The following is a 55,999-nucleotide window of genomic DNA, read 5'->3' as shown; positions in this document are numbered from 1 at the left end:
AATCAAAATGGCCCGAGGTAATTTCTGCGTTGCCGCATTTTTTATGCCGCAGTGCAGAAGTTCATGCTAGCGTCAAATCGAATCCCCCCGGCCGTCCTGCCGGGGGCGAGGGGAGCTTGCGCGCTGGTGTCTGCAACTGACGGCCCGTTTTCCGCTGCAACAGGCCCGGGACGCACCCGGCGCCTGCTCCCTGTTTTCTTTGCCCGGACATCGCTGTGCTGTCCCGGAGCAAATGCTGTGCAGGACTTTAGGAGTAACAAATGACGAGCTTTCACAAGATCCCCGGCCTGACGGTCAAGACGCATGAATGGGCGGGCTATGCAGCCGGGCTGCAGATGAAACTGTGGCGCCAGGCAGCAGAGGCCGCGCTGCAGGCGCCGCTGGCACAGATGCAGCTGGCCCATTCGATGATGGAAGCCCAGCGGCGCCTGCTGCAGGCAGGCGTGCCGGCAATGGCAGGGGATGCTGGTGAGGCCCCCAAAGCGGCACCGGAGGCGAAGGCCGCACCGGCGGCACCGAAAGCAGAGGCTGCACCGGCGGCGCCGAAAGCAGAGGCTGCACCGGCGGCACCAGAAGCGAAGGCCGCAACGGCGGCGCCGACTGAGGCAGAGGCCAAAACCAAAAAGCCCGCGGCCCGCAAGCCTGCGGCGCGCAAGACCGCTGGCCGCAAGGCAGCGGTCCGCAAGGCGCCTGCGCGCAAAACCGCTGCTCCCAAACCGGCAGCTGCCAAGCCGGCAGTGACTTCGGCAGCCAAGACCGAAGCCGCCCCGCAGGTTGCTGCCAAGGCGGTGCCGGTCAAGCCGGAACCTGTAAAGGCAGAGCCGGCTAAGCCGGAGCCAAACAAGGAAACTGCAAAGGCGGCTCAGGCGGCGGCGCCCACTGCGGTTAAGCCTGAAAATCAGAACAGTACAACGGCCGGGGAGAAGGCAGAGGATAAACCTGCAATGTTCCGCAGTTCCTCTGCCCGCCGCGGCGGGGCTCAGCCTGCAGCAAGCAGCGTAAAGGCCCCGGCAGCCGCTGCCGCTGCGCCCAAGCCCCCCGCGGCAGAACCTGCTGCTGCCGCCAATGCACAAGCGCCGGAAGGCGAGCCGTCCAAGCGTCCGCGCAAGCCTTCCACCCCGCCGCAGATGCCGCAGCGCAACGCTGCCGGCACCAGTGGCAGCGGCGACTGACGCCGCCCACTTGACACCGGCCGCGCGGGGAGCCAACGCTGCGCCGCATGTTGGATCTCCGCCCGGTTGGGTATGTCATCGGCCTGCTGGTCGTCATTCTGGGAGCCATGATGGTATTCCCGCTGCTGGTCGACCTGCTGGACGGCCGGGGCGAATGGCATGTGTTCCTGGAAAGCGCCATCTTCACCATTCTGGTGGGCGGGCTATTGTCCCTGAGCTGTGCCAACGGGGTGAAGGAGGGGCTGAGCATCCGCCAGACCTTCCTTCTGACCACGCTGGTGTGGGTGGCGCTGCCGCTGTTCGGGGCGGTGCCCCTGATGCTGGGGGCGACCGAACTGCGCTTTGTCGATGCGTTTTTCGAGGCAATGTCCGGCCTGACCACCACCGGGTCCACCGTGATCTCCGGGCTGGATGATCTGCCGCGCGGTCTTCTGTTGTGGCGCGGCATCCTGCAGTGGCTGGGCGGCATCGGCATCATCGTTGTGGCAATGGTGTTCCTGCCCGAACTGCGGGTTGGCGGCATGCAGATCTTTAAATCCGAAAGCTTTGACACCTTTGGGAAAATCCTGCCGCGGGCGCAGGCGATCGCCAAGCAGATCTCATTGATCTACGTGTCGCTGACGATGGCCTGCATGCTGGTCTACATGATGATGGGCATGGGGCCGTTCGATGCGCTGGTGCATTCGATGACCACCATCGCCACCGGCGGGTTTGCCAACTACGATGCGTCGTTCGGGGCTTTTGCCGGGCCGGTGGAATACGCGGCCTCTGTCTTTATGATTTTGGCAGCGCTGCCGTTCGTGCGCTATGTACAGCTGATCAACGGGCACGGCACCCCGCTGCTGCGCGACAGCCAGATCCGGGGCTTCATGATGACGCTGGGGCTGCTGGTCGCGGTGGCGGCAGGGGTGCTGTACTACGCCCGCCCGCATGGCGGCGAGGAAGCGCTGCGTTCAGCCCTGTTCAACATCACCTCGATCATGTCCGGTACCGGCTATGCCAGCGCGGATTACATGCAATGGGGCAGCTTCCTGGTGATGATCTTCTTCTTCACCGGGCTGATCGGCGGCTGTGCGGGTTCTACCGCCTGTTCGGTCAAGATTTTCCGCTACCAGCTGCTGTTTGCCTCGATCAAGGTGCAGATCCAGCGCATCCGCTCGCCGCACGGGGTGTTCCTGACCCGCTATGAGGGGCGCCCGGTGGACGCCGATGTGCTGAGCTCGGTGATTTCCTTCTTCATGTTCTTCGTGGTGACGCTGGGCATTATTGCCTGGATGCTGGCGCTGACCGGGCTGGATTTCGTTACCGCGGTGTCCGGCGCTGCAACGGCGGTGGCCAATATCGGACCCGGTCTGGGGGACACGATTGGGCCTGCGGGCAACTTCTCGACCCTGAACGATCCGGCCAAGTGGATCCTGAGCGTGGCAATGCTGATCGGGCGGCTGGAACTCATGGCGGTTTACGCAATCCTGACAGTGCGGTTCTGGCGCGCCTGACACAGAGCAGCCGGATAACCCGGGACGGGATGCAGCGGGTTTGGCAGAAATTGCGCAGTTAAAGCCTTGTGGCGCTTTGCCGCGCTGAAATCCGGGGGCGGGCCGCAGCTTCCTTGCCAGGATGGCCTGCATGCTCTTGCCCTTGGGGGACCGCTCGCATATGAGGCACGGGACCGAAACCCGCAAGCGCAGGGAGACCCGTTCCATATGCCCGTACTTGTGATGAAATTCGGCGGCACGTCTGTCGCCAACCTGGACCGCATCCGCCGCGCCGCTAAACGCGTCGGCGTTGAGGTGGCCAAGGGTTATGACGTGATCGTCATCGTGTCGGCAATGTCCGGCAAGACCAATGAGCTGGTGGGCTGGGTCGGTGAGACCTCGCCGCTGTACGACGCGCGGGAATATGATGCCGTTGTGTCCTCTGGCGAGAACGTGACCGCGGGCCTGATGGCGCTGACGCTGCAGGAAATGGATATCCCGGCGCGCAGCTGGCAGGGCTGGCAGGTGCCGCTGATGACCACCTCTGCGCACAGCCAGGCCCGGATCGAGGAGATCCCGCCGGAAAACATCAATGCCAAGTTTGCCGAAGGCATGAAGGTGGCGGTAGTGGCGGGCTTCCAGGGCATCAGCCCCGAAGGCCGCATCACCACCCTGGGCCGCGGCGGGTCCGACACCACGGCAGTGGCCTTTGCCGCCGCGTTTGAGGCGGAGCGCTGCGATATCTACACCGATGTGGATGGCGTCTATACCACCGACCCGCGGATCTGCGGCAAGGCGCGCAAGCTGGACAAGATTGCGTTTGAGGAAATGCTGGAACTGGCCTCGCTGGGGGCCAAGGTGCTGCAAACACGCTCGGTTGAACTGGCAATGCGCTATAAGGTGAAGCTGCGCGTGCTGTCTAGCTTTGAAGAACAGTCCGACGAGGCCGGAACCCTGGTCTGCGACGAGGAGGAAATCATGGAATCCAATGTTGTAAACGGCGTTGCCTACTCCCGCGATGAGGCCAAGCTGACTGTGCAGTCGGTGGCCGACCGTCCGGGCATCGCGGCGACCATCTTCACCACCCTCAGCGACGCGGGTGTGAACGTCGACATGATTGTGCAGGACGTCTCTGAGGACGGCCGCACCGACATGACCTTCTCTTGCCCGACCGATCAGGTGGCACGTGCCGAAAAGGCGCTGCTGGCGATCAAGGAGCAGGGCGAGCTGAACTATGCCGAGCTGCTGGCCGATCAGGATGTTGCTAAGGTTTCGGTGGTCGGCATCGGCATGCGGTCGCAGTCGGGTGTCGCGGCCAAGATGTTCAAGGTGCTGTCGGATGAGGGTATCAACATCAAGGTGATCACCACCTCCGAGATCAAAATCTCGGTGCTGATCGACCGCAAGTACATGGAGCTGGCGGTGCAGGCGCTGCATGATGCGTTCGAACTGGAAAAAGCCCGTTAAGCGCTTATTCCGAAAAAGATTTTAGATATCTGCAGAGGCGCCGTTCAGGCGCCTTTGTTGTGTGAGCCTCGTGGCGGGCGGTGTTCTGCCTGCAGCTGCAGCAGGCTGCACCGATTGCAGGCAATGCTGCAAAAACTCTTGGACTTTTTCCGCCGGGGTGGGACAAGTGGGTGGAGGAGAGAGCACTGGCGTACTACTCTGGGCGGTGTCCGTTTCCAGGGAGCAATCTGAGCGGCAGTGTGCAGGGAAATGACCTCGGGAGAGGGTGAGAATGGCCGATACCACGGAATCTGAAAGCAGGAAGCTTCTGGTTCGCTTGCGCGAGGCGATGGCGGGTGATGATGCCGGCCAGGCGCGGCTCGACAAGATCACCCATCTGATCGCCGACAGCATGGGGACCGAGGTGTGCTCGGTTTATCTGTTCCGCGATGATGAGACGCTGGAGCTGTGCGCAACCGAAGGCCTGAACCGCGAATCGGTGCACCAGACCCGGATGCGGATCGGTGAAGGCCTGGTGGGCCGCGTCGCTAGATACGGCAAGGTGGTGAACACGCCGGATGCGCCCAATGCCAAGGGCTTCCGCTACATGCCGGAAACCGGGGAGGAGCGGTTCTCCTCCTTCCTGGGGGTTCCGGTGCAGCGGCTGGGCGAGATGCTGGGCGTTCTGGTGGTGCAGTCCAAGGAAGCGCGCGAGTTTTCCGCCGACGCTGTCTATGCGCTGGAAGTGGTGGCGATGGTGATTGCCGAGATGACCGAACTGGGCGCCTTTGTCGGCGAGGGGGCGGCGCTGTCGCCGCTGCACCAGCAGGCGGTTCTGATCCATGGCACGTCAGCCCAGGAGGGTGCGGCGGAGGGCCACGTGTGGCTGCATGAGCCGCGGGTGATCGTGACCAACCCGATTGCCGATGATCCCCAGCGCGAGCTGGAACGGCTGAACGATGCGGTGGAGGAACTGCGGGTCGGCGTCGACAAGATGCTGGAGGTCTCGCGCAACGGTGACAAGGAACAGCTGCAAGTCCTTGAGGCCTACCGGATGTTTGCCAATTCCAAGGGCTGGATGCGGCGGATGGAAGAGGACATCGCCCGCGGTCTGAGCGCCGAGGCTGCGGTGGAGAAGGAACAGTCCCAGGCCCGCACCCGGATGAGCCAGGTGCAGGATGCGTATTTGCGCGAACGCCTGAGCGATCTGGATGATCTTTCGAACCGGCTGCTGCGGATCCTGACCGGGCAGGGCGCCAACACGGGTGCTGAGCTGCCGGAGAACCCGATCCTGATTGCCCGCAACATCGGCCCCGGCGACCTGCTGGAATACGGCCGCAGCTTGCGCGGGATCGTGCTGGAGGAAGGCTCTGTCGGCTCTCACGCCGCGATTGTTGCGCGGGCGCTGGCGATTCCCCTGGTGGTGAATGCCAAGCGGGTCACCACGGAGGCGCTGAACGGCGACCACATCATGGTGGACGGCGATCAGGGCGTGGTGCATCTGCGCCCGGACGACACCGTTGTCGGCGCTTTCCGCGACAAGATCGCGATGCACACCAAGGCGCAGGAGCGTTATGCCTCGATCCGCGACAAGCCCGCGGTCACCACCGACGGGCAGCGCATCAATATGGTGATGAACGCGGGCCTTATGGCGGACCTGCCGTCGCTGGACGGTTCCGGTGCCGAGGGCGTGGGGCTGTTCCGGACCGAGCTGCAGTTCCTGGTCCGCAACCAGATGCCGAAACGGTCGGAGCTGGTGGCGCTTTATAAGCGGGTGCTGGATGCCGCCCACGGCAAGCCGGTGGTGTTCCGCACGCTGGATATCGGCTCCGACAAGGTGCTGCCCTACATGAAGCCCACCGATGAGCCGAACCCGGCGCTGGGCTGGCGGGCGATCCGAGTGGGCTTGGACAAGCCGGGCGTGATGCGGATGCAGCTGCAGGCGCTGCTGCGCTCTGCCGAGGGGCGGCCGCTGTCGATCATGTTTCCCTTCGTTGCCCAGTTCGAGGAATACCGCGCCGCCCGGGCGGAAGTGGAAAAGACCATCGAGCGCGAGCGCATCCTGGGCCATGTGCTGCCCGCTGACCTGAAGATCGGCGCGATGCTGGAGACACCCTCGCTGGCCTATGCGCCGCAGAAGTTTTTTGACGAGGTGGCCTTTATCTCGATCGGCGGCAATGACCTCAAGCAGTTCTTCTTTGCGGCCGACCGCGAGAATGAGCGGGTGCGGCGGCGCTATGATACGCTGAACGTGAGCTTCCTGAGCTTCATCGAACGGATCGTGGAGCGCTGCGCGATCTCCGGCACGCCGCTAAGCTTCTGCGGCGAGGATGCGGGCCGCCCGGTCGAGGCGGTTTGCCTCGCGGCAATGGGCATCCGCACGCTGTCGATGCGCCCGGCTTCCATCGGGCCGGTGAAGTCGCTGCTGCTGCGGGTGGATCTGGGCGAACTGCGCAAGATCATCTCCGACGCCCGCCACCGCGGCGATCAGGCGGTGCGCCCGGCGGTGATGGAATACTTGCGAGGGCTGTGATCCGCGTTTTCAGGCGGGCGGTTATACCCCGGTTCTGTGACCGGGGCGGTGCCGCCTTGCTCATGCAATTACTTCAAGCTTAAAACTTTATGCTTGAAGTTTTTCAGGACCTGCTTATCCTGAACCTCAGAGACGTGCGCTGAGCGGGAAGGGATGATCATGAAAGTCGTCTGTCTGGGAGGAGGGCCTGCGGGCCTGTACTTTGCCATCTCGATGAAGCTGCGGCAGCCGGAGGCCGAGGTCACGGTGGTCGAGCGCAACAAGCCGGATGATACCTTTGGCTGGGGCGTGGTGCTGTCGGATGACGCGCTGGAGAATCTGAGCGCCAATGACCCGCAGAGTGCAGAAGCGATCCGAGAAAATTTTGCCTATTGGGATGACATCGCCGTGGTGCATGATGGCACCCGCACTGTGTCGGGCGGGCATGGATTTGCCGGGATCGGGCGTAAGCAGATGCTGCTGCTGCTGCAGGACCGGGCAAGGGAGCTAGGGGTGGACCTGCAGTTCGAAACCGTTGCTAAGTCCGCGTCGGAGTACCAGAAAGAATACGATCTGGTGGTCGGCTGCGACGGGCTGAATTCCAGTGTTCGCAATGAGTTCGCGGAACATTTTAAACCGGAAATCGACGTGCGGCCCTGCAAGTTCATCTGGCTGGGCACGCATCAGAAATTTGATGATGCTTTCACCTTCATCTTCGAGAAGACCAAGCACGGCTGGATGTGGATCCACGCCTATCAGTTCGACGCCGACACCGCGACGGTGATCGTCGAATGCTCTGCCGAGACCTGGAAGGCCTGGGGTTTCGAGGGCATGAGCAAGGAGGAGATCATCCGCACCTGCGAGGAGATCTTTGCCGATCATCTGGATGGCCATGCGCTGATTTCGAATGCGGGGCACCTGCGCGGGGCGGCAGTGTGGATCAATTTCCCGCGGGTGCTGTGCGAGAAGTGGCACCATGAGAATGTGGTGCTGCTGGGCGATGCCTCCGCCACTGCGCATTTCTCCATCGGGTCGGGGTCGCGGCTGGCCTTTGACAGTGCCATTGCGCTGGCAGAGCTGGTCAGCACAGAGCCGACGCTGGAACTTGCGTTTGAACGCTACCAGGAGGAGCGGCGGCTGGATGTGCTGCGGCTGCAATCGGCGGCGCGCAACTCGCTGGAGTGGTTCGAGGAGGTCGAGCGTTACCTGGATATGGATCCGGTGCAGTTCAACTACTCGCTGCTGACACGCTCGCAGCGGATTTCCCACGAGAACCTGCGCCTGCGCGATGCCGAGTGGCTGCAAAGCGCCGAAAAGTGGTTTCAGGACAAGGCCGGCGCGCCCGCGGATGCGCCGGTGCGGCCGCCGATGTTTGCTCCGTTCCGCTTGCGCGGAATGGAGCTGAAGAACCGCATCGTGGTCTCCCCCATGGCGCAATACAAGGCGGTGGAGGGCTGCCCGACTGACTGGCATCTGATCCACTATGGCGAGCGTGCCAAGGGCGGGGCCGGGCTGGTCTATACCGAGATGACCTGTGTGTCTGCAGAGGGCCGGATCTCGCTGGGCTGTCCGGGCCTGTATGCGCCGGAGCATGAGGCGGCGTGGAAGCGGCTGACGGATTTCGTGCATGGCGAAACCAGCGCCAAGATTTGCTGCCAGATCGGCCATTCGGGCCGCAAGGGCTCAACCCAGTTGGGCTGGGAAGTCATGGATGCGCCCTTGCCAGACGGGAACTGGGAGACGGTCTCGGCCTCCGCGATCCCTTGGTCGGCAAACAACCCGGCGCCGCGGGAAATCACGCGGGCGGAAATGGATCAAATTCGCGACGAATTTGTTGCATCGGCGCAAATGGCGGAGCGCGCCGGGTTTGACATGATCGAACTTCATGCGGCGCATGGGTACCTGATTTCGTCCTTCATATCGCCAAAATCGAACATTCGGGGCGATGAGTACGGCGGCAGCCTGGAAAACCGCCTGCGCTATCCGCTGGAGGTGTTCCGGGCCATGCGCGCGGTCTGGTCCGAAGGCAAACCGATGTCGGTCCGGATCTCTGCCAATGACTGGGTCGGCAACGAAGGTGTCACGCCGGAGGAGGCGGTGGAAATCGCCAGGGCCTTCACCGCTGCCGGGGCCGATATAATCGATGTCTCCGCCGGGCAGACCTCAACGGACGCGCAGCCGGTCTACGGCCGCATGTTCCAGACGCCGTTCTCCGACCGCATCCGCAACGAGGCCGGGATTGCCACCATGGCAGTGGGCAACATCTATGAGTCGGATCATGCGAATTCGATCCTGATGGCTGGGCGGGCCGATCTGGTCTGCGTGGGCCGGCCGCATCTGGCCGACCCCTATTGGACGCTGCATGAGGCCGCACGGATCGGCGACCGCCACGGCGATTGGCCGCTGCCCTATCATGCGGGCCGCGATCAGGCTTGGCGCCTGGCGGACCGTGAGGCGGAGGTGATCCGGGCATGACACGCAGGGTACTTGTCACTGGCGGCGGCACGGGGATTGGCAAGGCGATTGCCCATGCTTTTGCTGCGGACGGCTGCCATGTCACCATCGCCGGACGCCGCCGGGAACCGCTGGAGGCGGCGGCTGAGGGGCTGGGGCTGGAGATCCGCGTGGCGGATGTGACGGATGAGGCGCAGGTGGAGGCTTTGTTCGCCACGTCCTACGATGTTGTTGTTGCCAATGCCGGAACCGGCGTTGCGGCGCGGATCGAGGATGTTGAGCTTGAGGAGTGGCAGCGCACGCTGATGGTCAACATGACCGGCACCTTCCTGACCTTCCGGGCGGCCTTGCGGGCAGGCATGGAGCCGGGCGGGCGGCTGATTGCCATCGCCTCCACTGCGTCCTTGCAAGGCGGGGCGCAGATCCCGGCCTATGCGGCCTCCAAGCACGGGGTGCTGGGGCTGGTGCGCTCGGTTGCGCAGAGCGTGGCCAAGCGTGGCATTACCTGCAATGCGATCTGCCCCGGATTTGTGGATACCGAGATGGCGGAGAGCGCCATCACTGGGCTGATGGCCCGGCATGGCATACCGCGCGAGAAGGCGCTGAAGATGGTGGTTGGCGGCAACCCGATGCAGCGGCTGATCGCGCCGGAGGAAGTGGCGGCCACGGCGGTGTTTCTGGCGTCTGAGGGCGCGGCTTCGGTCAATGGGCACGCAATGAGCGTGTCGGGAGGGGAAATTTGAGCACGACATCAAAAGACCGGCTGCGGCTGTGGCTGAAAGTGCTGAAGGCCACCAAGGCAGTGGAGAGCGAAGTGCGCGAGAACCTGCGGCGGGAGTTTGCAACCACGCTGCCGCGGTTTGACGTGATGGCGGCGCTGATGCAGCATGAAAAAGGCCTCAAGATGAGCGAGTTGTCGGGGGTTCTGAAAGTCTCCAACGGCAATGTGACCGGCATTGTCGAGCGGCTGGTCGAGGACGGCCATGTGCAGCGCGAGAAGGTTGAGGGCGACCGCCGCGCCAACCTGGTACGGCTGACGGATGCTGGCCGGGTGGAGTTTTCCCGCCAGGCGGAGGCGCATGAGGGCTGGATCAACGCGGCATTTGACGGGCTGACCGCAGATGAGGCGCAAGGGATAGCCGAGAGCCTGGACGCGGTGGCGCGGCGGCTGGATGAGGGGAGCAAGGCATGAAGGTGAACCGGGACCCCAGGCATTTCCTGTGCCGGATCGAGGATGGCATTGCCACGGTTTCCTTGGACCGGCCGGAGCGGAAGAACCCGCTGACCTTCGACAGCTATGCAGAGCTGCGCGACTGGTTCCGCGACCTGCACTACGACGACAGGGTCAAGGCGGTGGTCTTTGCCTCCAACGGCGGCAATTTCTGCTCCGGCGGCGACGTGCATGACATCATCGGGCCGCTGACACGCATGAGCATGAAGGAGCTTCTGGCCTTCACCCGGATGACCGGCGATCTGGTCAAGGCGATGGTCAATTGCGGCAAGCCGGTGATTGCGGCGATTGACGGCATTTGCGTGGGCGCAGGCGCGATCATCGCCATGGCCTCCGACATCCGGATTGCCACGCCGGAGGCCAAGACCGCGTTTCTATTCACCCGGGTCGGGCTGGCGGGCTGCGACATGGGCGCCTGCGCGATCCTGCCGCGGATCATCGGCCAAGGCCGGACGGCGGAGCTCTTGTACACGGGCCGGTCGATGAGCGCCGAAGAGGGCCACGCATGGGGTTTCCACAACAAGCTGGTTGCGGCGGACGAGCTGGAAGCGGAGGCGCAAAGCTGGGCTGCGCGGATCGCTTCGGGTCCGAACTTCGGCCACATGATGACCAAAACGATGCTGGCGCAGGAATGGTCGATGTCGATTGAACAGGCGGTTGAGGCCGAGGCGCAGGCGCAGGCGATCTGCATGCAGACGGCGGATTTCGAACGCGCCTACCATGCCTTTGTGAACAAGGAAAAACCGCTGTTCGAGGGCGACTGAGGTGTGACACCGCTGGAGCCCGCGCTGGAGGAGGGCGCGGGAGCCTCCCCTCTCGGCGGCAAAGCCGCCTGCCGGGCAGCGGGACGGGAGTATTTTGGGAAAGATGAAACTGGGAGGGCCGCGCGATGGCGGACAGGACGTTTCTGAACTGGCCGTTTTTCGAGGACCGGCACCGGAAGCTGGCCGAAGAACTGGAAGCCTGGGCCGCGGCGCAGCTGGCGGGCATCGATCATTCCGACACCGATGCCGCCTGCCGGGCGCTGGTCACAGCACTGGGCGAGGGCGGCTGGACGCAGCATTCCGGCGCGATGGCGGGCGAGCAGCTGGATGTGCGCAGCCTGTGCCTGATCCGCGAGACGCTGGCGCGCCATGACGGGCTTGCGGATTTTGCCTTTGCCATGCAGGGGCTGGGCACCGGGGCGATATCGCTGTTCGGCACCGAAGCGCAGCAGCAGGAATGGCTGCCGCTGACGCGCGCGGGTAAGGCGATTTCAGCCTTTGCCCTGACTGAGCCGCAGTCGGGGTCGGATGTGGCGAGCTCCACCATGACCGCGGCGCTGGACGGCGACCATTACGTTTTGAATGGCGAGAAGACCTGGATCTCCAACGGCGGCATTGCCGATGTCTATACGCTGTTTGCCCGCACCGGCGAGGCGCCGGGCGCCAAGGGGCTGAGCGCCTTTGTGGTGCCCGCGGGCCTGCCGGGGTTCGAGGTTGTGGAGCGGCTGGAGACCATCGCGCCGCATCCGCTGGCGACCCTGCGGTTCACAGATTGCCGCATCCCGAAATCGGCGCTGCTGGGTCAGCCGGGCGCGGGCTTCAAAATTGCGATGTCGGTGCTGGATGTGTTCCGCTCCACCGTGGCTGCCGCGGCGCTGGGCTTTGCCCGCCGGGCGCTGGACGAGTCACTGGCGCGGGTCACCGCGCGGCAGGTGCAGGGGGCGCCGCTGTTCGATCTGCAGATGGTGCAGGGCCATATCGCCGATATGGCGCTGGATGTGGATGCATCGGCACTGCTGGTCTACCGCGCCGCCTGGGCTAAGGATTCAGGGGCTGCGCGGGTCACCCGCGAGGCTGCGATGGCCAAGCTGTTCTCCACCGACCAGGCGCAACAGGTCATCGACAAGGCGGTGCAGCTGCATGGCGGCGACGGCGTGCGCCGGGGTCAGAAGGTGGAGGAGCTTTACCGTGATATCCGGGCCTTGCGCATTTACGAGGGCGCTTCGGACGTGCAGCGGGTGGTGATCGCGCGTCAGGCGCTCGGTGCCTTTCAGGGAGGGAATTGAGATGTTGGGACCAACCGCGCATATAGACACATTCGCCCGGGACAACCTTCCGCCCAAGGAGCAGTGGCCGGAGTTCCTGCTGAAGGGGTTCCAGTACCCTGAGTACCTGAACGCCGCGGTCGAGCTGACCGATGCGATGGTGGAGAAGGGGTTCGGCGACCACACCGCGCTGATTGGCAACGGGCGCTACCGCACTTACAAGGAGCTGGCAGACTGGACCAACCGGCTGGCGCATGTGCTGACCGAGGACCTGGGCGTGAAGCCCGGCAACAGGGTGCTGATCCGCTCTGCCAACAACCCGGCGATGGTGGCCTGCTGGCTGGCGGCAACCAAGGCAGGCGCAGTGGTGGTCAACACCATGCCGCTGCTGCGCAAGGGGGAGCTGGCCAAGATCGTGGACAAGGCCGAGATTTCCCATGCGCTGTGCGACACAAGGCTGAAGGATGAGCTGGTCGCCTGCTCCAAGGAGTCGAAGTTCCTGAAGACAGTTGTTGGGTTTGACGGCACCTCCAACCATGATGCGGAGCTGGACCGGTTGGCGCTGGAAAAGCCGGTGGCCTACGAGGCGGTGAAGACAGGCAGGGATGATGTGGCGCTATTGGGCTTCACTTCCGGCACCACCGGTTCACCGAAGGCGACGATGCACTTCCACCGCGATTTGCTGATCATCGCTGACGGCTATGCGCGCGAAGTGCTGGATGTGCAGCCGGAGGATGTGTTTGTCGGCTCGCCGCCCTTGGCGTTCACCTTCGGTCTAGGTGGGCTGGCGATCTTTCCCTTGCGGTTTGGGGCGGCGGCGACGCTTTTGGAAAACGCCACACCGCCGAACCTCATCGAGATCATTGAGAAATACAAGGCCACCGTTTGCTTCACAGCCCCGACTGCCTACCGGGTGATGCTGCGGGCGATGGAGGAGGGGGCAGATCTGTCCTCGCTCCGGGCGGCAGTTTCAGCGGGCGAGACCCTGCCTGCGCCGGTCTATCAGGAATGGATGGACAAGACCGGCAAGCCGATGCTGGACGGGATCGGCGCGACGGAGCTTTTGCATATCTTCATCACCAACCGGTTCAGCGATCACCGGCCCGCCTGCACCGGCAAGCCGGTGGGCGGCTATCAGGTGAAGGTGCTGGACGGTGATGGCTTTGAGGCGCCCCGCGGCGAGGCCGGGCGGCTGGCGGTCAAAGGTCCGACTGGCTGCCGTTATCTGGCGGATGAGCGGCAAGGCGAATATGTGCGGGACGGCTGGAACATCACTGGCGACAGCTTCATCCGGGACGAAGACGGCTACCTGCATTTTGCAGCCCGCAATGACGACATGATCGTCTCCTCCGGCTACAACATAGCAGGGCCGGAAGTGGAGGCCGCGCTGCTGGCACATGAGGCGGTGGCGGAATGCGCGGTGGTCGGGGTTCCGGACGAGGCGCGCGGCGAGATCGTGCAGGCGCATGTGGTGCTGGCCGAAGGGCAGGCGGCGTCAGAGGAATTGGCCAAGCTGCTGCAGAACCATGTGAAGGCAACAATTGCGCCCTACAAGTATCCGCGGTCCGTGGTGTTCGCCCAGGCGCTGCCGAAAACCGAGACCGGCAAGATCCAGCGGTTCAGGTTGAAGGGCTGATTGTTCCGGCTGCCCGCGCGGGAACAGGCTGGCGGCTGCATGGCCGCCAGACCTTGGAGACATGCGTTCTGGCCTGCGCTACGCGCTGCAGCGCTGTATCTAAGCCTTTGACATGACATGGATTAACTGCTGGGATAAGGTGGAGGCGAGTACCGGAATCGAACCGGTGTACACGGATTTGCAATCCGCTGCGTCACCACTCCGCCAACTCGCCATCCGTGGTGTAAGCCGTGATTAATCACATGCCCGGCGCCGGTGCAAGAGGCCAATTGCCTTTGCTTGAGCCAAAAATTGCTTTTCTTTCCGGAAGGCTAGAATTTCACTCAGACGCGCTTGGGTCAAGGCTTGCGCGGCGGATGGCTGCAGCAATCAGGGCCGGGGCTCCGGGCAGGGCGCCGGCCACCGGCAGCACCGTGCCGCCAAAGCCTGCGGCGTCCAGGGCTTCGGGAAGATCCTCTTTCACGTGATCGCCTGCCTGCGCAAAAAACGGCAGGCAGATGGACCGCACGGGCAGGGAGGCGGCAGCAGATGCTAGCCGCGGGTCCTGCTCAATGTAGCCCTGCGACACGGAGCAGCCCGGCAGCAGCGGGCTGAGCCGGGCGGCGAAATCCTCGGCGGCCTCTGCAGCGCGCGGGCCGCGGGCAGAGCCGTGGGCGGCCAGCAGCAGGTTCAGCCTGTCCAGCGGCCAGTGCCTTTCTGATGCTGCCTGTTGCACGGCGCTTGCAGCAAGATCCGGCAGGCCGCTGTCCAGCCCGAACGGCGTGGCCATCCGGTAAGCCCGGCCCTGCAGACGCCCCGGCAGCACCTTGCTGGTGAAATACCCGCGCGACATGAAAAACGGATAGACCACTGCGCCGTCCTCTATCACCTGCTCCAGCCGGCCGGGAGCTGCGAGGGTGGCAGAGCGGACATCCCAGCCCGGAAGATGCGCGGCAACACCCCTGGCAGTGGCTGCCAGATCCGCCTCTGCCGGGCCCGGGGCAGAGGGCTGACCGTGAGCAGTGAGTACGGCGGTTTGCAGGGTTTGGGTCACGGCGGTTTTCCGGTGTTATGCACGGGCGGCGGGGTGGTTGGATTTTGCTTTTATTTGGGGGGCTTGGCGGGGCTTTCGCAAGAGGCACGTTGAAATTTCCGCCACCGCAAAGGTAAACGAAAACAAGGTGGTTGACCTTCCCCGGCGCTTCACCTAAATCAGCAAATGTCCTGAGCGGGTATGGTGAAATGGTATCATAAGAGCCTTCCAAGCTTAAGGTGCGGGTTCGATTCCCGCTACCCGCTCCAGACCTTCCCAATCCGCCTGATTGATACCCCATGACGCAGTGCGCAGCTGTTTTCAGGTGTGTTTTGAAGCTGCTCAACGCTTGACGCGCCGGGCCTGCGGGGCCATGAACCTTTGGCAATTACGCGGGATCTGAAACCCGCGGGACCAAAGTGCAGAAGGATCCGGAATGGCGCGGAATAATGCGGCCCCGAATGCGGAGCAAGAGCGGGAGAAGTCCCGGAAGATCGGCGTGCTGTCGGCCCTGTGGCCGTTCATGCGCCCCTACCGCCTGCTGATGCTGGCAGCCACCTGCGCGCTGGTGCTGACGGCGGGGCTGTCGCTGACGCTGCCATTGGCAGTGCGCCGCGTCGTGGACAACTTCCGGGTCTCTGATTCCGAGCTTCTGAACCTCTATTTCAGCGGTGCGCTGGTGATTGCCGCTCTGCTGGCGGTGGGCACCGGCGTGCGCTATGCACTGGTGACACGGCTGGGCGAGCGGGTGGTGGCTGACATCCGCAAGGCGGTGTTCGACCGGGTGATCGGCATGAGCCCGGAATTTTATGAGCGCATCATGACCGGCGAGGTGCTGAGCCGGATCACCACCGACACCACACTGATCCAGTCGGTGCTGGGATCGTCGGTGTCGATTGCACTGCGCAACCTGCTGATTTTCCTGGGCGGCATGGTATTGATGCTGCTGACCTCGGCGAAGCTCACGATGATGGTGCTGCTGATCGTGCCGGCGGTGATCGTGCCAATCCTGGTGCTGGGCCGCCGCTTGCGCGCCATCAGCAAGGAAAACCAGGACTGGATCGCGGCCTCCTCCGGTAACGCGGGCGAGGCGCTGGGGGCGGTGCAGACGGTACAGGCCTTCACGCATGAGGCTGCCAGCCGCGAGAAGTTTTCCGAGCTCACCGAAACCTCCTATGACGTGTCCCGCCGCCGCATCCAGACGCGGGCCTATCTGACGGTAATTGTGATCTTCCTGGTGTTTTCCGGGATCGTGGGCGTTCTGTGGATGGGCGCCAATGATGTGCGCGCAGGCGTGATGTCTGAGGGCACGCTGATCCAGTTTGTGATCTATGCAGTGCTGGTGGCTGGATCCGTTGCGGCGCTGTCGGAGATTTGGAGCGAGCTGCAGCGCGCCGCCGGGGCAACCGAACGGCTTGTGGAGCTGCTGAATGCCGAGGATACCGTCCTGGATCCGGTTGCGGCTCAGGTGCTGCCCGCGCCGGTCAAGGGCGAGATCGCGTTCGACAACGTGTCTTTCCGCTACCCGTCGCGCCCGGATGTGTCGGCGCTGGATGAGGTTTCGCTGACAGTGAACCCGGGGGAGTCTGTGGCTTTTGTCGGCCCGTCGGGCGCGGGCAAGACCACCATCATCCAGATGCTGCAGCGGTTTTACGACCCCAACCAGGGCGCGGTGAAGCTGGACGGCGTGGCACTGACCCAGCTGCAGCGGGATGAATTCCGCCGCCACATCGCGCTGGTTCCGCAGGATCCAGTGATCTTTGCCGCCTCGGCCCGCGAAAACATCCGGTTTGGCCGGCCGGAGGCCACCGATGCTGAGGTCGAGGCTGCTGCTGCAGCGGCAGCGGCGCATGACTTCATTTCCAAGCTGCCGGAGGGCTATGACAGTTTTGTCGGTGAGCGCGGCGTGATGCTGTCGGGCGGCCAGAAGCAGCGGATTGCCATTGCCCGCGCCATTCTGCGCGACGCGCCGGTGCTGCTGCTGGATGAGGCGACCTCGGCGCTGGATGCGGAAAGCGAACGCCTGGTGCAGGCGGCGGTGGATGAGCTGAGCCAGGGCCGCACCACGCTTATCGTGGCGCACCGGCTGGCAACGGTGAAGAAGGCCGACCGCATCGTGGTGATGGAGCAGGGGCGGATCGTCGCCACCGGCACCCATGATGAGCTGGTGGCACAGGGCGGGCTTTATGCGCGTCTGGCCAAGCTGCAGTTCACAGAAGGGCTGGCAGCTGAATAAGCGGCGAGCAGATTAACACGGCAAGCGCCCCGGAGCCGATCCGGGGCGTTTTTTGTTGAAAACCGCCCAATGCAGGGAAATGGCGCGACGTCACCGCCAAAGCTGCCTTGGCGTGACCCTGCCGCGGCGCTTGCGCAATCAGGCGATTGCAATAATCTGGGCAAAAAACAGAGACACCTTCCGTGCACCGCCCGTACACCGGCTGTGCACCGGGTGGAACGGGGAGGAGAATTATGGGTTTTTCCGGAATCGCGGACCGCGATGCGCTGCAGAATGAAATGCCGTATGAGGCGCGGGATCTGCCGGCCACTTTGTACGGGCTGCTGTCGCGCACCGCGGACAAGTACCCGAACAGCAAGGCGGTCAGCTATCAGATATTCTCTGGCGCCCAGGACAAGGCGGAGACGCTGACCTGGCGCACGCTGAAGGAGCAGGTGAGCCAGGCCGCCAATATGTTCCGTGCGCTGGGGGTGGGCGAAACGGATGTGGTGGCCTATGTGCTGCCCAACTGCAACGAGACACTGGTCACCATGCTGGGCGGCGCGGTGGCAGGGATCGTGAACCCGATCAACCCGCTGCTGGAGCCGGAGCAGATCGCCTCCATCCTGCGGGAGACCAAGGCCAAGGTTGTTGTCACCCTGCGGCCCTTCCCGAAGACGGATGTAGCCCAAAAAGTGGCAGAGGCGGTGCGCCATGCGCCGGGCGTGAACACGGTGCTGGAAGTGGACCTGAACCGCTACCTTACGCCACCGAAATCCTGGATCGTGCCGCTGATCCGTCCCAAGATGGACGGCCGGCCCAGCCATGCGGACTACCTGAACTTCTCCAAGGAGATGGCGAAGCAGCCCAAGACGCTGAATTTTGCCGACAGTGCCGGTGACCGTGTGGCGTGCTATTTCCATACCGGCGGCACCACCGGCATGCCCAAGGTGGCGCAGCACAAGTATTCGGGGCTGGTCTACAACGGCTGGCTGGGCAGCACGCTGTTGTTCACCGAAGAAGACAATATCATGTGCCCGCTGCCGCTGTTCCATGTCTTTGCGGTGCATGTGATCATGATGGCGGCCATCGCCTCTGGCGCGCATGTGGTGTTCCCGACGCCGCAGGGGTACCGGGGCGAGGGCGTGTTCGACAATTTCTGGAAGCTGATCGAGCGCTGGAAGATCACCTTTATCATCACTGTGCCCACCGCCGTTTCGGCGCTGATGCAGCGGCCGGTGGATGCGGATATCTCATCCGTGAAAACGGCGTTCTCCGGCTCGGCGCCGATGCCGATGGAGCTGTTCAAGCGGTTTGAAAGCGCTTGCGGCGTGGCCATCGTGGAGGGCTACGGGTTGACCGAGGCGACCTGCCTCGTCTCTTGCAACCCGCCGGGCGGCGAGAAGAAGGTGGGATCGGTGGGCATCCCGTTCCCCTATACGGATGTGCGGATCGTTAAGCAGACCAATGATGGGGCGCTGGAATGCGGGCGCGACGAAGTGGGGGAGATCTGTGTGTCGAACCCCGGTGTGTTCGCGGGCAATACCTATACCGAGGCCGACAAGAACGTGGACCTCTACTACCAGGAGAAATACCTGCGCACCGGCGATCTGGGCCGGATCGACGAGGATGGCTATCTCTGGATCACCGGCCGCGCCAAGGATTTGATCATTCGCGGCGGTCACAATATCGACCCGGCAGAGATCGAAGAGGCACTGCTGGGCCATGATGCGGTGGCCTTTGCCGGTGCCATCGGACAGCCGGACGCGCATTCGGGCGAGCTGCCTTGCGCGTTTGTCGAGCTGGTCGACGGCGCCAGTGTCAGCGAGGCGGAACTGCTGGAATACTGCAAAGTCCATGTGCATGAGCGGGCGGCGATCCCCAAGCATCTGACGGTGCTGGACGAGCTGCCGAAAACCGCGGTGGGCAAGGTGTTCAAGCCCGATCTGCGCAAGATGGCGATCACCCGCGTATACAATGGCGCGCTGGAGCAGGCCGGGGTGGCGGCGCGCGTTGTCAGCGTGACCGACGACAAGAAACGCGGGCTGGTGGCGCAGGTGGCGGCCAACGGCAGCCCGGAGGCTGACATCGACGGCGTGCTGAACAATTTCACCCGGCCATGGGAGCCTGCCGCGGCTGCGTGACCCCGCTGGACAGTGTGGGATAAGGAGCGCCCTTCGGGGCGCTTTTTCTTTCAGGCATTCCATTTGCGGGAAACTGTGCCTAGGCTCTCGGGGACGACGGCGTGCAGGGAGGCTCGCAGATGGATTACGAACGGCTGATCGACGAGGAGACCTGGGACTTCATCCAGAAGACCGGGGAGCTTTATCCTGATGACGCCGTTGACATGAGCATCGAAGAGCAGCGCCGTATCTATAACGCGATGGCGCGGGAATTCCGGGTGCCGCGGCCGGATGTGGTGTCGGTCGAGGCATTGTCCGCCAACGGCGTGCCGGTGCGGGTCTATACCGCTGGTGACCCGACCCGGACGGTGCTGTTCTGCCACGGCGGCGGCTTTGTCGTAGGGGGTCTGGACAGCCACGATGATGTTTGCGCCGAGATCTGCGCCCAGACCGGCTACCGGGTGGTGGCGGTGGACTACCGGCTGGCACCGGAGCACAAGCACCCCGCCGCCTTTGAGGACGCCTGGGTGGTGCTGGGCTGGGTCGAGGCCGGGTATGGCAAGGGCATTGTCCTGATGGGCGACAGCGCCGGAGCCAACATTTGTGCTGCGGTGGCGCATCATGCGCGCGGCCGCTGCGAGTCGATTCTGGGCCAGGTGCTGATCTATGGCGCGTTCGGCGGTGATGTGAACCAGGGCTCTTACCTGGAGCACGCGCAGGCGCCCATGCTGACGCGCGAGGACGTGCTGTATTACATGGATATTCGCACCGAAGGGGAGCCGCCCAAGGATGATCCGCTTTTTGCGCCTCTGTCTGACAGCGATTTCTCGGACTTGCCGCCGACGGTGCTGGTAACGGCGGATTGCGATCCGGTGCGGGACGATTCACGCGACTACCGCGACCGCATTTTGGCGGCTGGCGGCAAGGCGTATTGGATCAATGAGCCGGGACTGATCCACGGCTATTTGCGTGCGCGCCACAGCGTGGGCCGGGCACGTGACAGTTTTGAGCGGATTTCAGTTGCGGTCGAGGCGCTGGGGCAGGGGATCTGGCCCTATGACGAGTAGCCCGGACTACCCGGCATAGTCCTGGCATTGCTCCTGGAACAGCGACGTGTCCAGCCAACCGCCGCTGGTGACCTGCCAGTCCGGGCCGGAGGTGGTCACATAGGTCCAGCTGCCCACCGGGATATGCGAGTAATTGACGTAGTCGCCGGGGTCTATCTGCCCGACCAGGGGTGCATCCGGCCTGTGGCCCGCCCGCAGCCCCATAACCGGCCCCAGCCAGCCCAGGCAGGCGCTTTCGAACTCATCCCGCACCGGCAGGTCCCATAGCTGGTAGCGCAGGAACAGGTCATCCATGTCCAGATGGGTCTGCTTGTTGTTGACCCGGCAGCCGAAGCGGGCCTCCATCTGTTTCACTTCAGCAACCAGGCGTTCTGACTGCGGCGGCAGAGAGACAGACTTGCCGGTGCAATCCCCGTTGTTGAACACGGCCTGCCCCAAAGGGGAGCCGAAGCAGTAACCGGCCCGGTCAATCACCGCGTTGCGGGTGAACCACAGGTCGTGGCAGGCATCGCTGGCCAGCGCCGGGGCGGCCAGCAGGGAAAATACGGCGGTAAGGGATTTCATGGCAAAGTCCTGACATCTGAAAACGGCGGCTGAGGACCATCCTAGCACACAGCCGCCGTTTCAGGTCATTTCAGGAACGGCTCTGCCTTCATGGTGTCCGCGACTGGTGCGCCCAGCCGTTTAAGGATGGTGGGGGCCAGCTGGCGCTGGTCGATCACGTCGCCATGATCCGGCCCGGCGGCCTCGCCGAAGTAGTAGAGCGCGGTTTCCTGCTGCAGCGGACTGCGGCCGCCGTGGTGGCCGCGCTCGTCCTGGCCGTGGTCGGCGGTGACGATCACCTCGTAGCCCAGATCGCGCCAGCGGGTGATAAAGGGGGCCAGCATCTCATCCATTACAAAACAGGCGTGGTCCATTTCCTGGCAGTCATGGAAGAAGCGGTGGCCCATGCTGTCCAGGGTGCAGGCGTGCAGCATGCCGTAGTCCAGCCCGAAGCGCAGGCAGAGATTGGTCAGCGTGGCGAACAGATCGACGTCCGACGGCGTCATCTGGTTGTCCTTGCCATAGCCGGTCATGGTGTGGAAGCGGCCGTGGTTGATGGTCTTGCTTTCCGGCTCGTCGTATTCAATGTCGCGCACATAGTCGAAGGGGTGGCGGTTGAAAAAGGACGACCAGTAGCTGTGCGCCACGGCGCCGGTGACGCCGCCGGCTTCGCGGACCTGGCTGAACACGTCTTTTTCCTTGAGCCGGAACACATTGGCGTTGCCGGTGCAGCCGTGGATGGCGGGTGCGACGCCGGTGTGGATCGAGGCATAGCAGCTGGCCGAAATCGACGGCAGCACCGCGCGCAGTTTCCAGACGCGGGCATCGCCGCTGTCGACCCAGCCTTCGAGGTTGCCGAACAGGCGGCGGAAATTGCGCCAGGGCACGCCGTCCAGAATGATGAGAAGAAGCTTGTTGTCCATTTGCCGAATCCCTTTGCCTTGCGATGGCTTCGGGAGGGTATCATTGCGTCCGTTTCTTGAATTGCCATTCAAAAAACGGCGGAACGGCCGCAAACGGGCATTTTCGCAGGGACGTTGCAGAATTGCCGGTCAGCGCCTGCGCTTTCAAAGCGCGGTAACGAGAACATAGCTGCCTGCCAGAAGCAGCAGAGCCCCGGCACCCGTGGCAAAGAGCCTTGGGTAAGGCAAGGTCTTTTCGGCCAGCACGAACAGCGCCAGCCCGGCTATCCAGTAAAGGTTCATGATCCCGCCGGCAAACAGCAGCAGCATCAGCGCCCAGCAGCAGCCGAGGCAATAGGTGCCGTGGTGGGCGCCCATCAGTACAGCACCAGCCAAGCCTGTGCGGTTATGCTCGGTCAAAAAATGAACCGGCATACGGCAATGGGAGAGGCAGGCGTGCTTGTAGGGGGTAAACTGATAGGCGCCCGCCGCCAGCAGCAATGCACCGCCAAGGGTGCGGCTGCTGAGCGACATCATCGGGCCGTTTGAGAGGCCCATGGTTTCGAGCCACCATTGCAGCGCGGTGGCAATTGCAGAGAACAAGGCCCAGGCAAGAAGGTATCCGCTGAGGAACAGCAGCCCCAGCACCGGCGCCCGGCCGGGCAGAGAGCCTGCCTTCTTGATGGCGGTGAACAGCAGCAGAACCGGGGCCGCGCTGGGTGTCATCATGGCGATCATCATCACCCACCACATCAGAAAGATCAGCACAGCATAGCCTGCAGTCCAAACCGGTCCGGTGCCCATCGCCATCGGTTCGCCGATCGGGCGGGCCATCCGGGTCATCTCGGCCGCGGTCATGTTCATGCCGACACCAAATACGGTGTAAAGCCCGCTCAGCAGCACGATGAAGGCCACAGCGCCCAGAACCACGATCCGGTCGTTGCGGGCCAGCCGTTCAGCTGTGCCGGTTATGTGCGGCGCCCGGCCCATGGCGGATCAAGCCGCGCGCTCAACGCCCTTGCCGGTCAGGTGCAGCTCGGCAACATGGGCGTGGGTTCCGCTGTTCTTTTCAAGGCTGATGGCAGATCCAGGGGTCCGTGTCGTGCCCTGGCAGACGGAAGCCTCGGAGTATTCAAACCCGTTCGGCAATTTGATCTGGACCGAATGCGGTGCACCGGACACGATGTGTGCAATCGGTTCGACTTTGGTTTCGCCAATGCCGTCCGCCTTGCCATGGCCAATACCTGTTTCGGCATCAAAACTCAGCGACACGGGTGCGCTGAGTGTCTCATGCCTGGTGGTGCACATAGCGTTGAAGACGAAGAACATGGTGGCAAATTCATCGGTGTCCTGGCCGGTCATGATCGCCTCGAGGGCCGACTTCTGCTCTGCTGTGGCGCTTTCGTCGATGATGATTTGCATCTCGCCGTTGCCCTCGTGAATGGGGCCGGGCCATTTGTAGATGGCCGCGGCGTGCAGCCCGTCCAGCTTTGTGTCCCCGTAGTGGCCTTTATCGATGCGGAAAGTCAGCATTGCTTCGCAGGTGCCGTCATTAGGAAGCTGCGAAAATTGGCAAGGGCAGCCGGGCACGCAGTTGCAATTGGCGATCTCAAATCCGTGAATTGCCCAATCTGTCATGGCAGTTTCTCCCCATTGCTGCAGTCAAAACGAAACTGCCCGGTAAATCGGGTTGGCTTGCCTCACAGTTCAGCCGCGCTCAGTGCTTTTTCTATTGTTTGCAGCCGGTCCCGCTGCATTCTCCCTGTCTCAATAAAATATCACAAATCCGTGTAAATTTAAAAAGAAAAAGCCCCCGCTGGCAATCAGCGGGGGCTTTGCATCCTTTGGTGGAATCAGTTGCCGGCGCTTTCCATCTTGCGGTGGGCAATCACCTCTTCCAGCCAGCCGAGCTTCATCTCCGGCACCGAACTGAGCAGCAGATCGGTGTAATCGTCGAACGGCGGGCTCAGCACCTTGGACTTGCCGCCGTAGCGCTGCACTTTGCCCTGATACATTACCGCGATGTTGTCCGAGATCGCGCGCACCGTTGCCAGATCGTGGGTGATGAAGAGATATGCCACATCTTCGATCTTCTGCAGGTCCAGCAGCAGCTTCAGGATGCCGTCTGCCACCAGCGGGTCGAGTGCCGAGGTGACCTCGTCGCAGATGATCATCTTAGGCTTGGCTGCCAGCGAGCGGGCGATGCAGACACGCTGCTTCTGGCCGCCCGAAAGCTCCGCCGGATAGCGGTCCATGAACTTTTCGCCCAGCTCGATCTCGTCCAGCAGTTCGATGATCCGCTTCTTCTTCTCGGCGCCGCGCATGCCGAAGTAGAACTCCAGCGGGCGGCCGATGATGGTGCCGACGGTCTGGCGCGGGTTCATTGCCACGTCTGCCATCTGGTAGATCATCTGCAGTTCGCGCAGATCCTCGCGGCTGCGGCCCTTGAGGTCCGGTGAGAGCTTGCGGCCGGCAAACTCGATCTCGCCCTCGCGCGGCGGCAACAGGCCTGTGATCACGCGGGCGAGGGTGGATTTGCCGGAGCCGGATTCACCCACCACGGCCAGCGTCTGGCCGGGATACAGATCGACGTTCACATTGTGCAGCACGTCGAATTGGGTGCCCTTGTAGCGCGCGGTGATATTGCGCACGCTCAGCACCGGCTCCTCGGTCGGGGCCTTTTCCTCATGCTCGATGGAGCGGACCGAGACCAGCGCCTTGGTGTACTCCTCCTGCGGATCATTGATGATCTGGTCAACGTTGCCGTATTCGACGGTGTTGCCCATCCGCAGAACCATGATGTCGTCGCTCACCTGTGCCACAACCGCCAGGTCGTGGGTGATGTAGAGCGCGGCAACGCCGGTGTCGCGGATCGCCTCCTTGATCGCCATCAAAACGTCGATCTGGGTGGTCACGTCGAGCGCGGTTGTCGGCTCGTCGAACACCACCAGATCCGGCTCCGGGCACAGCGCCAGCGCGGTCATGCAGCGTTGCAGCTGGCCGCCCGACACTTGGTGCGGGTAGCGTTCGCCGATGTTGTCCGGATCCGGCAGGCCCAGTTTGGCAAACAGAACCCGGGCACGGGCTTCGGCCTCCTTGCGGGAGAACTTCTTCTGTTCCACCGCGGCCTCGACCACCTGATCCATAATCTTCTTGGCCGGGTTGAAGGAGGCTGCCGCTGATTGCGACACATAGGTCACCTCGGCACCGCGCAGTTTGCGGATGTCCTTGTGGCTGCCCTTCAGGATATCGCGGCCGTTGACCCAGACCGCGCCGCCGGTGATCTTCACGCCGCCGCGGCCATAGGCCATGGACGCAAGACCGATGGTGGATTTGCCGGCACCGGATTCACCGATCAGCCCCAGAACTTTGCCGGGCGCGAGGTCAAAGCTGACCCCGTGCACGATCTCGATGTCGCGGGGACGTTCACCCGGCGGGTAGATGGTCGCGCCGATCTTCAGGTCGCGGACTTTCAACAGGGTATCGCTCATCCGCGGCCTCCTTTCAGCGATGTGGTCCGGTTCAGCACCCAGTCAGCCACCAGGTTGACCGAGATCGCCAGGGTGGCGATGGCAAAGGCCGGGATCAGGGCCGCAGGAATGCCGTAGACGATGCCTTCCTTGTTCTCTTTCACGATGCCGCCCCAGTCAGCCTCAGGCGGCTGCACGCCCAGGCCCAGGAAGGACAGGGTGGAGACAAACAGAACCGCAAAGATGAAGCGCAGGCCCATCTCCGCGATCAGCGGCGACAGGGCGTTGGGCAGAATCTCGCGGAAGATGATCCAGGCGGTTTTCTCGCCGCGCAGGCGGGCTGCTTCGACGTAGTCCATCACCTCGATATCGACCGCAACGGCACGGGCCAGGCGGTAGACGCGGGTGGCGTCCAGAAGGCCCATCACCAGGATCAGCATCGGAATGGTGACCGGTGCGACCGACAGCACCACCAGGGCGAAGATCAAGGTCGGGATCGACATCACGAGGTCGACGAAGCGCGACAGCGCCTGGTCGATCCAGCCGCCCATCACCGCGGCAAAGAAGCCGAGGACGGAGCCCAGGGTGAAGGACAGAACGGTCGCGGCGGTTGCGATGAAGATAGTGGTGCGGCCGCCATAGATCATCCGGCTGAGAAGGTCGCGGCCGATGTTGTCGGTGCCAAGCAGATAGTCTGCGCTGGAGGGCTCCCACACATCGCCGACCACTTCGCCGACGCCATAGGGGGCCAGCAGCGGCGCAAAGATGGCACCAAGGAAGTAGAGGGCAGTGAAGAACAGCCCGATGAGTGCGGAAATGGGGATATTCTTCATTTCGGATGCCTCAGGCGCGGGTTGCTCAGGATGGCGACGATATCGGCAATCATGTTGAGACCGATATAGACGGCGGCAAAGATCAGGCCGCAGGCCTGCACAACAGGCACGTCACGCTTGGACACGTGGTCGACCAGATACTGGCCCATGCCGGGGTAGACGAAGACCACCTCGATCACCACGACGCCAACCACCAGATAGGCGAGGTTCAGCATCACCACGTTGACGATCGGCGCGATCGCGTTCGGGAACGCGTGGCGGTAGATCACCTGAAAGGCGTTGAGGCCCTTGAGTTCCGCGGTTTCGATATAGGCCGATTGCATCACGTTCAGGATCGCAGCGCGGGTCATCCGCATCATGTGCGCCAGAACAACCAGCGTCAGAACGGCAATCGGCAGGGCGATGGCGTTCAGCTTCTCGAACAGGCTCATGTTGTCGTTGACCATGGCCACTGACGGGAACCAGCGCAGCTGCACCGCGATGAAATACATCAGCACGTAGCCTATCAGGAACTCGGGGATCGAGATCGAGGCCAGGGTGACGGCGGAGATCATCTTGTCGGGCCAGCGGTCCTTGAAACGGACGGCAAGCAGGCCGAGGAAGATCGCCAGCGGAACCGCAACCACGGCAGCCCAGAAGGCGAGGAACAGGGTATTCCAGAAACGGCTGCTGAGAGCCTGGGCAATGTCCTGGCCGCTGGTCAGCGCGGTGCCAAGATCGCCCTGCATGGCGCCGAAGAGCCAGGCAAAATAGCGTTGTACGGGAGGATCGTTCACACCCAGCTCAGCCCGCAGGTTGGCCAGTGCCTCCGGTGTTGCCGACTGACCCAGGATCGATTGCGCAACGTCGCCCGGCAGAACGATGGTGCCGGCGAAGATCACGATTGAGATGAGCAACAAAAGAAGGAGGCTCAGCGCAATGCGCTGAGCCAGGAGTTTTACGATCGGAGACATATTAGGCTTTAACCCACAGCTTGCTGGCTGCATAGCCGTTCATCAGAACCTGGCCCGGGATGCCTTCGACAAAGCCGTCGACCTTGTCGGTGGTCGCTTCAACGAAGTCGTTGAACATCGGGCAGATCAGGCCGCCTTCGTCGCGCAGGATGGTCGACATGTCGGCATACATCTGCGTCCGCTTGGCAACGTCCAGTTCGCCGCGGGCTGCCACCAGCATCTGGTCGAACTGCTCGTTGTTGAAGCGGGTGTCGTTCCAGTCCGCGGTGGACAGATAGGCGGTGGTGAACATCTGGTCCTGGGTCGGACGGCCGCCCCAGTAGCTGGTGCAGAACGGCTTGGCGTTCCAGACTTCCGACCAGTAGCCGTCGTTCGGCTCGCGCTTGACGTCCAGCTGGATGCCGGCGCTGGACAGCGACTGCTGGAACAGCGCGGAGGCATCGGGTGCGCCCGGGAAGGAGTTGTCCGAGGTGCGCAGCAGGATAGAGCCGTCGTGGCCCGCCTTCTTCAGGTGGTGCATCGCCTTGTCCGGGTCGAACTGGCGCTGTTCCAGCTCGGTGTACATCGGATAGGAGGCGTTGATCGGGGTGTCGTTGCCGACAGTGCCGTAGCCGTTCAGGATCTTGTCGACCATTTCCTGGCGGTTGATGCCGTATTTCAGCGCCATGCGCACGTCGTTGTTGTCAAACGGTGCGGTGTTGCAGTGCATGATGAACACATAGTGGCCCGCCGCGGAGGTCGAGTGCACGGTGATGTTCGGTGCGCGGTCGACCAGTTTTGCGGTGCGCGGGGGCACCCGGTCGATCACGTCCACCTGGCCGGACTGCAGCGCTGCGACGCGGGCGGTGTCGTCGTTGATGACGATGATTTCCACGGTGTCCGCGTTGCCCAGATCACCCCAGTAGTTCGGGTTCTTCTCGGCCACGAAGCGCACGCCCATGTCGGAGGACTTCATGATGTAGGGGCCGGTGCCGATGGCGGCTGCCGGATCGTCATTGCCGCCGTTCGGCTGGATGATCAGGTGGTAGTCGGCCAGCAGGTAGGGCAGGTCGGCGTTCGGGCTGTCCAGTTCGAAGACGACGCTGTCGCCCTCTGCGCGCACGTCCTTGATGCCGCGCATGATGCCAAGCGCGCCGGACTTGGTGTCTTCACCGCTGTGGCGCTCCATGGTTTTGACCACGTCGTCGGCAGTGACGCTTTGGCCGTTCGAGTAGGTCACGCCGGAGCGCAGCTTGAAGGTCCAGGTCTTGGCGTCGGCAGAGGCTTCATAGCTTTCGGCCAGCTTGCCCTCGATGCCGCCGTCGTCGGCCAGTTCGACCAGGGTCTCACCCCAGAGGCGGGTGACCATCAGGCCAACGGTGTTGGTGACCAGCGCCGGATCCAGGCTGTCGGTGGTGGAGCCGCCCTGCAGGCCGAGACGGATGGTGCCGCCCTTCTGCGGGCCGGCCGCCTTGGCGGCGGTGGACAGCAGCAGGTTCGCGGATACGGCGGTAAAGCCCAGTGCGGCGGCTTTGCCCAGGAAATCACGGCGTGACAATTTGCCTGCCGCGGCCTGGCTGGCCAGATACTGCATATGTCGGTTCATTGAGTTCTCCCGATTGGTTGCGGTGCTGAGGCACCTGTTTTTTTGATTGGCGATTTAAGATTTGCGTATTTACCGCTAACTCGCAAGCGTTATTAGCGCTACGCCGGGGAAGCCATCTGCACGGTTTCGTGCGGCACAAACAGCGGGTGTCGCCTTTCTCAAGTAAGGTGCCGTTTTTGCGGTCTCTGTCCTGTGTAAAGCAAAAAAAGCGCTGGAATACGACAGGAAATATTGATGCGGAGAAATTGCGGATTTTTTGCGAATCTGCCCGGCGGGCAAGGCCGACAGGCCGCCCAAGGGACAGAATCGGTGCTTTCCGGTCTAAAAACGCCCTCTACGCCGCCAACTGACCTGCCCGGTATGGCGGTTGGACCACAACGGGCAGCGGCAATGCGGCGCGCTGGCAGGCTGGGCTCCAAGGGGCGGATCAGGGGTGTTCAGTATCCATCCAGATGGTCACCGGACCGTCATTCAGCAGGCGCACCTTCATGTCGGCGCCGAACCGGCCTTTTGCAGTTTCCAAACCCAGCGCAGACAGCTGGTCTGCAAAATATTCATAGAGCCGTTCGCCCTCAGCCGGGGCCGCAGCGGTGGAAAAGCCGGGCCGGTTGCCGCGCCTTGTGTCGGCCGCCAGGGTGAACTGGCTGACCACCAGCACGCCGCCGCCGGTATCCAGCACCGAACGGTTCATTTTGCCTGCGTCGTCCTTGAAGATCCGCATCTTGGAAATCTTGGCGGCCAGCTGGTCCGCCTGCGCCTCGCTGTCACCGGCCATGGCGCAGACCAGCACCAGCAGCCCGGGACCGGTTTCGCCGATAACCTCGCCATCGACTGTCACAGAGGCCTCGCTGACCCGTTGGATAAGTGCGCGCATGTCTGCTCCCGTCCTTGAATAGTGCTGTCCGGCAGGCGGCTGCCGGATTGTCCGCAACAGCTCTATCTCCTTTGTCGGGCACTGGCGAGGTCGCGGCCTGAAATCTTCCGGCTCAGGCATTGCCTTTGCGCCGGATCAAGGCGGTGCGGCGGGGCAGGCGGTACAATCAGACGCAACTAGAAAGGAGGCTGAACAATGGTGGAAAAAACCGAACATGGCGGCTTCTGGCCGTCGCTATATGATCCTTTCCGCAGCTTTGGCGCGCGGCTTGCCGACTGGCTCACCCCGGCAACCGAGGCGTCTTCGGGCAAGGAGGCCTATGACATTGCCATGGAGCTTCCGGGTGTTTCGCTGGAGGACGTGGAGCTGACCGTGGACAACGGCGTTTTGACGATCCGCGGCGAGAAAAAGACACAGTCTGAGAAGACGGGCGACACCTGGTACTTCAGCGAGCGCCAGTATGGCGCATTCCGGCGGTCGTTCCGTTTGCCGGAGGACGCGGACGGGCAGGCGGCCTCAGCCCGGATGGAGGACGGCGTGCTGCATATCGCAGTGCCGAAGAAGGCGCTGGAGCAGCCGGAGACCGCCCGCAGGATCAAGATCAGCAAGGGCTGACAGGGAGGCCGGCCAAGGGTTCCGGCTCAGAATCCGGGGAAAGGAACCGGCCGGTTCAGGGAGGGGGCGGCAGCGTCCCCTTCCGTTTTTGTTTGGTGCTACTGCTGGCTGGTCAGCAGTGCGATCCCGGCACCGACCAGAAGGGCCAGCAGCACCGCAAAGGCAATTTTCCAGGCTGAATAAGGCCGCTCGCCCTGCACCCGGCCGGACTGGCCGTTGACCACAAAGCGATAGGTCCTGCCGCGGTATTTGTAGGCGGCGAGCCAGACCGGCAGCAGTATGTGCTTGAAGGTTACCTCAGACACTTTGGTGTCGATATGGGCAATCCGCTGGCGGTCGCCGCCGATGTCAAAGCGCACGTCACGCTCGATCACCCGGTCCATCTTCTGCCCGGCCTCGGCAAAACCAGCCTCCAGATCCACGGTGTAGGCTTCAGCCCGGAAGCCTGCCAGATACTGCGGCTGGTAAGGTTCCAGCTGCGCCAGGTCCCAGGGCTCCAGCCCCTCAGTGTATTTTTTGGGCAGGCTTTTTGAGGCCAGCACCAGCACATCATCGAAAAACCGCTGCACCCGGCCCGAGGCGGGCGTCCAGCGTACCTTGGCGACCTGCCGGGAGCGGGTCTTGCCTTCGTGCTGGAAGGTTTCGGTCACATAATAAACGGTGCCGCGCTGGCCGGTGTAGCTGCTGCGGGTCTGGGCGTCATAGGTCCAGTAAGGCACATAGATACCCTGCATCCGCCGCCCCTTGCGGGCGTATTCCCTGAGGCCGTTCGGGGCAAACCACAGGCCGCCCAGCCAATCTGTTATAGCTTTGTGCGCGGCGCGTTCTTCTACCGCAAAAGGCAGCACGCCTTTGGGTTTGATGTGCCGGTTCTCACCGGTGCCGGTCACCACAGGCGTTGCGCAGAACGGGCATTCCTTGGCGTGGGTGTCCGGATCGAATTCCACCTGCGCGGCGCAGTTGGGGCAGGTGGAGACCCTCGTCACTTCGATCTCTGCCTCGGGCAGCTGATCGGCCACGGCAGCGCGGAAATCCAACTCCTGCAGGGCGGATCCCTTCCAGGGTCCGCTGCGGATGCTTTCGGTGTGGCCGCAATGGCCGCAGGTCAGCGTGCCTTTGGCCGGGTCATAGGTGTAATCGGCACCGCACTGCTCGCACGGGAAGCGGTGGGTCTCATCGTCGGGGGCAGGCACGGTTTCGGCGGGCGGCGGCGGGGGCATCGTCACGGGGGGCAACCTGTCGGCAGTGTCAGTCAAGCGGGCTGGGCAGCGGCTGGCTGCCCTGCGGCGGTGTCACCCGGCTGGCGGCGCCGGCGGCGGGGGAGGCGGCGGCAGGATGGTGAACAGCTGCGCAAGCTCCATCACCTCGCCTGCGCGTTTCCAGCCGTCCTGGCCCGGGGTCCAGACGTGGGTCTCGCGTGTCAGGGTGCCGTCCTGCGCCATCCGCCCCATCCGCGCCTTGGAGAACGGGCCGGAGGTCTGCCCGTCGACTGCGATATGCCAGACGTGCTCCACCGGCGGCGGGGGCGGCGCCACGGGCGCTGCCGGCTGCGGCGCAGCGAGTTCGCGCCGCGTGCCCCATGGCCCTGACGGCTGACCCGCTGTCTGAGAGGCGGCGCCTCCCTGCAGAGCCTGGCCCATCTGCTGCGCCATCGCCATACCCATGCCCATTCCCATGCCGGCACCCATGCCGCTGTTCGGGGTCTTGGCGGCGGCGGTCATCGCCTCAGCTGCCGAAAACTGAGTGTAGCGGCCCAGATCGCCCAGCACGCCCATCTGGGTGCGCTTGTCCATGGCTTCCTCCACCGCAGGCGGCAGCGAGATATTCTCAATGTACAGCTCCGGCATCATCAGGCCGTAGTCGGCCAGGGTGCCGGAAATCTCTGCCGCCACCAGTTTGCCCAGGTCGGCAGTATTGGCGGCCATGTCCAGAACCGGAATGCCGGAGCCGGCAATCACGCGGGAAAACTCCTGCACGATGATATTGCGGATCTGATAGGAGATCTCGTCCATGGTGAATTCACCATCGGTGCCGACGATTTCGCTCAGGAAGCGGGCCGGGTCGGCGACCTTGATCGTATAGGTGCCATAGGCGCGCAGCCGGACGGGCCCGAATTCCGGGTCGCGGCAGATGATCGGGTTCTTGGTGCCCCATTTCAGGTCGCTGAAACGGGTGGTGTCGACAAAGTAGACCTCAGACTTGAACGGCGACTGGAAGGCGTGGTCCCAGTGCTGCAGCGTGGTCATGACCGGCATGTTGTTGGTCTCGAGCATGTAGAGACCGGGGGTGAACACATCCGCCAGCTGACCCTCGTGCACGAACACCGCCGCCTGGCCCTCGCGCACCGTCAGCTTGGCGCCGTATTTGATTTCATGGCCTTCGCGTTCGAACCGCCAGACCATGGTGTCATGGGTGTCATCCACCCAATGAATGACATCAATGAATTCGCCTTTGAGAAAATCGAAAATACCCATGTTTCAGGTCCTCTTCCTGTGGCGGCCTAAAGTTCCTGGCCCATCGCCTCGCGGGCGAGAATGCGGATCAGGGGGCGGGCCTCTTCCAGGCTCACCCCCACCTTCAGTCTTGGATCATACAGCATCTGCAACAGCTTTTCGTCAAAGCTGGTCAGCAGCGCAAATTCGTCGTCATCGTTGAAGATCGAGGGGCGCGCGCGCGGGCTGTCGTTCCTGAGGCCCAGGCCTTGCGCCACTTCCTCGTGCACGCAGCTTTTGCGCACCAGGTCGGGATGCTCGGCCCGGATCAGCGCGACGCCGCGGGTGTAGGACAGCGGATCGCCCTGCGGGCCGCCTGCCACCACAAGGCAGTAATAGCTGCGCGGCGGCGCAGCCAGCAGCGACAGGTCGCGAGCGCTGATCGCGGGCAGCAGTTCGCGCACCCGTTCAGCGACAAAGGCGCTGTCGTCGAGGCTGGCAAAGATCACGTGGAAATTGGCCCTGCCGCTGACGGTGCTGATGGAATGGCCGGTGATCCGCGCCAGCCGCGCGGCGTATTCGGCCAGTGTTTCCCGGTCCTGCACCCGCTGGCCCGCTTGCACCGAGGGACCGAACTCCGCTGCGATCCGGACCGGGCCGGACCAGCGGCCGAGCCCCCCGGAAATGCCGGACCCGCCGTATTCATCATAGAAAGCCAGTTGCTCGAAGCTTGCCGCCAGATCCTCGGCGTCAAACGGTGTGTCCGGCCCGCCGCCGTCAGTGCGCAAAAGGCCGCGGGTCAGCAGGTCCCGCTCCAATGCGTTGTAGTAGTAGGCCAGCTGGGCGCTGTCGGCAGAGGGTTTGTAGACCGCAGGCTGGGGCACTGCAGGCCGGGCCTGCGGCACTAGAGATTCTGCCTGGTCAAAGGGCAGGCATGCGCTTAAAGCGGCCAGCACGGCAAAGGCCGCTGCGCTCTTCCAAAGTGTATGGATTGCCTGCACTCCCGCTGCCTTTCTTAACCCGGCACAGCGGTGCCGGCGTTGTCGCCAACCCCGTCGCGCCGCGCCTTGGCAGCGGCCAGCGTATCGCGCAACTCCGCTTCCATTTTCTGCAGATCTTCCTCGGCGGCAGCGCGTTTGGCCTTGCCCTCGTCGGCGATCTTGAGACTGTCCTGAATGGTGCCGATCAGATCCGCATTGGCCTGTTTCACCGCTTCGATATCAAACACTCCGCGCTCCATTTCCTTGCGGATCATCTCGTTCGATTGGCGCAGGTTGGCGGCGTTGGAGGTCAGGAGTTCATTGGTCAGGTCATTGGCATCGCGCACTGCCGCCGCGGCCTGGGCCGAACGCTGGATGGTCAGGGCCTGCGCCAGCTGAGTTTCCCACAGCGGCACGGTGTTCACCAGGGTGGAGTTGATCTTGGTCACCAGCGACTTGTCGTTTTCCTGCACCAGCCGGATCGAGGGCAGCGACTGCATGGTGACCTGGCGGGTCAGCTTCAGGTCATGCACCCGCCGCTCCAAGTCATCGCGGGCGGCACGCAGGTCGCGCAGCTCCTGCGCCTTCATCACCTGATCGCCTTCGGGGGCTGCCTGCACCTCGGCTTCCTTGGCCGGGATGGCGGTGCCGTCCAGTTCTGCCAGCTTGGCTTCGCCTGCGGCAATATAGAGTGCCAGCTCATCATAGAATTGCAGCGTCTTTTCATAGAGAAGATCGAGCGATTTGATGTCTTTCAGCAGGGTGTGCTCGTGGCCCAGGAGGTCGTCGGTGATCCGGTCGATCTGCCCCTGCACGGTTTCATAGCGCGCGGTGAATTTCACGAAGGGCGTCGCCTTGCCCAGAAGCCGCTCCCAGAAGGTCGCCTTGCGGCGCACGTCCAGTTCGGAGACCGAAAAGCCGCGGATCGTGGCCACGATATTGCGTAAGGAGTCCCCCGCAGGCCCCACGTCCTTGTTGCGGACGTCAGACAGCATTGCCTGGCTGATGGTCTGCAGTTCAGCCTGTGCGGCAGAGCCGAAATGGATGATCGAGTTGGTGTCGTCCATGTCGATCTGGTCCATCCGCTGCCGGATCGCCTCACTGGTCGGTTCATCGGCCTGTTCCAGGGGCTTAACCTCTGCCACGGGTTCGGGCAGTTCGATGGCGGTGACTTCGGTGACCAAGGCTTCGGCCTGGGCGGCCTTTTGTTGAACGGCTTCAGACATGAATGGCTCCCCTTAATCAGTTCTGGTCCAGATGGACCCCTTCACGCTGCAACCGGTCGCGCAGCACATCAATTTCAATGGTCAGGTCCGTGCGGTCCTCCACCAGCATTTTGCGGGTGCGCGCGGCAAAGTTTTGTTCCAGATCGTCCAGCAGTGCCAGGTAATCGGCTCGGGCCTGGGCGTCCTGGCTGCGGGCATAGATATCGGCGAATTTCACCGTCGCATCGCGGGCGCCCTGCAAATAGACGGTCAGGTACTTGCGGGCGGCGGTCAGGTCGCGCGGGTCTTCCTCCACCGTGCGGAACAGCTCGCGGGCGACGGACTGGAACTGTTCCACCCGCGCTTCGACCCCGCGGTCGCGGGCGCGCAGGGCAGCGTCCTTCATCGCGGCCAGGCTCTGCTCCGCCTCATCCACCGCGCGGGCGACCCGGGACTGCTGGAAATCGTCGACACCTTCCACGCCCTTGTCGTGCAGCGGGTCGATGCCAAAGGCGGTGACGTGCAGCCCCGCTGCTGCGGTGCCATAGATGGCGGCAATCAGAATGCCGGGTTCGGCCTTCCAGGCCGCCAGCGCCGCGCCGCCGCCGGTCAGAAGTGCTGCCAGGATCTTGCGGGGCAGGGCGGGCTTGCGTCCCACCTTGCGGGCGGCATAGGCGGCTTCGGCCTTCAGCCCCTCGCGCAGCAGGAAGGCGCCGCCGGTCCAAAGCCCCGCGCCGATCAGCCCCAGCGCAAGTCCGGTGGCGCCGTCGTTCAGGGAAAGCAATGTCAGGATGGCGGGCGGCAGGAACATCAGGTTGGCGCGCATGCCAACCGGGTCCACCTGGGCGTTGCGGAAGGATTGCTGCGGAGGTGTGTCCTGATCTGCGGGCTTCCCATCCGGGCTGAACTTGCCGCCGTAACGCTGTGCCATGCGGTCAGCCCCCCACGATCCAGCCGGTGCTGAGGCCGAACATCAGGATCAACAGGGCAGCATAGGCAAGTTTCTGCACGCGAAAGGCCCCCCAGACCGCCAGCGAAGACTAACTGATTGGAAATCTAGGGGATAGCAGGCGGTGTTGCTAGGGGGAAGTCTGCGGGAATTGGCTCAGCGGCGGGGATTCTTGCCGATCGGACGCTTGCCGCCGCCGCGCTGGGCGGGGCGGTCGCTGCGCGGTGCTGCAGGCTTGCCGCCCGGTTTGCCGGTTTTCGCCGGTGCCTTGCCAGCCGGTTTGCCGCCTGGCTTACCCATAGGCCGGCCAGCAGGCTTGCCGCCGCGGGACCGGGTGGGGCGGCCGACCGGCTTTTCCTCTTCCGGTTCAAGCCCCAGCTGATCGCGCACCACACGCGGACGCAGTTCTTCCACGTCGCCCGGTTTCAAGTCGCCCAACTGGAACGGCCCGTAGGACACCCGCAGCAGCCGGTTCACGCTATAGCCGATATCCTCCATCGCGCGGCGGATTTCACGGTTCTTGCCCTCGCGCAGTCCAACGGTCAGCCAGGCATTGGCGCCCTGCTGGCGGTCCAGCGTCACGGTCATCGGCTGGAATTTCTCGCCCTCGATCACCAGGCCCTTGCGCAGCGGCGCAAAATCCTCGTCTTTGGGGCGGCCATTGATCCGCACCCGGTAGCGGCGCAGCCAGCCGGTGGCGGGCAGCTCCAGCTTGCGCTTGATGCCGCCGTCATTGGTCAGCAGCAAGAGACCTTCGGAGTTGAGGTCGAGCCGTCCCACCGTCATCACCCGCGGCATGTCCTCTGGCAGCTCGTCAAAGATCGTCTTGCGGCCTTTTTCGTCGCTGTTCGACGTCACCAGGCCGGTAGGCTTGTAATACAGCCACATCCGCGGCGCCTCGGCCTCCGGCAGCGGCTGGCCGTCAACGCTGATCCGGTCTGCCGCGGTCACGTTCAGCGCCGGGCTGTCGATCTTCTTGCCGTTCACCGACACACGGCCCTCGGCAATCATGCGCTCAGCTTCGCGGCGCGAGGCAACGCCGGCGCGCGACAGGACCTTGGCGATGCGGTCGCCTTCGGGGGCTGTGCCTTCAGGGGTGGCGGGCGCCTTGCGAGGCTGCGATTTCGGGGCCGGTTTGCCCTTGGGGGATGCGGGTGTTTTGCTCATGCCCGTGCCATAGAGCATTCCACCGTCTTGCGAAAGCGGGCAATCGCGGGTGGGCAAAGTGTGGTGAGGGCAGAGCCCGGCCGCGGGCGGGAAACGAAGCGCCCGCCCATGGGGGCGGACGGGCGCTGTCCGGCGTTGCTGCCGGGCCGAAACTTTTCTAAGTGTATAGCCTTGCTGCATTCAAGCTGAGCGGAGCGTATGGCATTCAAATCGCATATGGATAAGGCGCTGGCTGAGGCGCGGGGGGCGGCAGAGCGCGGCGAGGTTCCCGTGGGTGCCGCGCTGATCGCGCCGGACGGGCAGGTGGCGGCGCTGGCAGGCAACCGCACCCGCGAACTGAACGATCCCACCGCCCACGCCGAGATTCTGACCATCCGCGCGGCCTGTGCCGCCTTGGGCAGCGAGCGGCTCACGGGCTACGACCTCTATGTGACGCTGGAGCCCTGCGCGATGTGCGCCGCGGCCATCGCCGCCGCACGCATCCGCCGGGTGTACTACGGCGCCGCTGATCCCAAGTCCGGCGGCGTGGCGCATGGCGCCTGTGTGTTCTCCCATCCGCAGGCGCATCACGCGCCTGAGGTCTATGACGGGATTGCCGAAGGCGAGGCCAGCGCGCTGCTCAAGGAGTTCTTTGCCGGTAAACGCTGATCATGGAGCATGTGACGTGCCGTCGCTTCGCTGGCCGGTTGTACCTGTAGGTCAAATGTCCTAGATTCCATTTAGGTTAAACGTCCTAGGGGTGGAGATGCCACAGCCAGCAACCAAAGACCGGATCGCCGAAGCTGCGGACCAGTTGTTCTATGAGCGCGGGTTCGAGGCCACATCCTTTGCGGATATCGCTGCGGCGGTCGGCATTTCCCGCGGCAATTTCTACTATCATTTCAAGACCAAGGACGAGATTCTTGAAGCGGTGATCGCGCGCCGGATGGTCAATACCCGCGCCATGCTGAACACCTGGCAGACGGAAGGCGCCGGCCCGGAGCAGCGGATCACCTGTTTCATCCGCATCCTGATCGCCAACCAGGCCAAGATCACCCTTTATGGCTGTCCGGTCGGGACGCTGGTGGCGGAATTGGGCAAGCTGAACCATGCGGCGCAGGATCAGGCCAGTGCAGTATTCACCCTGTTCCGCACCTGGCTCTGCCGCCAGTTCGAAGAGCTGGGCTGCGGCACGGAATCGGACGCCCTAGCCATGCACCTGCTGGCACGCAGTCAGGGGGCTGCAACGCTGGCTCAGGCTTTTGGCGATGTGGATTTCATCAACCGCGAAGTGGCGCTGATGCAGGACTGGCTACGCGGTCAGCTGCCACAGGATTATCCCCGTTAATACGCATCACAGGAGACAAACATGTATTTCATTTTGCTGACATTTGCAGAGCAGAAGGGCCGCCTGGCCGAGTTTCTGGATGGCCACAAAGCCTGGCTGCAGCAGGGGTTCGAGGACGGGGTTTTTCTTGCTGCCGGCTCCATGACCGATGGCGAGGGCGGCGCGATCCTCGCCGTGGGCGAAAGCGAGGAGGACCTGTTCGCCCGTGTCGCGCAGGATCCTTTTGTGACCGGCGGCGTGGTGGAGCCGGAGATCATCGGCGTGGCGCCGACCATGATGGATCCCCGGCTGGATTTCCTGCGGGGCGGCGAATGAGCCGCATTTTCACAGCCGCCGATGGCCATCCCCGCTGTGCCTGGGCTGACTCGGCGCCGGATTTCCTGCGGTACCACGACGAGGAATGGGGCTATCCGGTGGGCGAGGATATCCGCCTGTTCGAGAAGGTGTGCCTGGAAAGCTTCCAGTCCGGTCTCAGTTGGCGGACCATTCTGGACAAGCGCGAGAACTTCCGCGCCGCCTTTGCCGGGTTTGATTTCAACAAAATGGCGGAATTCGGCGTAGCGGATGTGGAACGGCTGCTGCAGGACAAGGGCATCATCCGCCACCGCGGCAAGATCGAAGCGGTGATCAACAATGCTGCGCGCGCCCAGGAGCTGGTGGCGGAGGCGGGCTCGCTGGCAGCGTTTTTCTGGAGTTTCGAGCCGAAGGCGGAAGACCTGCCGGAGCCGCAGACCGTCTCCACCAGTCCTGAATCCGTGGCGCTGTCCAAGGCGCTCAAGAAACGCGGCTGGAAATTTGTCGGCCCCACTACCGCCTTTGCCTTCATGCAGGCGATGGGGCTGATCAACGACCACGCCCGTGGCTGCATCTGCCGGGACAAGGCGGCTGCAGCGCGTGCGGCGTTCACCGTGCCGCAGATGAAACCGGCGGCCTGAAACCTGTCCGCGCCGGGCCGTAAGGCCCGGCGCTACGCCCAACGGGAGCGGATCTGCCCGGCAGATCCGGCGACGGGCGGGAGAACACGGCCAGCCTGCTCGGGTTAGACTTCGATTGCCTTCATCACTTCCGGCTCAATGACATCGACGCCGGGCAGCCCTTCGGTCAGGTCCTTGGCGTCCTGCTCCAGGACCGGGAAGCTCTTGTAGTGGCAGGGAATCACCGTTTTGAAATTGAAATAACGCTTCGCCGCATAGGCGGCTTGTTTCATGTCCATGGTGAAATGGCCGCCCGCCGACAGGATGCCAACGTCCGGCTTGTAGTAATCGCCCATCCACTCCATGTCGGCCATGATCGCGGTGTCGCCGGACAGGTAGACCGTCTTGCCCTCCGCCATCAGCATGTAGCCCACTTCCGAACCGCCGGTGCGCAGCCCGTCCTGGGTGTTGAAGGTGGAGCTGTGGGAGGCCGGAACCATCGCAACCTTGACCCCGCCCAGATCCACCGTGCCGCCCTTGTTGAACCCGGTAGTCTGCACCCCTTCGGTCTCGCCCCAGAGGCCCATCAGGTCGTATTGCCCCACCACCGGCACTTCCAGCCGTTTTGCCAAGGGCAGCACGTCCACCACATGGTCGAAATGCACATGGGTCAGCAGAATATGGGTGGCGCCGGCAATGGCGGCCTCGTGGCTTTCTTCCGGCAGCACCGGATTGCCGCTCAGCCAGGGGTCCACCAGCAGCACCTGACCGCTTGTTTCGATACGGAATGAGCCGTGGCCCAGCCAAATGATCTTCATCGCATTTCTCCTCCCGTTCTCCTTAGCGGAAGCCTAACAGGCTGCGGGCGAAAAGGAATGCAAACGTGCCGGAAAATGGGTGCGCCACCCCGTTTGCCGCCCGGCCGCCCGTTGCAGGCTTGCAGCGCAGGCGGCACGGCGGTAAATGCCTCAGTAACACCAGATGAGGGTTTCCATGTCGATTGACCAAAGCACCGCCGCCAAGGTGGCCAAACTGGCCCGGATCAAGGTCGAGGACGACGCTCTGCCGGCGCTGGCAGACGAGTTCAACAACATCCTGGGCTTCATCGAGCAGCTGAACGAGGTGGATGTCGAGGGCGTCGAGCCGATGACCTCCGTCACCCCGCAGCGCCTGAAGCGCCGCAAGGACGAAGTCACCGACGGCAGCCAGCAGGACAAGGTACTGGCCAATGCGCCGGACGCCCGCGAAGGCTTCTTCGCAGTGCCCAAAGTCGTGGAGTAGTGAGCAGCGTCTTGGAAACCGTCCGGGGGACGGTTTCAGCTGTGAACGGGCGGAGCCCAATGACATTTGCCTAAGAGAGGCGATAAAATGACCGAACTCAATAAATTGACCCTGGCAGAGGCCCGCGACGCGCTGCGCAAGGGCGATACCACCTCTGTTGAACTGACCGAGGCCTGCCTCAAGGCAATCGACGCGGCTGATGCGCTCAATGCCTTCGTGCACAAGACGCCTGAGCTGGCAATGGAACGCGCCAAGGCTGCGGACGAGCGCATCAAGGCGGGCGATGCCCCCTCAATGTGCGGCCTGCCGATCGGCATCAAGGATCTGTTCTGCACCAAGGGCGTGCCCTCGCAGGCGGCTTCCAAGATTCTCGAAGGCTTCAAGCCGGAGTATGAATCCACCGTCAGCCAGAAACTGGCCGATGCCGGCTCCGTCATGCTGGGCAAGCTGAACATGGACGAATTCGCCATGGGCTCCTCCAACGAAACCTCCGTCTACGGCAATGCCGTCAGCCCATGGCGCCGCGGCAATGACGACGCCCAGCTGACCCCGGGCGGCTCCTCCGGCGGTTCCGCCTCAGCCGTTGCCGCCGACCTCTGCCTGGCGGCCACCGGCACCGACACCGGCGGCTCGATCCGCCAGCCCGCTGCCTTCACCGGCACCGTTGGCATCAAGCCGACCTACGGCCGCTGCTCGCGCTGGGGCATCGTTGCCTTTGCCTCCTCGCTGGATCAGGCCGGCCCGATGACCAAGTCGGTGCGCGACGCCGCCATCATGCTGGAAGCCATGTGCGGCCACGACCCGAAGGATTCGACCTCTGCCGAACTGGCGGTTCCGGATTTCGAGGCGATGCTGACCGGCGACATCCGCGGCAAGAGGATCGGTATCCCCAAGGAATACCGCATGGACGGCATGCCGGGTGAGATCGAGAAACTGTGGGCAGACGGCGCCGAGATGCTGAAGGCCGCCGGTGCCGAGATCGTCGATATCTCGCTGCCCCACACCAAATACGCACTTCCGGCCTACTACGTGATTGCCCCGGCTGAGGCCTCCTCGAACCTCGCCCGTTACGATGGCGTCCGCTATGGCCGCCGCGCCACGCTGGAAGCAGGCGACGGCATCACCGAGATGTACGAGAAGACCCGCGCCGAGGGCTTCGGCCACGAAGTGCAGCGCCGCGTGATGGTCGGCACCTACGTGCTGTCGGCCGGCTTCTACGACGCCTACTACAATCGCGCCCGCCGTGTCCGCACCCTGATCAAGAAGGACTTCGAGGACGCTTTTGCTGCCGGTGTCGACGCAATCCTGACCCCGGCGACCCCGTCCGCGGCCTTTGGCCTGGGCGAGATGACCGAGGCGGATCCGGTGCAGATGTACCTTAACGACGTCTTCACCGTCACCGTGAACTTGGCGGGCCTGCCGGGTGTTGCGGTCCCCGCAGGGCTGGACAGCCAGGGCCTGCCGCTGGGTCTGCAACTGATCGGCAAGCCCTGGGAAGAGGGCGATCTGCTGAACACTGCCTATGCGCTGGAGAATGCGGCCGGCTTTGTAGCCAAACCGCAGCAATGGTGGTAAACCTCTGCGCAAGCAATTGAGCAGAGCTGACAGGTACCCCATGCGCGCATTCGCATCTTACGCCGCCGCAGGCAGCCTTCTGGTTATGGCTGCCTGTTCCCCCCAGGTTCCGGACAGCGCCGCGGGCGTTGGCATCGACGGCGACCCGTTTGCGCCGCCGCCGGCCGCAGGCACCACCATCAATGGCGATCCGCTGGTGCCGCCGGCGCGGGTATCCACCGAGTCGGTGCCGTCCCCGTCAGGGGCGGCGCCACGCAGCGCTGCCGCCACCACTTCGGCCGGTACCTTCAGCACCGCTGCGGCGGCGTCCAGCGATGCCGATATCACCCGCCAGACAGAGGCAGCCCTGGCCGCCTCGCGCAGCAGTTCCAGCACCGGCACTGCACCGCTGGATGCAAGCCCCTCCAACCCGGCGCCGGCGCTGATCGGCAACGCCAGTATTTCGGACGAGAATGACTTTGAGGCGGTTGCCTCCCGCCAGTCGATCGAAAGCGATGCCGCCCGGCTTGAGCGCCAGCGGTCGCAGTACCAGCAGGTGCAGCCCACTGCCGTGCCGCAGCGGGCCGGCGATACCGGGCCGAACATCGTGAAATACGCGCTCAGCACCTCCAACCCCAAGGGGGTGCGCCTCTATACTCGCGCAGGCATCAACCTGAAGGCCCGCAGCGCGCGCAACTGTGCTGAATTCGCCTCGCCGGATCAGGCCCAGATCGCCTTCCTCGAAAGCGGCGGCCCTCAGCGGGACCGCAAGGTGCTGGATCCGGACGGAGACGGCTTTGCCTGCGGCTGGGATCCGGCCCCGTACCGGCTGGCCGTCCAGAACTGATGACGCCTGATACGGGCAGGGCTGATCAGTCAGGCGCCATTTGGCATCCCAGCCCGAACTTCGGGCCGCGCAGGGACGGTCTGACACCGTCCCTGATTGTTTTGCACTACACCGCTATGGACAGTGCGCGTGCGGCGCTGGAGCGGCTTTGCGATCCGGCAGCAGAGGTCTCCGCCCACTACCTGATCGGCGCGGATGGGACCCTCTGGCAGATGGTGGCCGAGGACAGCCGGGCCTGGCACGCAGGCGCAGGAGAATGGGCAGGTCAGGACGACATCAACTCCCGCTCCATAGGCATCGAGCTTGATAACCTCGGTACCCATCCTTTCAGCGCGCTGCAGATGGCGGTGCTCGAAGATTTGATGCAGGGCATCATGCAGCGCTGGAATATCCCGCCTGCGGGCGTGATCGGCCATTCCTGCATGGCGCCGGGCCGCAAGTTCGATCCGGGTCCCCGCTTTGACTGGGCGCGCCTGGCCCGGCAGGGCCTGGCTGCGGATGGCGGGGGCGCACCTCTGCCGCAGACGGTGACCTTCGCGCACTTCCGCGCCGCCGCCGCCACCGCCGGTTTCACGGCGCCTTCCGATGATGAAACGCTGCTGGCCGCCGTGCGCCTCCGGTTCCGCCCCTGGGCGCGCGGCCCGCTCTCTGCTGAAGATTTCCTGCCGCTTGCCTAAGAGACCGGCGGGCTTCTTTCTGGTTTGCAATACCCAGGGGTGAATTGGCCCTGGGGCCAAGAGGGGCAATGCCCCTGCCGCCGAACTATCCGCTTGACGCCGCGCGCCGTTGTTCCTACGCCTCACCCCGCGCAGAAGGCTGGATGGCCGCGGGGAGCGTCCGCTCCGCGAGGAAAGTCCGGACTCCATGAAGCAGCGGTGCCGGGTAATGCCCGGGCGGGGAAACCCGACGGAAAGCGCCACAGAAAACAGACCGCCAGCCTCCGGGCTGGTAAGGGTGAAACGGTGGGGTAAGAGCCCACCGCGCCCCTGGCAACAGGGGCGGCACGGCAAGCCCCACCGGGAGCAATGCCAAATAGGGTCCCCGCGCGGGCAGGTTCCGGTCCGCCGGAAAACCGCCGCTAGGTTCGCTTCAGCCGAGAGGGACCGGGTTGGCAGCTTGAGCGGCGCAGCAATGCGCCGCCTAGACGAATGGCCATCGATCCCTGCCTTACGGGGCAGGGGGGACAGGATCCGGCTTACAGGCCTTCTGCGCGTTTAATCGGCTCATAGACGATGGCCGGCCCGGGAATGCCCTTCAAGTCGAACTCTCCGGCCTCTTGCAAACCCGCACCTATGGCCTGGGCTGTTGTCTCGCACAGCAGGATCTTTCCGCTGTCTGCCTTGTCGCAGAGCCTGGCTGCCAGGTTCGGCGCTGCGCCAATGGCGGCATAGTCCAGCCGCCCTTCGAAACCGATTTGCCCCAGTGTTGCCTCGCCAGTGGCAATCCCGATCCCCAAGCCGATCCGGCTGCTGCCGGTTTGAAACGGTTTCACCGCATCCGGAAAGGCTGCCTGCATCTGTTCTGCCAGATCCAGCGCCCGCCTAGCCGGGTTTTCGCAGGGCAATGGCGCGTTGAACAGGACCAGAAGGCCGTCACCCAGAAACCGCTCCAGCGTGCCGCCGGCCTCCTCGATCAGCGGGCCAGAGACCTGATGGAAGGCGTTGAGCGCGGCAATCACCTGCTCGGGAGCAACCGCATTGGCATATGCAGTAAAGCCGCGCAGGTCGGCAAACAGAACCGTCACGGTGCGGCGCTGGCTGTTCAGCAGGGTGCTGCCGCCGCCTGCATTGACGATCATCGCCGCCACTGGCTCCGGCAGGAAGCGGCGCAGCCTGTTGGTCCGTTCCAGTTCCGCGACTTGCTGCGCCACCTTGCGCTCCAGTTGGCTGTTCCAGGATTGCAGTTCTTCCTTTTGCGCATTGACCTCCTCGTATAGCGCGCCCAGTTCGCGGCTCATGCTGTTCACATTCCGTGCCAGCCCGCCGAATTCATCCCGGTTTGAAACCCTGGCCCGGGCCGTGAAATTCCCGGAAGCGACCGCACTCAGGGTGCGGCCGATCTGCTCCACCGGCCACAGCACCGAGGCGGAAATGGCATAGCCCGCCAGCAGCGACAGCAGCACCGCGGCCACACACGCCCCGATAACCAGGGACCGGGCGCGGGCGTAGGCCTGGGCGGTCTCCTGCGCGCGCAGGTTCATTTCCGCCTCAATCTCCTTCTGGATCGTGTAAGCGCTGCGCTGAAGTCTTTGGGCCTTTGGGACGAACTGCCGCTCTACTAAGTCCATAACAGCGGCGAATTCCCGGTCGTTGCGGCGGTTGATGATGTCAAAGGCAACGCGTGAAAGGCTCTTAGCTTCAGCTCTCAACTCTGCCATGCGGCGGCCTTCTGGCGACTCTTCGCCGCCCAAGCGGCGGACCGCATGGGCCAAGAGCAGCGATAGGTCCTGTGTCTCGTTTAGGGCTTGAACAGAGGGCACGCCCATCCGGCCCGGACGCTCAAGCATGCTGTGCAACGCAAAGGCCATTGCGTCGCTGCTGCTTTGATAGACGCGGTTATATACCGCGATGCGTTCCTGATCGCGGATTAGCTGGCGGGTCCGCTCATTGGCCTGCAGCAGCGTCTGCAAACCCAGCACTGCAAGCACAATCACGAGGCCTGTCCCGGTTAGAAAGGCGGCCAGCAGCTTGTACCGCAAGGAAACCGCCAGACCGGCCACTGCGCGCACCAGAAGATTCGGCTGCTGGGCTGAGTGACTGGACTCCGCGGGTTCGGGCATCGGCAGGGCTTTCGGTCTGTGGCGCGGATCTTCAGCCATTGAAATGGGGCAATCACGGCGGAAGGCTATGTTTCACCGCCCTGATCGGCGGGAAAGCCGCTGGAAGCCCCTGTTGTGCGGGGCGGGCGGGCAGAATTGGCCCTCTGGGGCGGCTTCCGGGCGATTTGGCTGTTGACTTGGGGCACAGGGCGGGTAAAAGCCGGGCTTCAGATAGGAATTTACCGAGAGGCCCCTGCCTTTTCGGACGCAGGAGAAGCACCATGGCGAAGCCGACCACCATCAAGATCCGCCTGAACTCGAGCGCGGGCACCGGCCACTTCTATGTGACCAAGAAAAATGCACGCACCATGACCGAGAAAATGGTTGTGCGTAAGTATGACCCGGTTGTGCGCAAGCACGTCGAGTACAAAGAAGGCAAAATCAAGTAAGCCTTCCTTTCGAGATGATTTCCGGAAACGGGTCGCGCTGCGCGGCCCGTTTTCTTTTGGGGCATGTGGTCCGTATGCCTGCTGCCTTCAATTGTCGGAAAAAGCTGCGCGCATTGTCCTGCGCCCCGGCACCTTCTCGCCCCATTTCACGCCTAGCCTGATGCCCTGGGTGAACAAATGAACGGGTGGATGTGCAGTGCGGGTTTTCTTCTTGGCAGCGGTAATGTCAGTGGCCGGGGCACCGGTTTCCAGTTTCTTTGAGACCAAGGCGGCGGTGCCGCTGCCCCCGGCGGTCAGCGTTGAGCCTTTGCCCGCAGCTGGAACTGCCGGGGAGGGCGGGACAGCCCGTCAGGTGGTTGCCGAGCATAGCGTCGGCATCAACGGACGCAGGCTGGCCCTCAGTGTGATGCGCGAGGGCAGCGCCGGTATTGCGGTGCTGAGCGCAGCCGGAACCAGTGCGGTGCCTGTATTGCCTGAGATTGCCGAGGTGCAATTGCTGAACTTGATCCGCAGCGTCTCAGGCTGCCGCGTGTACGGCGGCCTCAGTGAGCTTGCGGGCCGCCAGGGCATTGTTGCCATCTCCGCCGGCCTCGACTGTTCCGGGGGCTGACCTCAGGCGCGCCACTCTGCCACGGTCAGCACAGGTTCCATCCCCATGCCCTGCATCAGCGCGGCGGAGGCGCTGTTGAACGGCGCATAGGTGGCCGCAACCACGGTCGCGCCTTCCGCCAGCGCCCGCGTCCTCATGACCTCCACCAGCGCCTTGCCAACACCCATCCGGCGCCAGGCTTCGGTGACGGAGATATGGTGCAGCATGGCGCGTTTCTCCGCCGCCCTGATGGGCAGGGCGGGGCGGTCCTGCAGTTCATAAATCAGGTAGCCCAGCAGCGCCCCCTGCGGGCTCTCAGCAGCTAGTGCATGGACGTTGTCCCCCTGCAGCCAGTCCTGCAGCCAGGCAGCCAGATCGCCGCTGCCAGGGGCCGGTACATGCCTCTCCGGCTGATGTTCCGCGTGCAGTGCGTGCAAGTCCTGCAACAATGGCAGCAAACGGCCTGCCTCGGACGCCGGGATCTCAATGATTTTCATGGGTGTTCCCCTTGTTATTGTTGTTCAAATGAAAAGGGGCGGATCGTTGAGATCCGCCCCTCGCTGTTTGGAATGTGGCCTGCGGTTATTCGCGGTTGCCAAGCAGCTGGAGCAGCATCATGAACATGTTGATGAAGTCCAGATACAGGCTCAGCGCGCCCATGATCGCGGACTTTGCCAGCCACTCCTGGTCGCCGGCATGGGCCATCTGCAGGTAGTCGTTCTTGATGCGCTGGGTGTCATATGCGGTCAGGCCCGCAAAGATCAGCACGCCGATCACCGAGATAGCAAACGCCATGGCGGAGGACGCCAGGAAGATGTTGACGATCGAGGCCACGATCAGGCCGATCAGGCCCATGATCAGGAAGGAACCCATGCCGCTAAGGTCCTTCTTGGTGGTGTAGCCCACCAGCGACAGGCCCGCAAAGGCGATGGAGGTGATCAGGAACACCTGCACGATGCTTTCGCCGGTGAAGACCAGGAAGATCGAGCTGATCGACAGGCCCATCACGGTGGCAAAGACATAGAACAGCAGCTGCACGCCGGCCGCGGACATACGGTTGGCGGCGGCACCGATGCCGAAGATGAAGGCCAGCGGGGCAAACATGATCACCCACTTCAGCGGCGAGGCATAAAGCGCATAGCCGATGTTGGTCAGGTATTTGTCAGCGCTCAGCTGGGCCACGGCGTTGGCCGGGTCAGAAGTAACAGCCAGCCCGGCAATCGCCCAGGCGGCCAGGAAGGTGATGAACGTGCCTGCCGACATGGTGGCATAGACTTTGTTCATATGGGCGCGGAGGCCCTCATCAATCTGCTGGGCGCGGGCGCCGGCGGCAGAGCGGATGGTATCGAATTGTGCCATTTGGAATGGTCTCCGTAATCTACTCCCTCGCTGCCGGCACACGAACAGGACCGCGGGCCGCAGCTTTCCTGCCAAATATCGGGTGAAGCGGAGTTCGGTTCAAGTATTTCGGACAAAGAAATACATGAAAAACAACAAAACGGGCCGCGTTGAAGCGGCCCGTCTGCAAAGGTGCGCACGGTAAAGTCGGAGCTTACTCAGAAACTCCAGTGATCCGGCGCCTTCCAGAACCCGCCGCGGGCCTCCGCGTCCGCCTGGGCGCGGGTCACGCCGATGTCCTCCAGCGCGCGGGCGTCCAGCCGGGACAGCTGGCGGCGCTGGCGCCAGGCAGCCAGATGCAGCCGCAGGCGTGCGGTCAGGGAAAGCTGCGGTTTCACGCGGTGGCAAGAGGTGGTGCAGGCAGAGGTTGCGAGGGTCATGGGCTTGGTCCTTCAGTTGAGTTTGTGATGCATCCCTTCTGGGTGATCAATTGTGTTGATGAATATGGGCCTCTGTGGCATATTTTTAAAACGAATGTTTTTGATCCAATGAATCAGGTTTTGTGATGGTAAGAAATCTCGATATCACCACGCTCCGCTCCTTTGTGGCGGTGGCGGAATACGGCGGGGTAACCCGCGCCGCGGGTTTCCTGCATCTGACCCAGTCGGCGGTCTCGATGCAGATGAAGCGGCTGGAGGAGCTCCTGGGGCTGGAACTGCTGGACAGATCCGGCCGCACCATTGCGCTGACGGCCGAGGGCGAGCAGATGCTGGGTTATGCCCGCAAGATGGTGGCGCTGAACGATGAAGTGATCAGCCGGCTGACCGATCAGGCCTTTGAGGGCGAGGTGCTTTTGGGGGTGCCGCATGATGTGGTGCACCCGGTCATCCCGCAGGTGCTGAAGCGGTTCAGCCTCAGCTATCCACGGGTTAATGTGAACCTCTGCACCTCCAACACCCGCGATCTGAAGACCGAGTTTGCACGCGGTGCCTTCGACCTGATCCTGACTACTGAGACCGGTGCGGGTGAGGGGGCAGAGAAGATCCACAGCATGCCGCTGCGCTGGGCCGGCGCGCCGGACGGATCGGTCTGGCGGCAGCGGCCCCTGCGGCTTGGCTTCTGCCGCAACTGCAGCTTCCGCCCGGTCGCCACGGCGGCGCTGGATGAGGCAGGCATCGAATGGGAAATGGCGCTGGACAGCGATTCCGACCGCACGGTTGAGGCGACAATCAGCGCCGACCTGGCGGTTGGGGTACTGATGGAAGGCACCCAGCCGTCTTATCAGGAACTGATCGGCCCGGGCTGCGGCCTGCCGGAGCTGCCGATGCAGCATATCAACCTTTACGGGGCAGAACGCGTGCATGCGCCCTATGTCGAGGAACTGGCGGAGTTCATCCGGCAGGGGTTCCAGGGACTATGGTCCACGCCGCTGCGCGCCGCCAGCTGAGCCGCAAGCAAGGGAGAGCTCCCGCGCCCACAGGCTGCCCTGGCTTCGCCAGTGCATCCTTGGCGGCCTTGGGCCAGGCTCAGCGCCGCAGGCGCTGAGCCTGGCCCAACCGCTGCGGTGCATTTTGCAGAAATGCTCTGTCTGCGGGCGGGAGCCCTGACTGCTGCCGCTGGGCCTGTCAGCTGCCGTCCATGGTGATCACCACCTTGCCGGTGGATTTGCGGCTGCGCAGCAGTTCCAGCCCTTCGGCGGCCTGCGCCAGCGGCAGCGTGTGGCTGATATGCGGCTTGATGCGGCCTTCGCCATGCCAGGCGAACAGTGTCTCAAACGACTTGCGCACCGCATCGGGCCGGAACTTCATGTAGCCGCCCAGATAGAAGCCGATCACCGTCAGGTTCTTCACCAGCAGGTGATTGGCCGGGATCTGCGGCACCTCTCCGCCGGCAAAGCCCACCGGCAGCAGCCGCGCACCGGGGTTGGCGGACCGGAAGGCGGCTTTCCACACATCGCCGCCCACCGCATCATAAACCACATCAGCGCCCCCAAGCGCCTTGACCGCATCGCGCAGGTCCTCGCCGGCGTCGATCAAATGATCGGCGCCGGCAGCATCGGCGACATCCAGCTTGTCCCGGCCGCGGGCCTGGGCAATCACCGTTGCCCCCATCAGCTTGCCGATTTCCACCGCCGTCAGCCCGACGCCGCCCGCGGCACCGGTTACCAGCAGGGTCTCGCCGGGTTGCAGGCGGGCACAGTGATCCAGCGCCATATGGCTGGTGCCATAGGCAATCTGCATCGCCGCGGCATGTTCGAAACTCATCGCATCCGGAATCCGGATCAGCCGGGCGGCATCAAAGACACCTGCCTCCGCCAGCCCGCCGGCGCCGCTGAACACTGCGACCCGGTCGCCAATTTCAAAGCCTTCCGTGCCATCACCAAGCGCCGTCACCACCCCGGCCGATTCCAGCCCCAGGGTAAAGGGAGGCGCAGGGGTGTCCTGATAGGTGCCCTTCATCATCAGAAGATCGGCAAAGTTCAGCCCGCAGGCACGCAGCGCAACAGCGGCCTCGCCTGGACCGGGTGCCGGGCATTGCGTTTCCGTCAGGGTTGCTGGTCTGTCAAAAGCGGAGACTTGGAAAGCCTGCATGTGTTCTCCTCACCTTTTGCGGGAATCGGCTTGATTCGCCGGGGCACACTGCCGGTGTGCCGCTGCAGCTTACACCTCGCTATTTCTGGGGAGGTACGCGATCCGCAGCCGCTTGGCAATAAAACGTTTGGAAAAATGCTGCGTGAAATCATGATCTTGGGTTGCAAGTCCCCGTCAAGGGCGACGGCAGCCTTGCAATCAACCGCAAGGGTTGTACACTTTTGCTCAGAGGTTGAAGACTGATCGTGCTGATGGGGATCGTGCTTCCGGCAGGCATACGAAGCTGCCAGAGCACTTTATTGGTAGAGCGGTCCGGAATTTGGCCAAATTGACAGTTAGGAGAAACGCATGGCTCATCCCGTAGACGTGCACGTGGGAAAGCGCATTCGCCACCGCCGGTGGCTGATCGGTATGACACAGCAGCAGCTTGCCGAGCAGGTCGGCATCAAGTTCCAGCAGATCCAGAAATATGAAACCGGTGCCAACCGGGTCAGCGCCTCCCGTCTTTGGGATATTTCCGACGCGCTGGAAGTTCCGGTGAGCTTCTTCTTCGAAGGCTTGCAGGAAGAGGGCAAGGCCCCGGCTGAGAAAGCCTCCGTGCCTGAGGACCTGATGGGGGACAAGGAAGCGCTGGACCTGGTGCGTTCCTATTACTCAATCCCGGAAAACCAGCGCCGCCGCCTGTTTGAACTGGCCCGCGTGCTGAGCGACGTTGCCTGAGACGGGGCAGGGCCCGGATCACAACCCGGGCCTGACAGGAATTTGCAGCGCAAAACCGGTGAGTGGCAGGGTTTGCGCTTGCAATGACAGCGCCTGGGTGGCACCCGTTCGGGTATGACACAGGCATCACTCACGGACCTAGACGTAGCGAACAGGATGGCAGACGCGGCTCGCGCTGCCATCCTGCCGCATTTTAGAGCCCCCTCCTTGAATGCCGAGAACAAGCTCGTCGGCGGATTTGATCCGGTGACCGTAGCCGACCGGGCCGCCGAGCAGGCGATGCGGGCGGTCTTGGCAGATCTGCGTCCCGAGGACGGTATCCTGGGTGAGGAGTTCGGTGCCGCGGCCGGCAGTTCAGGCCGCACCTGGGTGCTGGACCCGATCGACGGCACCCGCGGCTTCATTAGTGGCACGCCGACCTGGGGCGTGCTGATTGCGCTGTCGGATGACAACGGCCCCTTCCTCGGCGTGATCGACCAGCCCTACACCGGCGAGCGTTTCTGTGGCGGAGCAGAGATTGCCTCGATGACCGGTCCGCTGGGTGAAATGCCTTTGCGGACCCGCGGCACAGCGGCGCTGTCGGATGCAATCCTGTTCACCACCTTCCCTGAGGTCGGAACCGCGGAAGAGCGTGCAGGCTTTGAACGCGTGGCGGCGCAAGCCAAGCTGACCCGCTATGGCATGGATTGCTACGCCTATGCGCTGGTGGCGGCAGGGCAGGCGGATCTGGTGATCGAGGCGGGCCTCAACGCTTATGACATTCAGGCGCCGATTGCGGTGATCCAGGCGGCGGGCGGCGTTGTCACTGACTGGCAGGGCAACCCGGCCCACAACGGCGGCCGCGCCTTGGCGGCAGCCAATGCGGAAATCCACGCCGCCGCGCTGGAACTGCTGCGCCAGACGCAGACGGGTTGAAACCGGCGGCCCCGGTCTATAGTCTCCAGGCAGGCCGGTTCTTCGCCCGTTTTCCATCGGCCGATCACACATTCCCATGAAGCGGGCTGTCTATTGGAGTGTGTGGATATGACAGAGATCCTGATTCAAAACGCTGATACCGTCCTGACCATGGACGATTCCCGTCGTGTTCTGCACGGTGCTGATGTGCTGATCCGTGGCGGAGTGATTGCCGCAGTGGGGCAGGGGCTTCAGACCCGCGGAGAGGTGGTCTCCGGCCGCGGCTGCGTGGTCACCCCCGGGCTGGTGAACACCCACCACCACCTGTACCAGAACCTGACCCGCGCGGTGCCGGGCGGACAGGACGCGCTGCTGTTCGGCTGGCTGCAAACGCTGTACCCGATCTGGTCGCGCTTTGGCCCGGACGAAATGTTCATCTCCGCTCAGTTGGGCCTTGCCGAACTGGCGCTGTCTGGCTGCACCCTCAGCTCCGACCACCTGTACCTCTATCCCAATGGCGCCCGGCTGGAGGACACCATCCATGCCGCCCGCGACATCGGTGTGCGGTTCCATCCGACTCGCGGCGCCATGAGCATCGGTGAAAGCGACGGCGGACTGCCTCCGGACAGCCTGGTCGAGGAAGAGCGCGCCATCCTCGACGACATGATCCGGGTGGTGGATGCTTTTAATGATCCGTCCGAAGGCGCCATGTGCCGCGTCGGTCTGGCGCCGTGCTCGCCGTTTTCAGTTAGCCGCGAGCTGATGCGCGACGCCGCGCTGCTGGCCCGTGACAAGGGCGTTATGCTGCACACACATCTGGCCGAAAATGACGAGGACATCGCCTATTCCGAGGAGAAATTCGGCTGCCGCCCCGGCCAGTACGCAGAGGAGCTGGGCTGGACCGGCGATGATGTTTGGCATGCCCATTGCGTGAAACTTGACGTGCAAGAGATTGATCTCTTTGCCAGAACCCGCACCGGCGTCGCCCATTGCCCCTGTTCCAATTGCCGCCTTGGCAGCGGCATAGCGCCGGTGCGCGCGATGCGGGATGCAGGCGTGCCGGTGGGGCTGGGCGTGGACGGCTCCGCCAGCAACGACATGGCCAGCCTCTCAGCGGAGGCGCGCCAGGCCATGCTCTTGCAGCGGGTTGCAAACGGGGCTGACGCGATGAGCGCTTATGAAGCGCTGGAGATCGCCACCCGCGGCGGCGCTGACGTGCTGGGCCGCCCTGATTGCGGCCGCTTGGAGCCGGGCAAGCGCGCCGACATCGCTATTTGGGACACCAGGGGTGTGGCCTCCAGCGGAAGCTGGGACGCGGCGGCGCTGCTGCTGGCCGGCCCAGCTCAGGTCAAGCATCTGTTTGTCGAGGGCAAGCAGATTATCCGCAGCGGCGAGCTGACCACCCTGGACTTGCCGCAGTTGATCGAACGCCACGGCCAGCTGGCGCAACGGCTAATGCAGTGAGAGATCCGGCCTTCATCTGGCTGAAAGTATCCCCGCAGCAGGCAGAGGCGCATCAGCGCCTCTCCTAAACCTGCCGGCCGCCGATCCAGACCTCGGCAATCGCCCGGTCATCGCCCATCATTATGGTCGGGAACACCGCTTCCCAAATGTCTTCGGCCCGCGCTGACCGCTGGGCGATGGCCGGAGTGGAGGCGAGGTCCAGCACCACCAGATCCGCTTCCATGCCTGCCGCGATGTTGCCGATCTTGCCTTCCAGCCGCAGCGCTGTGGCCGAGCCTTGCGTCGCCAGCCACAACAGCTGCGCCGCGTGCAGCGGGGTGCCGCGCAACTGGCCAATCTCATAGGCCGCTGCCATCGTGCGCAGCATCGAGAAACTCGACCCGCCGCCGGTGTCGGTGGCAAGGCCGATCCGCTGGCCTTCGGCCATCAGCCCGGCCATGTCAAAAAGGCCGGAGCCGATGAAGGTGTTCGACGTCGGGCAATGGATCAGCGCCGCGCCGTAGTCCCGCAGCCGGTGCCGCTCGCGTTCCTCCAGATGGATGGCGTGGCCGTAAAGCCCCTTGGCGCCCAAGAGGCCGAACTCCTCATAGGTGTCCAGGTAGTCGCGGGCCTGCGGGAACAGCGATTTCACCCACTCGATCTCATCGGTCTGCTCGCTCAGATGCGTCTGCATCAGGCATTCCGGGTGCTTGGCCCAGAGCGCGCCCATTGCCTCCAGCTGTTCCGGGGTCGAGGTTGGGGAGAACCGTGGTGTGATGGCGTATTCCAGCCGGTCCACCCCGTGCCAGCGCCCGATCAGCGCGTCACTATCGTCATAGGCCGATTGCGCCGTGTCCCGCAGCCCTTCCGGCGCATTGCGGTCCATGCAGGTCTTGCCCGCAACCACTCGCTGCCCGCGCGCCTGCGCCGCAGCAAAGAATGCATCCACGCTCTCCGGGTGAATGGTGCAGTAGCTGCAGACCGTAGTGGTGCCGTGCGCCGCGGTCAGATTCAAATAGCGGTTTGCGATTTCATCCGCATAGGCGCGGTCGCCGAACCTCATTTCCTCCGGGAAGGTGTAGCTGTTCAGCCAGTCGATCAGCCGCTTGCCCCAGCTGGCGATGATTGCGGTCTGCGGGTAATGCACATGGGCATCGACGAACCCCGCCATGATCAGCTTGCCGGAATGATCCACGGTCTCCGCCTCCGGCAGCAGCGCCTGCATCTCTGCCAGCGTCCCGACCCCTGCAATCCGCCCGTCCTGCACTGCCACCGCGTCCAGCAGCCGGGCCGCGTCCTCTGGGCGCTCGCCTGCAAAGGGAGACACGGAAAAGGCAAGAACCTGCCCCTTCAGGATGTAACCGTTGCCCATGCGCTGAACCCTTTCCTTGCAAAATGGCTCCGCGCAGGATACCCGCCGGAAGGGCGCGGGTAAATTGCAGCATTGCCATTGTTTTCCGGTGGCGGCCTCTTCTATTTTGCACGCAAAGACCAATAAATTCGGGGGGCATCAGATGAGCAGCGGCGACAACATCACCGGCGACCAGTCTCAGGAAGATGCCTATGACCTCGACCGCAAGATGGTCTCGCAGGTTCTGGAGGCGGTAGAGCAGGGCGATCAGAAGGCTCTGACGGAACTTCTGGAAGATCTTCACGCAGCCGACATCGCCGACCTTCTGGAACAGATCGATTCCGATGACCGGATCAGCCTGATCCGGCTTTATGACCGGGAATTCGACGGCGAGATCCTGTCGGAGCTGGACGAGAGCATCCGCGAAGAGGTGATCTCGATCCTGAACCCGATGGTTCTGGCGGATGCGGTGCGGGAACTGGACAGCGATGACGTTGTCGACCTGCTGGAAGACCTGGAGGTGCCGCAGCAGGAAGCCATCCTGGATGCGCTGGAAGACGCCGACCGGGTCGCCGTCGAACAGTCGATGAGCTTTCCGGAAAACTCCGCCGGCCGCCTGATGCAGCGCGAGGTGGTGATGGCGCCCGAACATTGGAATGTCGGGCAGGCTATTGATTTCATGCGCAACTCCGACGATTTGCCAGAGCAATTCTACCATGTTGTTTTGGTCGATCCGCGCCTGCATCCGGTTGGCAACGTGACCCTGGGCCGGATCATGGGCGCCAAGCGCCATGTGACGCTGACCGACCTGGTCGAGGACACCTTTCAGGTCATTCCCGCCGATCAGGACGAGGAAGACGTGGCCTATGCCTTCAACCAGTACCACCTGATCTCGGCCCCGGTGGTCGATGACGAGGGGCGGCTGGTTGGCGTCATCACCATCGACGATGCCATGATCGTGCTGGACGAGGAGCACGAGGAGGACATCCTCCGCCTCGCCGGTGTTGGCGAGGAAAGCTCGCTTGCCGACCGGGTGATCGAAACCACCAAGCGGCGTTTTCCC

General features: G+C 63.5%; 51 protein-coding genes, 2 tRNA genes, 1 other RNA gene and 1 pseudogene (1 of these 55 running past the window's edge). 31 read left to right on the top strand and 24 right to left on the bottom strand.

Annotated features, from left to right (window positions below; genetic code table 11):
* Window positions 1–260: 260 nt before the first annotated feature.
* The 10 genes from GC1_RS21865 (at window position 261) to GC1_RS05240 (ending at window position 13,955) form a co-directional block, all read left to right on the top strand.
* Complete coding sequence (locus GC1_RS21865; RefSeq protein WP_019295769.1) at window positions 261–1,172, top strand: hypothetical protein; 912 nt, start codon at window positions 261–263, stop codon at window positions 1,170–1,172.
* Window positions 1,173–1,219: 47 nt separating this feature from the next.
* The gene (locus GC1_RS05280) at window positions 1,220–2,668 is read left to right on the top strand and encodes a TrkH family potassium uptake protein (RefSeq protein WP_019295768.1); all 1,449 of its coding nucleotides are present in this window, start codon (window positions 1,220–1,222) and stop codon (window positions 2,666–2,668) included.
* Window positions 2,669–2,875: 207 nt separating this feature from the next.
* Window positions 2,876–4,114, top strand: a complete 1,239-nt coding sequence (locus tag GC1_RS05275) for an aspartate kinase (RefSeq protein WP_019295767.1) — start codon at window positions 2,876–2,878, stop codon at window positions 4,112–4,114.
* Between the two features lie 271 nt (window positions 4,115–4,385).
* On the top strand, window positions 4,386–6,626 hold the full coding sequence (gene ptsP / locus GC1_RS05270; RefSeq protein WP_019295766.1) for a phosphoenolpyruvate--protein phosphotransferase: 2,241 nt from the start codon (window positions 4,386–4,388) through the stop codon (window positions 6,624–6,626).
* 159 nt (window positions 6,627–6,785) lie between these two features.
* Complete coding sequence (locus GC1_RS05265) at window positions 6,786–9,080, top strand: bifunctional salicylyl-CoA 5-hydroxylase/oxidoreductase (protein WP_029204770.1); 2,295 nt, start codon at window positions 6,786–6,788, stop codon at window positions 9,078–9,080.
* Complete coding sequence (locus GC1_RS05260; RefSeq protein WP_019295764.1) at window positions 9,077–9,802, top strand: SDR family NAD(P)-dependent oxidoreductase; 726 nt, start codon at window positions 9,077–9,079, stop codon at window positions 9,800–9,802. The genes GC1_RS05265 and GC1_RS05260 overlap by 4 nt, the downstream gene beginning before the upstream one ends.
* A complete protein-coding gene (locus tag GC1_RS05255; RefSeq protein ID WP_019295763.1) occupies window positions 9,799–10,251 on the top strand; it encodes a MarR family winged helix-turn-helix transcriptional regulator in 453 nt (150 codons plus the stop codon). Before GC1_RS05260 ends, GC1_RS05255 begins: the two co-directional genes overlap by 4 nt.
* Window positions 10,248–11,054, top strand: a complete 807-nt coding sequence (locus GC1_RS05250) for an enoyl-CoA hydratase family protein (protein ID WP_019295762.1) — start codon at window positions 10,248–10,250, stop codon at window positions 11,052–11,054. The genes GC1_RS05255 and GC1_RS05250 overlap by 4 nt, the downstream gene beginning before the upstream one ends.
* 125 nt (window positions 11,055–11,179) lie before the next feature.
* Window positions 11,180–12,340 (top strand): acyl-CoA dehydrogenase family protein, encoded by a 1,161-nt coding sequence (locus tag GC1_RS05245; RefSeq protein ID WP_019295761.1) that lies wholly within the window; start codon window positions 11,180–11,182, stop codon window positions 12,338–12,340.
* A gap of 1 nt (window position 12,341) precedes the next feature.
* The gene (locus GC1_RS05240; RefSeq protein WP_019295760.1) at window positions 12,342–13,955 is read left to right on the top strand and encodes an AMP-binding protein; all 1,614 of its coding nucleotides are present in this window, start codon (window positions 12,342–12,344) and stop codon (window positions 13,953–13,955) included.
* Window positions 13,956–14,095: 140 nt separating this feature from the next.
* Here GC1_RS05240 and GC1_RS05235 read toward each other — a convergent pair.
* Together GC1_RS05235 and GC1_RS05230 are read right to left on the bottom strand one after the other, a co-directional pair.
* Window positions 14,096–14,169: transfer RNA gene (locus tag GC1_RS05235), tRNA-Cys, on the bottom strand.
* 105 nt (window positions 14,170–14,274) lie between these two features.
* Window positions 14,275–14,988: a CbiX/SirB N-terminal domain-containing protein gene (locus GC1_RS05230; RefSeq protein WP_019295759.1), complete on the bottom strand. Its 714-nt coding sequence runs from the start codon at window positions 14,986–14,988 to the stop codon at window positions 14,275–14,277.
* A gap of 174 nt (window positions 14,989–15,162) precedes the next feature.
* On the opposite strand from GC1_RS05230, the gene GC1_RS05225 reads away from it, so the two are divergent.
* The 4 genes from GC1_RS05225 (at window position 15,163) to GC1_RS05210 (ending at window position 20,372) form a co-directional block, all read left to right on the top strand.
* A tRNA-Gly gene (locus GC1_RS05225) sits at window positions 15,163–15,236 on the top strand.
* A gap of 167 nt (window positions 15,237–15,403) precedes the next feature.
* Complete coding sequence (locus GC1_RS05220) at window positions 15,404–17,203, top strand: ABC transporter transmembrane domain-containing protein (RefSeq protein WP_019295758.1); 1,800 nt, start codon at window positions 15,404–15,406, stop codon at window positions 17,201–17,203.
* A gap of 233 nt (window positions 17,204–17,436) precedes the next feature.
* On the top strand, window positions 17,437–19,326 hold the full coding sequence (locus GC1_RS05215) for an acyl-CoA synthetase (protein WP_019295757.1): 1,890 nt from the start codon (window positions 17,437–17,439) through the stop codon (window positions 19,324–19,326).
* Window positions 19,327–19,445: 119 nt separating this feature from the next.
* Window positions 19,446–20,372 carry an alpha/beta hydrolase gene (locus tag GC1_RS05210; protein WP_019295756.1) on the top strand — a complete coding sequence of 309 codons (927 nt, stop codon included), beginning with the start codon at window positions 19,446–19,448 and terminating at the stop codon, window positions 20,370–20,372.
* A 6-nt stretch (window positions 20,373–20,378) separates the two neighbouring features.
* On the opposite strand, the gene GC1_RS05205 is transcribed toward GC1_RS05210, so the two are convergent.
* The 9 genes from GC1_RS05205 to dtd all read right to left on the bottom strand — a co-directional run bounded on the left by GC1_RS05205 (window position 20,379) and on the right by dtd (window position 29,532).
* Window positions 20,379–20,936 (bottom strand): DUF4453 domain-containing protein, encoded by a 558-nt coding sequence (locus tag GC1_RS05205; protein WP_019295755.1) that lies wholly within the window; start codon window positions 20,934–20,936, stop codon window positions 20,379–20,381.
* Window positions 20,937–21,001: 65 nt separating this feature from the next.
* Window positions 21,002–21,838 carry an alkaline phosphatase family protein gene (locus tag GC1_RS05200; RefSeq protein WP_019295754.1) on the bottom strand — a complete coding sequence of 279 codons (837 nt, stop codon included), beginning with the start codon at window positions 21,836–21,838 and terminating at the stop codon, window positions 21,002–21,004.
* A 144-nt stretch (window positions 21,839–21,982) separates the two neighbouring features.
* A complete protein-coding gene (locus GC1_RS05195) occupies window positions 21,983–22,807 on the bottom strand; it encodes a DUF2182 domain-containing protein (protein ID WP_019295753.1) in 825 nt (274 codons plus the stop codon).
* A gap of 6 nt (window positions 22,808–22,813) precedes the next feature.
* Window positions 22,814–23,455, bottom strand: a complete 642-nt coding sequence (locus tag GC1_RS05190; protein WP_019295752.1) for a DUF1326 domain-containing protein — start codon at window positions 23,453–23,455, stop codon at window positions 22,814–22,816.
* A gap of 215 nt (window positions 23,456–23,670) precedes the next feature.
* A complete protein-coding gene (locus GC1_RS05185; RefSeq protein ID WP_019295751.1) occupies window positions 23,671–25,308 on the bottom strand; it encodes an ABC transporter ATP-binding protein in 1,638 nt (545 codons plus the stop codon).
* Entirely contained in the window at window positions 25,305–26,120 is an 816-nt protein-coding gene (locus GC1_RS05180) for an ABC transporter permease (RefSeq protein WP_019295750.1), read from the bottom strand. Before GC1_RS05180 ends, GC1_RS05185 begins: the two co-directional genes overlap by 4 nt.
* Entirely contained in the window at window positions 26,117–27,073 is a 957-nt protein-coding gene (locus GC1_RS05175; RefSeq protein ID WP_019295749.1) for an ABC transporter permease, read from the bottom strand. The genes GC1_RS05180 and GC1_RS05175 overlap by 4 nt, the downstream gene beginning before the upstream one ends.
* A 1-nt stretch (window position 27,074) precedes the next feature.
* Entirely contained in the window at window positions 27,075–28,658 is a 1,584-nt protein-coding gene (locus GC1_RS05170; RefSeq protein ID WP_029204769.1) for an ABC transporter substrate-binding protein, read from the bottom strand.
* 427 nt (window positions 28,659–29,085) lie between these two features.
* A complete protein-coding gene (dtd, locus tag GC1_RS05165) occupies window positions 29,086–29,532 on the bottom strand; it encodes a D-aminoacyl-tRNA deacylase (protein ID WP_019295747.1) in 447 nt (148 codons plus the stop codon).
* Between the two features lie 195 nt (window positions 29,533–29,727).
* On the opposite strand from dtd, the gene GC1_RS05160 reads away from it, so the two are divergent.
* Window positions 29,728–30,147: an Hsp20/alpha crystallin family protein gene (locus GC1_RS05160; protein WP_019295746.1), complete on the top strand. Its 420-nt coding sequence runs from the start codon at window positions 29,728–29,730 to the stop codon at window positions 30,145–30,147.
* Window positions 30,148–30,245: 98 nt separating this feature from the next.
* Here the strand turns inward: GC1_RS05160 and GC1_RS05155 are convergent, their stop codons facing one another.
* The 6 genes from GC1_RS05155 to GC1_RS05130 form a co-directional block, all read right to left on the bottom strand.
* Complete coding sequence (locus tag GC1_RS05155; protein ID WP_019295745.1) at window positions 30,246–31,367, bottom strand: TFIIB-type zinc finger domain-containing protein; 1,122 nt, start codon at window positions 31,365–31,367, stop codon at window positions 30,246–30,248.
* Window positions 31,368–31,439: 72 nt separating this feature from the next.
* A complete protein-coding gene (locus tag GC1_RS05150; protein ID WP_019295744.1) occupies window positions 31,440–32,621 on the bottom strand; it encodes an SPFH domain-containing protein in 1,182 nt (393 codons plus the stop codon).
* Window positions 32,622–32,647: 26 nt separating this feature from the next.
* Window positions 32,648–33,535 carry a DUF2927 domain-containing protein gene (locus GC1_RS05145; protein WP_443136562.1) on the bottom strand — a complete coding sequence of 296 codons (888 nt, stop codon included), beginning with the start codon at window positions 33,533–33,535 and terminating at the stop codon, window positions 32,648–32,650.
* A gap of 59 nt (window positions 33,536–33,594) precedes the next feature.
* Complete coding sequence (locus tag GC1_RS05140; protein WP_019295742.1) at window positions 33,595–34,785, bottom strand: toxic anion resistance protein; 1,191 nt, start codon at window positions 34,783–34,785, stop codon at window positions 33,595–33,597.
* 16 nt (window positions 34,786–34,801) lie between these two features.
* Complete coding sequence (locus GC1_RS05135) at window positions 34,802–35,695, bottom strand: 5-bromo-4-chloroindolyl phosphate hydrolysis family protein (protein WP_019295741.1); 894 nt, start codon at window positions 35,693–35,695, stop codon at window positions 34,802–34,804.
* A 174-nt stretch (window positions 35,696–35,869) separates the two neighbouring features.
* Window positions 35,870–36,880 carry a pseudouridine synthase gene (locus GC1_RS05130; protein WP_036761895.1) on the bottom strand — a complete coding sequence of 337 codons (1,011 nt, stop codon included), beginning with the start codon at window positions 36,878–36,880 and terminating at the stop codon, window positions 35,870–35,872.
* A 198-nt stretch (window positions 36,881–37,078) separates the two neighbouring features.
* On the opposite strand from GC1_RS05130, the gene GC1_RS05125 reads away from it, so the two are divergent.
* The 4 genes from GC1_RS05125 (at window position 37,079) to GC1_RS05110 (ending at window position 39,142) form a co-directional block, all read left to right on the top strand.
* Complete coding sequence (locus tag GC1_RS05125) at window positions 37,079–37,528, top strand: nucleoside deaminase (protein WP_019295739.1); 450 nt, start codon at window positions 37,079–37,081, stop codon at window positions 37,526–37,528.
* 97 nt (window positions 37,529–37,625) lie between these two features.
* Complete coding sequence (locus GC1_RS05120; RefSeq protein WP_029204766.1) at window positions 37,626–38,207, top strand: TetR/AcrR family transcriptional regulator; 582 nt, start codon at window positions 37,626–37,628, stop codon at window positions 38,205–38,207.
* A 21-nt stretch (window positions 38,208–38,228) separates the two neighbouring features.
* Window positions 38,229–38,522: a YciI family protein gene (locus GC1_RS05115; RefSeq protein WP_019295737.1), complete on the top strand. Its 294-nt coding sequence runs from the start codon at window positions 38,229–38,231 to the stop codon at window positions 38,520–38,522.
* Window positions 38,519–39,142 (top strand): DNA-3-methyladenine glycosylase I, encoded by a 624-nt coding sequence (locus GC1_RS05110; protein WP_019295736.1) that lies wholly within the window; start codon window positions 38,519–38,521, stop codon window positions 39,140–39,142. Before GC1_RS05115 ends, GC1_RS05110 begins: the two co-directional genes overlap by 4 nt.
* A gap of 104 nt (window positions 39,143–39,246) precedes the next feature.
* On the opposite strand, the gene GC1_RS05105 is transcribed toward GC1_RS05110, so the two are convergent.
* A complete protein-coding gene (locus tag GC1_RS05105) occupies window positions 39,247–39,939 on the bottom strand; it encodes a metal-dependent hydrolase (RefSeq protein WP_019295735.1) in 693 nt (230 codons plus the stop codon).
* Between the two features lie 175 nt (window positions 39,940–40,114).
* Between GC1_RS05105 and gatC the strand changes: the two genes are divergently transcribed.
* From gatC to rnpB, 5 genes are all read left to right on the top strand, one after another.
* Window positions 40,115–40,402: an Asp-tRNA(Asn)/Glu-tRNA(Gln) amidotransferase subunit GatC gene (gene gatC / locus GC1_RS05100; protein WP_019295734.1), complete on the top strand. Its 288-nt coding sequence runs from the start codon at window positions 40,115–40,117 to the stop codon at window positions 40,400–40,402.
* A gap of 87 nt (window positions 40,403–40,489) precedes the next feature.
* Window positions 40,490–41,977, top strand: a complete 1,488-nt coding sequence (gene gatA, locus GC1_RS05095) for an Asp-tRNA(Asn)/Glu-tRNA(Gln) amidotransferase subunit GatA (RefSeq protein ID WP_019295733.1) — start codon at window positions 40,490–40,492, stop codon at window positions 41,975–41,977.
* 40 nt (window positions 41,978–42,017) lie between these two features.
* Window positions 42,018–42,803, top strand: a complete 786-nt coding sequence (locus tag GC1_RS05090) for a hypothetical protein (protein WP_019295732.1) — start codon at window positions 42,018–42,020, stop codon at window positions 42,801–42,803.
* Entirely contained in the window at window positions 42,803–43,480 is a 678-nt protein-coding gene (locus GC1_RS05085) for an N-acetylmuramoyl-L-alanine amidase (protein ID WP_019295731.1), read from the top strand. The genes GC1_RS05090 and GC1_RS05085 overlap by 1 nt, the downstream gene beginning before the upstream one ends.
* Before the next feature lie 131 nt (window positions 43,481–43,611).
* An RNA gene (gene rnpB, locus GC1_RS21870) (RNase P RNA component class A) lies at window positions 43,612–44,017 on the top strand.
* An 86-nt stretch (window positions 44,018–44,103) separates the two neighbouring features.
* Here rnpB and GC1_RS23000 read toward each other — a convergent pair.
* Window positions 44,104–45,003: pseudogene (locus GC1_RS23000) on the bottom strand (adenylate/guanylate cyclase domain-containing protein); the annotation flags it as partial.
* A gap of 839 nt (window positions 45,004–45,842) precedes the next feature.
* Here GC1_RS23000 and rpmG point away from each other — a divergent pair.
* Window positions 45,843–46,010, top strand: a complete 168-nt coding sequence (gene rpmG / locus GC1_RS05075) for a 50S ribosomal protein L33 (protein WP_008554190.1) — start codon at window positions 45,843–45,845, stop codon at window positions 46,008–46,010.
* A gap of 223 nt (window positions 46,011–46,233) precedes the next feature.
* On the top strand, window positions 46,234–46,620 hold the full coding sequence (locus GC1_RS05070; protein ID WP_019295729.1) for a hypothetical protein: 387 nt from the start codon (window positions 46,234–46,236) through the stop codon (window positions 46,618–46,620).
* Window positions 46,621–46,622: 2 nt separating this feature from the next.
* Here GC1_RS05070 and GC1_RS05065 read toward each other — a convergent pair whose 3' ends face one another.
* The 3 genes from GC1_RS05065 to GC1_RS05055 form a co-directional block, all read right to left on the bottom strand.
* Entirely contained in the window at window positions 46,623–47,096 is a 474-nt protein-coding gene (locus tag GC1_RS05065) for a GNAT family N-acetyltransferase (protein WP_019295728.1), read from the bottom strand.
* 85 nt (window positions 47,097–47,181) lie between these two features.
* A complete protein-coding gene (locus GC1_RS05060) occupies window positions 47,182–47,958 on the bottom strand; it encodes a Bax inhibitor-1/YccA family protein (RefSeq protein ID WP_019295727.1) in 777 nt (258 codons plus the stop codon).
* Window positions 47,959–48,155: 197 nt separating this feature from the next.
* Window positions 48,156–48,377 (bottom strand): DUF1127 domain-containing protein, encoded by a 222-nt coding sequence (locus GC1_RS05055; protein WP_019295726.1) that lies wholly within the window; start codon window positions 48,375–48,377, stop codon window positions 48,156–48,158.
* 125 nt (window positions 48,378–48,502) lie between these two features.
* On the opposite strand from GC1_RS05055, the gene GC1_RS05050 reads away from it, so the two are divergent.
* A complete protein-coding gene (locus tag GC1_RS05050) occupies window positions 48,503–49,384 on the top strand; it encodes a LysR family transcriptional regulator (RefSeq protein WP_019295725.1) in 882 nt (293 codons plus the stop codon).
* 178 nt (window positions 49,385–49,562) lie between these two features.
* Here the strand turns inward: GC1_RS05050 and GC1_RS05045 are convergent, their stop codons facing one another.
* Entirely contained in the window at window positions 49,563–50,528 is a 966-nt protein-coding gene (locus GC1_RS05045) for an NADPH:quinone oxidoreductase family protein (RefSeq protein ID WP_019295724.1), read from the bottom strand.
* Between the two features lie 348 nt (window positions 50,529–50,876).
* On the opposite strand from GC1_RS05045, the gene GC1_RS05040 reads away from it, so the two are divergent.
* The 3 genes from GC1_RS05040 (at window position 50,877) to GC1_RS05030 (ending at window position 53,606) form a co-directional block, all read left to right on the top strand.
* The gene (locus GC1_RS05040; protein ID WP_019295723.1) at window positions 50,877–51,248 is read left to right on the top strand and encodes a helix-turn-helix domain-containing protein; all 372 of its coding nucleotides are present in this window, start codon (window positions 50,877–50,879) and stop codon (window positions 51,246–51,248) included.
* A gap of 114 nt (window positions 51,249–51,362) precedes the next feature.
* Window positions 51,363–52,163, top strand: a complete 801-nt coding sequence (gene hisN, locus GC1_RS05035; RefSeq protein WP_029204765.1) for a histidinol-phosphatase — start codon at window positions 51,363–51,365, stop codon at window positions 52,161–52,163.
* A 108-nt stretch (window positions 52,164–52,271) separates the two neighbouring features.
* Window positions 52,272–53,606 (top strand): 8-oxoguanine deaminase, encoded by a 1,335-nt coding sequence (locus GC1_RS05030; RefSeq protein WP_019295721.1) that lies wholly within the window; start codon window positions 52,272–52,274, stop codon window positions 53,604–53,606.
* Between the two features lie 64 nt (window positions 53,607–53,670).
* Here the strand turns inward: GC1_RS05030 and guaD are convergent, their stop codons facing one another.
* Window positions 53,671–54,957: a guanine deaminase gene (gene guaD, locus GC1_RS05025; RefSeq protein ID WP_019295720.1), complete on the bottom strand. Its 1,287-nt coding sequence runs from the start codon at window positions 54,955–54,957 to the stop codon at window positions 53,671–53,673.
* Between the two features lie 142 nt (window positions 54,958–55,099).
* Between guaD and mgtE the strand changes: the two genes are divergently transcribed.
* Window positions 55,100–55,999, top strand: the 5' portion of a protein-coding gene (gene mgtE, locus GC1_RS05020; RefSeq protein WP_019295719.1) for a magnesium transporter. Its footprint extends 489 nt past the window's final position; the window shows 900 of its 1,389 coding nt (coding positions 1–900); its start codon is at window positions 55,100–55,102; its stop codon lies off the right edge, out of view.

Origin of the sequence: Leisingera sp. ANG1 (assembly GCF_000203975.2) — a bacterium.
Lineage (GTDB): Bacteria > Pseudomonadota > Alphaproteobacteria > Rhodobacterales > Rhodobacteraceae > Leisingera.
Note: the sequence above shows the minus strand (reverse complement) of the source record. Positions and strands in the feature narration are given on the sequence as shown.

What these genes read in the sequence shown, in the direction of transcription:
- GC1_RS21865 (WP_019295769.1), top strand. Translation starts at nt 261, where the DNA reads ATGACGAGCTTTCACAAGATCCCCGGCCTGACGGTCAAGACGCATGAA.
- GC1_RS05280 (WP_019295768.1), top strand. Translation starts at nt 1,220, where the DNA reads ATGTTGGATCTCCGCCCGGTTGGGTATGTCATCGGCCTGCTGGTCGTC.
- GC1_RS05275 (WP_019295767.1), top strand. Translation starts at nt 2,876, where the DNA reads ATGCCCGTACTTGTGATGAAATTCGGCGGCACGTCTGTCGCCAACCTG.
- ptsP (WP_019295766.1), top strand. Translation starts at nt 4,386, where the DNA reads ATGGCCGATACCACGGAATCTGAAAGCAGGAAGCTTCTGGTTCGCTTG.
- GC1_RS05265 (WP_029204770.1), top strand. Translation starts at nt 6,786, where the DNA reads ATGAAAGTCGTCTGTCTGGGAGGAGGGCCTGCGGGCCTGTACTTTGCC.
- GC1_RS05260 (WP_019295764.1), top strand. Translation starts at nt 9,077, where the DNA reads ATGACACGCAGGGTACTTGTCACTGGCGGCGGCACGGGGATTGGCAAG.
- GC1_RS05250 (WP_019295762.1), top strand. Translation starts at nt 10,248, where the DNA reads ATGAAGGTGAACCGGGACCCCAGGCATTTCCTGTGCCGGATCGAGGAT.
- GC1_RS05245 (WP_019295761.1), top strand. Translation starts at nt 11,180, where the DNA reads ATGGCGGACAGGACGTTTCTGAACTGGCCGTTTTTCGAGGACCGGCAC.
- GC1_RS05240 (WP_019295760.1), top strand. Translation starts at nt 12,342, where the DNA reads ATGTTGGGACCAACCGCGCATATAGACACATTCGCCCGGGACAACCTT.
- GC1_RS05220 (WP_019295758.1), top strand. Translation starts at nt 15,404, where the DNA reads ATGGCGCGGAATAATGCGGCCCCGAATGCGGAGCAAGAGCGGGAGAAG.
- GC1_RS05215 (WP_019295757.1), top strand. Translation starts at nt 17,437, where the DNA reads ATGGGTTTTTCCGGAATCGCGGACCGCGATGCGCTGCAGAATGAAATG.
- GC1_RS05210 (WP_019295756.1), top strand. Translation starts at nt 19,446, where the DNA reads ATGGATTACGAACGGCTGATCGACGAGGAGACCTGGGACTTCATCCAG.
- GC1_RS05205 (WP_019295755.1), bottom strand. Translation starts at nt 20,936, where the DNA reads ATGAAATCCCTTACCGCCGTATTTTCCCTGCTGGCCGCCCCGGCGCTG.
- GC1_RS05200 (WP_019295754.1), bottom strand. Translation starts at nt 21,838, where the DNA reads ATGGACAACAAGCTTCTTCTCATCATTCTGGACGGCGTGCCCTGGCGC.
- GC1_RS05195 (WP_019295753.1), bottom strand. Translation starts at nt 22,807, where the DNA reads ATGGGCCGGGCGCCGCACATAACCGGCACAGCTGAACGGCTGGCCCGC.
- GC1_RS05190 (WP_019295752.1), bottom strand. Translation starts at nt 23,455, where the DNA reads ATGACAGATTGGGCAATTCACGGATTTGAGATCGCCAATTGCAACTGC.
- GC1_RS05185 (WP_019295751.1), bottom strand. Translation starts at nt 25,308, where the DNA reads ATGAGCGATACCCTGTTGAAAGTCCGCGACCTGAAGATCGGCGCGACC.
- GC1_RS05180 (WP_019295750.1), bottom strand. Translation starts at nt 26,120, where the DNA reads ATGAAGAATATCCCCATTTCCGCACTCATCGGGCTGTTCTTCACTGCC.
- GC1_RS05175 (WP_019295749.1), bottom strand. Translation starts at nt 27,073, where the DNA reads ATGTCTCCGATCGTAAAACTCCTGGCTCAGCGCATTGCGCTGAGCCTC.
- GC1_RS05170 (WP_029204769.1), bottom strand. Translation starts at nt 28,658, where the DNA reads ATGAACCGACATATGCAGTATCTGGCCAGCCAGGCCGCGGCAGGCAAA.
- dtd (WP_019295747.1), bottom strand. Translation starts at nt 29,532, where the DNA reads ATGCGCGCACTTATCCAACGGGTCAGCGAGGCCTCTGTGACAGTCGAT.
- GC1_RS05160 (WP_019295746.1), top strand. Translation starts at nt 29,728, where the DNA reads ATGGTGGAAAAAACCGAACATGGCGGCTTCTGGCCGTCGCTATATGAT.
- GC1_RS05155 (WP_019295745.1), bottom strand. Translation starts at nt 31,367, where the DNA reads ATGCCCCCGCCGCCGCCCGCCGAAACCGTGCCTGCCCCCGACGATGAG.
- GC1_RS05150 (WP_019295744.1), bottom strand. Translation starts at nt 32,621, where the DNA reads ATGGGTATTTTCGATTTTCTCAAAGGCGAATTCATTGATGTCATTCAT.
- GC1_RS05140 (WP_019295742.1), bottom strand. Translation starts at nt 34,785, where the DNA reads ATGTCTGAAGCCGTTCAACAAAAGGCCGCCCAGGCCGAAGCCTTGGTC.
- GC1_RS05135 (WP_019295741.1), bottom strand. Translation starts at nt 35,695, where the DNA reads ATGGCACAGCGTTACGGCGGCAAGTTCAGCCCGGATGGGAAGCCCGCA.
- GC1_RS05130 (WP_036761895.1), bottom strand. Translation starts at nt 36,880, where the DNA reads ATGAGCAAAACACCCGCATCCCCCAAGGGCAAACCGGCCCCGAAATCG.
- GC1_RS05125 (WP_019295739.1), top strand. Translation starts at nt 37,079, where the DNA reads ATGGCATTCAAATCGCATATGGATAAGGCGCTGGCTGAGGCGCGGGGG.
- GC1_RS05120 (WP_029204766.1), top strand. Translation starts at nt 37,626, where the DNA reads ATGCCACAGCCAGCAACCAAAGACCGGATCGCCGAAGCTGCGGACCAG.
- GC1_RS05115 (WP_019295737.1), top strand. Translation starts at nt 38,229, where the DNA reads ATGTATTTCATTTTGCTGACATTTGCAGAGCAGAAGGGCCGCCTGGCC.
- GC1_RS05110 (WP_019295736.1), top strand. Translation starts at nt 38,519, where the DNA reads ATGAGCCGCATTTTCACAGCCGCCGATGGCCATCCCCGCTGTGCCTGG.
- GC1_RS05105 (WP_019295735.1), bottom strand. Translation starts at nt 39,939, where the DNA reads ATGAAGATCATTTGGCTGGGCCACGGCTCATTCCGTATCGAAACAAGC.
- gatC (WP_019295734.1), top strand. Translation starts at nt 40,115, where the DNA reads ATGTCGATTGACCAAAGCACCGCCGCCAAGGTGGCCAAACTGGCCCGG.
- gatA (WP_019295733.1), top strand. Translation starts at nt 40,490, where the DNA reads ATGACCGAACTCAATAAATTGACCCTGGCAGAGGCCCGCGACGCGCTG.
- GC1_RS05090 (WP_019295732.1), top strand. Translation starts at nt 42,018, where the DNA reads ATGCGCGCATTCGCATCTTACGCCGCCGCAGGCAGCCTTCTGGTTATG.
- GC1_RS05085 (WP_019295731.1), top strand. Translation starts at nt 42,803, where the DNA reads ATGACGCCTGATACGGGCAGGGCTGATCAGTCAGGCGCCATTTGGCAT.
- rpmG (WP_008554190.1), top strand. Translation starts at nt 45,843, where the DNA reads ATGGCGAAGCCGACCACCATCAAGATCCGCCTGAACTCGAGCGCGGGC.
- GC1_RS05070 (WP_019295729.1), top strand. Translation starts at nt 46,234, where the DNA reads ATGTCAGTGGCCGGGGCACCGGTTTCCAGTTTCTTTGAGACCAAGGCG.
- GC1_RS05065 (WP_019295728.1), bottom strand. Translation starts at nt 47,096, where the DNA reads ATGAAAATCATTGAGATCCCGGCGTCCGAGGCAGGCCGTTTGCTGCCA.
- GC1_RS05060 (WP_019295727.1), bottom strand. Translation starts at nt 47,958, where the DNA reads ATGGCACAATTCGATACCATCCGCTCTGCCGCCGGCGCCCGCGCCCAG.
- GC1_RS05055 (WP_019295726.1), bottom strand. Translation starts at nt 48,377, where the DNA reads ATGACCCTCGCAACCTCTGCCTGCACCACCTCTTGCCACCGCGTGAAA.
- GC1_RS05050 (WP_019295725.1), top strand. Translation starts at nt 48,503, where the DNA reads ATGGTAAGAAATCTCGATATCACCACGCTCCGCTCCTTTGTGGCGGTG.
- GC1_RS05045 (WP_019295724.1), bottom strand. Translation starts at nt 50,528, where the DNA reads ATGCAGGCTTTCCAAGTCTCCGCTTTTGACAGACCAGCAACCCTGACG.
- GC1_RS05040 (WP_019295723.1), top strand. Translation starts at nt 50,877, where the DNA reads ATGGCTCATCCCGTAGACGTGCACGTGGGAAAGCGCATTCGCCACCGC.
- hisN (WP_029204765.1), top strand. Translation starts at nt 51,363, where the DNA reads ATGACACAGGCATCACTCACGGACCTAGACGTAGCGAACAGGATGGCA.
- GC1_RS05030 (WP_019295721.1), top strand. Translation starts at nt 52,272, where the DNA reads ATGACAGAGATCCTGATTCAAAACGCTGATACCGTCCTGACCATGGAC.
- guaD (WP_019295720.1), bottom strand. Translation starts at nt 54,957, where the DNA reads ATGGGCAACGGTTACATCCTGAAGGGGCAGGTTCTTGCCTTTTCCGTG.